Source organism: Aquimarina sp. AWH4_224 (assembly GCF_056160245.1).
Genome location: NZ_JBSWWU010000005.1, coordinates 173,015 through 230,685, shown reverse-complemented (window position 1 = coordinate 230,685; position 57,671 = coordinate 173,015). Strand labels below are relative to the sequence as shown.

The window sequence follows — 57,671 nt, the reverse complement described above, 5'->3', positions numbered from 1 at the left end:
TCAAAATAATAGTAAAAAACGATCCGCTTTGATATATTACTTTAATCTTAACGATATTCCTGAAAATGTGTTAAAATATCCTCTTTATTGTCGGTAAATACTGAATTTATTAACCGAAAACGTTTTAGTTTTTTAGCAAATTAGGTTATTATGGTCATTAACGATAGTTTTGGCTGTAATGACAAAAAAGGTTAAAAATATCGCAGTATTAACTTCGGGAGGAGACGCTCCTGGAATGAATGCAGCCATTCGCGCAGTGGTCCGTTCTTGTAGCTTTTACCAGATCAATTGTTTTGGTATCTATAAAGGATATGAGGGGTTAATTCATAATGAAATTGAAGAGCTGAATGCACGTTCGGTACGAAACATTATTAATAAAGGAGGAACTTTCCTGAAATCAGCACGGTCTGCAGCATTCAGAACTGTTGAGGGCAGACAAAAAGCGTATGACAATCTGGTAAAAAATAATATAGATGCTCTTGTAGTAATTGGTGGAGATGGAAGTTTTACCGGAGCGCTTAAATTGTCTGAAGAGTTCAACTTTCCTGTAGTAGGTATTCCTGGAACTATCGATAATGATATAAACGGTACTGATTATACGATTGGATATGATACAGCACTGAATACCGTAGTAGAAGCCATTGATAAAATTCGGGATACGGCAAGTTCTCATAATCGCTTATTTCTTATTGAAGTGATGGGAAGAGATGCCGGAGATATCGCCCTTAATGCAGGTATAGGCGCAGGGGCAGAAGAAATTCTTATTCCTGAGGAAGATATGGGAGTAGATCGATTAATAGAGTCTCTCAAAAAAAGTAAAAAGACTGGAAAAACTTCTAGTATCATCGTTGTAGCCGAAGGAGACAAATCTGGGAAAAATATTTTCGAACTCGGGGAGTATGTAGAAGAAAACCTTGAAGAGTACGAAGTAAGAGTTTCGGTTTTGGGGCATATCCAAAGAGGAGGAGCACCAAGTTGTTACGATAGGGTATTGGCCAGCAAGTTGGGAGTAGGAGCAGTAGAGGCTTTGCTAGAAGGCAAAAGTGAAGTCATGATAGGAATTGTACACAAGCAAGTAACCATTGTTCCTTTGACTACGGCATTGGATAAAAGGCTTCACAAGCATGATGGACTAATTAAAGTAGCAGATATCACTTCGGTGTAACTATATAACCACATTTAAATCAAAATTAAAACAACTAAATTATTAGATATGAGTACGTTAAAAATTGGAATTAACGGTTTCGGAAGAATTGGAAGAATTGCTTTTAGAATAGCTTCAAAGCGAGATAACGTAGAGATTGTAGCCATAAATGATTTACTAGACGTAGACCATTTGGCTTACTTATTAGAATATGATTCTGTTCACGGTAAATTTGATGGAACAATTGAGGTAAAAAACGGAAACCTTGTTGTAAATGGAAAAGAAATCCGTGTAACCGCAGAACGCAATCCAGAAGATTTGAAATGGGATGCAGTTGGAGTTGATGTAGTTATGGATTGCACAGGAATATTTACTACACTGGGAACAGCAGATGCTCATCTTAAAGCAGGGGCGAAGAAAGTTGTGATTTCTGCACCTTCAAAGGATGCTCCTATGTTTGTAATGGGAGTAAATCATAACGACGTAAAAGATTCTGATACTATCGTATCTAACGCTTCTTGTACCACCAATTGTTTAGCGCCGTTAGCCAAAGTTATTGACGATAATTTCGGAATTGAAGAAGGATTGATGACCACAGTTCACGCTTCTACCGCAACACAGTCTACAGTAGATACTCCTTCAAGAAAGAATTATAGATTAGGTCGTAGTGCTTTAAATAACATCATTCCTTCTACCACAGGAGCTGCAGTTGCCGTAACCAAAGTAATTCCAGCGCTTCAAGGAAAGTTAACCGGAATGGCATTTAGAGTGCCAACTGCAGATGTTTCTGTAGTGGATCTTACAGTAAAAACTAAAAAGGCAGTGTCTTACGACGAATTGAAAGCTGTAGTAAAAAAGGCTTCAGAAAATGAATTAAAAGGTATCTTAGGATATACAGACGAAGATGTTGTTTCTCAAGATTTTGTTGGAGAATCACAAACATCTGTTTTTGACGCTAATGCAGGAATTGCACTTAATGATAATTTCTTCAAATTGGTGTCTTGGTATGACAACGAATATGGGTATTCTACAAAATTAGTGGACTTGTCTACTCACGTAGGTAACTTATAGGACATAATATTTTCATGCCCCAAACCAATTTTGGGGCATTATTTTCTTGCTAACAACAAATAAATTTTCAAAATGATTTTATTAGCCGACGGAGGTTCTACTAAATGCGATTGGATTCTGCTAGATGGATCCGGAGAAATTGTTTTTAAAACCCGAACAGAAGGGTTGAATCCAGCTGTATTCGAAAAATCTCTACTCGAAAAAAGAATTCGAAGTAATAAAGAACTTTCTTCTAATAAAGAAAAAGTTGATACGGTGCATTTTTATGGAGCCGGTTGCGGTACTCCAAAACCAGCGGCTATGCTCAAAAAAGTGTTTGAAGAATTTTTTGTTAATGCAGAAGTTGTAGTTAAAGAAGATATGGTGGCTGCGGTCTATGCAGCTACTACAGAACCAGGTATTGTTTGTATTTTAGGTACGGGTTCTAATAGTTGTTACTACGATGGGGATGATATCCATATGTCTGTGGATTCTTTAGGGTATATCCTGATGGATGAGGCCAGTGGTAATTATTTTGGAAAAAAGTTGATCAGAGATTACTACTACAAAAGAATGCCTCCAGAAGTTGCAGCAGAGTTTGAGAAACGTTTTGATTTGTCTTCTGATGCGATCAAAGAGAACTTATATAAAAGAGAAAACCCAAATACTTATTTGGCGTCTTTTGCCGAGTTTATCTTCACCAGCGAACGCAATGGATACTTTTACAAGGTGCTTACCGAAGGTATTCAGGAATTTGTAGAAAATAGAGTACTGTGTTTCCCTGAAGCTCAAAACGTACCGATTCATTTTATTGGTTCTATCGCACATTTTAGTGAGGATATTATTCGTGCTGCGGTATGGCCTTACCATCTTACCGTAGGTAATATCGTAAGAAGACCGATTGATGGGATTATTGATTATTATCGCAACGAAGTGATCAAAACGAAAACCGATAAAGTATAGAAAGATTGTTACTTTTTTACTAGACTGGAATAGGGTAGTTGAGGGTAACTCTGGTGCCTTGACCAGGGATAGAATTTAAGAAAATGCGGCCATTGATATAATTCATGCGCTCTTTCATAAAAAATAACCCCATACCACCTTCTGCGTTGTTTACTGGTTTTGCAGGCACTTTACTGATGTCAAACCCTTTTCCGTTATCATCAATGGTAATACTCAATAGTGCTTCTGAATGATTGAGGTTAATCATCACAAATTCAGAATTAGCATACTTGATAGCATTGTTTACTGCTTCTTGAGTAACCCTATATAAATTGGTTTCTACTAAGGTGTCAAATCGTTGGTCAAAGTTAGAGGGATTTTCAAAAATAATGTTCTTACCCGTAAGCTTAGAAAGCTCTTTTGCCATTTTTTGTAGGGCAGTAGGGATTCCATAATCCTTTAACTCAGGTGGAGTAAGATTAAAAGTAGCCATTCTGATTCCCTGAATCAGATCATTTGATAATTGTTTTAGCCCTTCAATTTTTTGTTCAGATTTTTCAATGTTAGATAGATTGATGGACTCAATATTCAGTTTAAGAGCTGTTAGCATTTGCCCGATGCTGTCATGGATTTCTTTTGCAATTCTTTTTCGTTCTTCTTCTTGTGCCTCTACGATTTGGCTGGCATTCGATTTTTGAAGCTCCTCTTTTTCTTTATAGCGGGATGCATTAAGTCGTTCAATTTCAATTTGAGCTTCTTTTCTTTTTGAAATATCAGAGCATAATACCAGCCGTTCTGAATTTCCAGATTCCTTAAAGACAGTAAGTATGGAAACATCTAACCATATTTTTTGTTGGTTGTAGGTTTCGAATTCAAATTCTTCATTGAAGACACCTCCTTTATTTTGAGCAATAAGCCGTAACAACCTGTTTTTTTGTACTTCGTTAAGTCCAATAAGATCCGCTAGGTTTTTCTGTGAACTATCTTGTTCGACACGTAAAAGTTTAGCAAAGCGATCCCCTATATTTTTTACCATCCCTGATTCATCTGTACGAGCATATAGCAAGGTTTGATCAATGGCTTTGGTAAGGGAAATTAACTCTTGTACATTTTTCTCTTGATTTTTTCGCAATTCCTCTGCTCTGGATGCCATCTCTTCAGATTTTTTTTGAGATTGCAAAAGTTTTGAGATGGTGTTTTTTATGCTAAATGTAGTGGGTCTAAATAGCAGGAAAAATTCAGAGATAAGGATAAGAATTATAAACCCGAATAAGATATATTCAATTCGCTTAAGACTGGATACTTTTTGTTGAGCTTCTTTTTCGTATTTAAAAACAATAGCATCCATTTGCTCTAGAAATAGAGGCTCGTTAGTAACAATAGCATTGAGGTGATTCGTGAATTGATCAGGTTGTATCGAATCTTTTCTAGCAAGATCAATGGCTTGTATGCTATTGATATAAATGGTCTCAAACGAAGGTTGCAAACGAGCAAACATTCTTTCAATTTCTGTACTGTCGGTATTTTTTTTGGTCACAGATGCATTATACTGTGTCAGTATTTCATGAGATTGTCGCCAGAGTTCAAGAGTAGATTCTAGATTCTTGATATGTTCTCTTCTGGTGTTGGACGCTTCTACATTAGAGAGTATCAACGCCTCTTTGGTCAACTTCTGACTCAACATTCGTTGTCTTCCAGAGATATTGATGATTCTTGAATCATCGATTTGCGAGTTGAGGTACTGTTGAATAAAAAACTGCCCTCCAATTGTAAACAAAGCAATCGCCCCTAGAGCAATAATATAGATTTTACTTAGGCGATTAAAAGTTTGATGATCTAAAGAATCTCGTTTCAACGGTAAATTAGGCTATAGCTTGTTTAACCAAAGCTAAGGCTTTTTCTGAATATGATAGTTTTAATGCGGCTTCATGTCCTTTGTCAGACATCTTTCGCCACGTTTTTTGTAAAATATCGATTACCTTTTCATCAGAGTGCTTTACCATAAAATCCTCATAATAGTAGGATAAGAATACCAGGCAAATCACATCTTCCAAGGTTTGAGTACCTTCATCTTTCTTGAGTTTTTTCTTTTGAAGTAAAAAAGAAACTCTTTCTATGACTTCTTCATCATAACCTACTTTGGTTAAAATTTGAGAAGCCTTTTCTGCATGAAATTTCTTAAGTTCCTCTCTCCATTTCAAATATCCAACACGATCCATAGGGTAGCTGTTTCTGGGAATTTCCCATCTGCAGATGTGTTGTGCTCTAGCTGCTAGTTGTAGCGCTTCAGAAGCATCAGGGTCAAAGCTGTCCAAGGTTGTAGACATACGTTGCCCATAGATTAGTTCTTTGGCAACCCATTGTCCATTTACCTCTTCCTGGTTAGGGTCTTTGGCATTGGCTTCATCAAACAGAGAAAGTGCTTCGGTTAATTTATTGGTCGGCATAAAAGTGATGTGTTATACTACAAACAAATTTATGTTTTTTCTGAATTAAACAAGCATTGTTCCCGAATATCTTTATTCTGAAAAGCCAATATAAACAAAGCCATCTTCTATTTTTACCGGGTATGTAGCAATAGGTTCCAAATCACCATTTAGATTTTCACCGCTTTCCAAAGAAAATGTTTTTTTATGCATTGGGCAGGCTACTTTGGGAACGCCGCCTTGATCGCCGATCATTCCTCTGCTCAATACCATTTCCATTTTGTGAGGGCAAACATTTTGGCAAGCGTACCATTCTTGCTTTCTTTCAAAATTGAATACGGCTATTTGTTTGTTGTTGTATTTGATACATGCACCTCCGTTTTTAGGAAAATCGCTTACTTTGGCTGCTTTGAACCAAACCGCTACTTCTTTGACAGTAGTGGTTTTATAGATTTCTAAAATTTCTTCCATGATACTTTTCTTTTATTTCCAGGGCTCAGGCATTTTTTGATCTCTTAAAGGAACAAAAACCAGATTGTCATCAGTTTCTTCACTATTTACAAAGTGATTGAAGCGTTTCATAATTTCTTCATCTTGTATGGCTTGTGTCCATTCACATTGAAAAGAACCTACCAATCCACTCATTTCTTTTTCCAGATCTTCTGCCAAACTTAGAGAGTCTTCAATAACTACTTGTTTTAGATATTCAATACCTCCTTCTAATTTATCCAACCATTTTGCGGTTCGTTGCAATGGTGCTGCCGTTCTGATATAGAACATTAAAAACCGATCAAGATATTTGATCACAGTTTCGTTATCGATCTGCTCTGCCAGTAATTCGGCATGCTTTGGATTAGCACCACCGTTACCGCATACGTATAGATTCCATCCTCCTTCTACCGCGATCACTCCAAAATCTTTACAACGGGCCTCTGCACATTCTCGAATACAACCCGAAACTCCGCCTTTTAATTTGTGTGGAGATCTAAGGCCTTTGTAACGCTCCTCTAGCTCGATAGCAAAGCTTACGCTTTCATCCATCCCATATCGACACCAGGTAGATCCTACACAACTTTTTACCGTTCTTAATGATTTCCCGTAGGCGTGACCGCTTTCGAAACCATGATCGATAAGATCTTTCCATATTTTGGGCAATTGATCCAAACGCGCACCAAAAAAGTCAACGCGTTGTCCTCCTGTAATTTTGGTATATAGATCATATTTCTTTCCTACTTCTCCCAGTACGATTAGTTTTTCGGGAGTAATTTCTCCTCCCGGAATCCTTGGGACTACAGAATACGTACCGTTCCTTTGGATATTTGCTAAAAATCGATCGTTAGAATCTTGAATGGGTGCTTCTTCGTTGGCTGTATCTGCATAAATACTAGCCATAATAGAGGCAATCACTGGTTTACATGTTTCACATCCATCACCTTTTCCAATATGATCGAGCGCTTCGTCGTATTTTCTGTATCCTTTCAGTTTAATGATGTCATACAGTTCTTGTCGGTTATATTCAAAATGTTCACAGATCGTATCTTTTACTTCTTTACCCAGAGATTTTAAAGTAGCGTCTACTAGGTCTTTTACCATAGGCTTACATCCACCGCATCCGGTTCCTGCTTTTGTGCAAGAAATAACATCTTCTAGATCATTACAGCTTCCATCTTGTATAGCTCCGCAGATAGCTCCTTTGCTTACACTTTCGCACGAGCAAATTTGCGCATCATCTGGTAAATCCATAACATCTCCTAGCAAAGAATCTCCATCTCCGCCACGACTACCTAGAATCAAATCCTCCGGATTTTCAGGAAGAGCCATTGCCGTATTGTATATCTGAAATAAAGCATTATAATCTGAAGAATCTCCGACCAGAATACCTCCCAACAATTGAGTGCCATCTTGAGATACATTTATTCTTTTATAGACCCCTTTGCGTTTATTTTCGTAAACAATAGTGTCAATATCTTCATTTTCGGATAAGGCATCACCAAAACTTGCTACTTCGGTTCCGATCAATTTTAACTGAGTAGACATATCGATATGATCGGCCATGTATTTCTTTGTACCCGAAGTGATATGGGATACTGCAACATCTGCCATGTCGTATCCGGGTGCTACTAAGCCATATATCATGTTATTGTATAAAGCTACTTCGCCAATGGCAAAAATACTATCATCAGAGGTTTTCATGGTGTTATCAACAATCACACCGCCTCTGATACCTGTCTCAAGTTTACATTCTTTGGCTAACTCATCTCTAGGACGAATTCCTGCAGAAATGACTAACATGTCTACATTGAGTTCGGTGCCATCGATATATTTGAGACCTTCAATGGCCTTTTCTCCTTTGATATATTCAGTTTGTTTGCTTAGATGCACCTCTAACCCAAGTTCTTCAATTTTGGCTTGTAACATATCGCTTCCTCCCTGATCAAGCTGTCTGGGCATCAATCTAGGAGCAAACTCTACAACATGTGCATCCAGTCCAAGTTCTTTTACAGCATTTGCTGCTTCTAGTCCTAATAGACCACCGCCAAGAACCGCGGCTTGTGTTTTTCCTTCTGATTTAAGTTTTTTGGTATAAGCAGCAATAGCTTCAAGGTCTTCGATAGTACGATATACAAATACTCCTTCTTTTTCTACTCCTGGGATAGGAGGTACAAAAGCTGAAGAACCTGTGGCTAAAACCAAATAATCATAAGCGTATTTTTCTCCTCTATGATTGGCAACCGTTTTTTCTTCCCGGTTGATTTCTGTGATCATTTCAGAAATATGGAGATCAATACGATGTTCTTTATACCAGGTAGCAGAAGACATGCTGAGATCTTCTTCAGTTTTTCCAGCATAATACTCGCTTAAATGTACACGATCGTAAGCTCTTCTGGGTTCTTCTCCAAAAACGGTTAATTGAAAATCACTGTAGTTTTCAGAGGCTACAAATTTTTCGCAAAACTTATAACCCACCATTCCATTACCTATAACTACTACCTTCTTCATAAATTACGTATTTAAAGAACAAAATTAAGTATTAATACGTATTTTATTAGTGAGAATTACGTAATTATCCGTAGGGAAATTTGAAAATTCCAAAAAAATAAACACCAATCCCTGCCAAAAACATTTTTTGACAGGGACTGGAAACTGTAACAAACTTGAAAATTTATAAGTTCTCGGGAGCGGGTTTAGGACTCCATTTTAATAAGTTTGGTTTTACCACTAGCATCGCCCATGCCCAGTTTTGTGTACTTGCTGGGTCAGCTACACCTTTTAGGATTTCCATAGAATCCGAAGCAAACATATGAGAGTATCCTATCTTTAAAGTAGCAAAAGGAAGTACTTTTTGAGTGTATACCAGATCTACTTCAGTTCCCAGATAGTCATCAATTCCTTCACCTAAGCTTTCTGCAGCTGCAAAATAGTGGGCTTTGATCAAAAGACTTGATTTTTCTCCGGTTTTGATCACTGTTTTTCCGTAGAGGTCATTCAATCCTACGTTATTGGCATGGTTCCCTACAAAGAAGTAATCCATATACCCATTAAACTTATGGTTGGTACCAAAAATTGGGAAGAAAGATTCTATTTTTCCATCGGTTCCTCCATTTTCATCTCCGCTTAAAGTCTCAAACCCAAGCCCAAATAATGTTTTACCTGGCTTATAGGTAAGTTCTAATAATGCATTGTAAGCAGATAGCTCGATATCCTCGGTAAAATCTCCAGTTTGTCCATAGATATTGGCTGCAATAGAAAATCCTTTTGCAGGTTTGGCTACCAAATGCGTACCAAAAGTTTGTCTACGTACAGTACCATCTACAGGTGTTTGTCCGTCGTTAGGATCCAGATTTTGGTAAGAGTTATTGGCAATTAATAAACTTCCAGAGAATTTCTCCCAGTCTTTATGCAACCAGGCATAGATCATTCCTTTATAATCGAATACTGCTCTTGCATTTCCTCCATTATTAGGATCAAATAGGGTGGTTTGTGTTCGAACACCATTTTGATTAAACGCAAGACCTATATCTAGTTTTAATCCTTTGTCATTGGCATACTTTAATAAGGCTGCGTCATGGAATCGACCTTGCATTGCCCAATCTAACCCTCCAAAGATTCGTTGATCATCATAAGACAAGGCTTGCCTTCCTAGTTTGGTAGACCATCCTTTTCCGAATTTGAAATCAATCCATGCTTGTGCCAATGAGAAGCTATCATTACCATCGGTAGGTGCAATTTGTGGGGTATCTCCCCAGATACTAACATCTTGCACACTAATAAAGGCAGAGAATTTTTCTTGTTTGTATCCTAGTTTTAATCTAGAACGTTGTTGTACAAATGTTCCGGCATCCACACCATCAGGAATTAGCGTACCAAAACCATTTAAATATTCCAATCGAGGTCTGATATCTGCGTCGATACTGAATTCTTGTGCTTTCCCCTTTGTTGCCAAAATGAATAATAATAAGGCAAAGTATAATTTGTTTTTCATTTGAATAGTTTTTGTTGGCATACTATAAAAGATATGCGATTGTTGTTCTGTTAGTTCTATTAGTGGATTATATTATCATTAAAAATACGATGTAAAACTAAGTATTAATACTTAATTTTTAAGTTTTTATTAGATAAAAATACGTACTTTTAATTTTCATTTTTCTAATTTTTTGTATCAACTTTTGAAATATTCATATATTTGATTTTGCGTTTATTGAGGTAAACGCGTAAAAAAAATAAGTCAAAGTTTATGGTTAAAATAGTTTTAGTAGACGACCATTTTATGGTAAGAGATGGGATTCGTGCCATCCTTGAAGAAGAGGATTTATACGAAGTGGTTGGCGAAGCCGCCAATGGTTCCGAAGCTCTTACTCTAATTAACTCCTTACAGCCGGATATTGCCATCTGTGATATCCGAATGCCTGAAATGTCGGGTATTGATATGGTGCAACAAATGGTGTCGAAGGAATTACCTACCAAAACTATTATGTTATCTATGCACGACTCAGATGAATACATTTTGCAATCTATTAATGCTGGAGCAGATGGATATTTGTTGAAAGGAGCGAGTAAAGAAGAGTTCCTTAAGGCTCTTACCGTGGTTAGCAGTGGTGAAAAGTACTTTAGCGGTGATGTCTCTTCTATTCTGGTTAAAAAGATCAAATCCGAAGGTATAGTAGATATGATTCCACCTGAACAAGGAGAAACATCGTCTAATATAACAGAGAAGGCCGACAACAATCCTTTTGAACTTACTAAAAGAGAGCGCCAGATTTTGCAGTTGGCGGTATCTGGTAAAACAAATAAAGATATTGCAGAAGAGCTTAATATTAGTAAACGTACTATAGAGGTGCATCGATTTAATTTAATGAAAAAAATGGGTGTCAAAAATGTACTTGAGTTAAGTAATAAGGCCAGATCTTATGGTCTGATTTCTTAGAAACTTATATTTTATTTTCCCGCTATTACTTCATAAGTTCCTGTAATTTTATTGAAACTTTTGGTTAGGTCGTTGGTAGTGTTGTATACCTCTTCAAGAGGAAATCCACCATCTAAAAAAGATCGTTTATTTAATTGGAACTTTTCCCATACAGACATTACTAATCCCAATTCCTCTTCAATTTCAGAATTGTTGTAACTACTAATTAACAAATCTCCTATTACACTATCGAATTCATCAAATACAGAAGTCAATGTTCTTCTGAATTCTGCCTTTTTATCGGCAAACATGGTAAGTCCCGTATAATACAAGCATAATCGTTGAGAAAGCATACGCTGTTTACCGGATACATTAATAGTATTTGTCAGTTCTTGGCTTTTGTTTTTGAAAAATTGATTACTATAATTTGAACTGGCTTCTATGCTAAGTACCAGGTCATGACAAGCTTTCAATAATCTAGTGTTAAGGTTCATAATCTGTAAAGAAGTGGCAGTACTTGGTGTAGACTCAATAAGAGGTTTGAATTCTGTCCAAATTTTTTGAACATTCTTAATAGATAGTTTTACAGCTGATCCAGTAGCATTTTGATTGAGAATGGAAAGTTGTTTTTCAAATATAAATTTACTGGAGTTCAATTCCTTTTTAATACTCTCGTTAACAATTCCTTTGGAGATAAGTAAGTATGCTTTAGACATCTTCTGGGAGAGCATTCGTTGTTTACCGGAAACGTTAATGGCTTTATTGTAAGTAATCGATCCAAAATTTTGGGATTGAGAAAAAAGAAACAATGGAGATACTAAAGTCATTAACAGAACAATACATAAAGTTTTCGTTTTCATAAGCAGTAATTTAATTTAAGGGTTATAGCTATTTTAAGTAGTAATACTTATTTTGTTTGAGGTAAGTAAATACTGAGGTCTTTGTCAGAATTTGGAGGCAAATTAGGAATTTATCTTCAGATGTCTTGATGTGATAACCGCATTATTTTTGCGTAAATAGCTTATTTGTAATATTTTATAAATTAATTCTGTTTCTCTATTTAAAGATGCATAATTTTTCAAAGTTAAAATTATTGAATTTGTAATTAATGATATTGATAATTTGTATATACGTAATAATTTGTTAAATACTTATTTTTTAAAATTAAATTTACTTTTAAGTAAGTAATAATACTTAGTTTTGGTATGTTCTATTAGCGAATTTTACAAAACACAGAGTTATGAAAAAATTACATGTCAATATTATGATGCTTGCTGTAGCCATGTTTATGGTAGCATGCGGAGGTAAAAAAGAAAAAAGTATTGCTGCTAGTGATACTAGCGAAAAGGAAACTTCTTCCGAATTACTTATAGAGAAACCTCAGTTAACATTTGGGTTTATCAAACTGACGGATATGGCACCATTGGCCATCGCCAAAGAAAAAGGATTCTTTGAAGATGAGGGGCTTTTTGTGTCTGTAGAGGCTCAATCTAACTGGAAAAATGTTTTGGATCGTGTAATAGACGGACAATTAGATGGATCGCATATGCTTGCGGGTCAACCTATTGCTGCTGGAGCTGGATTTGGAAGACAGGCAGAGTTAGTAACTCCGTTTTCTATGGATTTAAATGGAAACGGGATTACGGTATCTAATGATGTTTGGTCAAAAATGAAGCCTAATGTACCCGCGGATGAAGATGGGAAACCAATTCACCCTATTTCTGCAAAGGCGTTAAAACCTGTAATCGATGGGTATAAAAATGATGGAAAACCATTTAAAATGGGAATGGTATTTCCAGTATCTACACACAACTACGAGATCCGTTATTGGTTAGCCGCTGCAGGGATTCACCCAGGGATGTATTCAAAAGATAATATACAAGGACAGATAGATGCAGATGTATTACTTTCTGTTACTCCTCCACCGCAAATGCCAGCAACTCTTGAAGCTGGAACTATCTATGGGTATTGTGTTGGAGAGCCATGGAACCAACAAGCGGTTTTCAAAGGTATTGGAGTGCCAGTAACTACAAACTATGATATCTGGAAGAATAACCCAGAAAAGGTATTTGTAATGACTAAGAAGTTTATTGAAAAATATCCTAATACAGCAGTAGCAGTAACCAAAGCACTAATTAGAGCGGGTAAGTGGTTAGACACCCCTGGGAATCGTAAAGAAGCGGTTAAAATTTTATCAATGCCTGAGTATGTAGGAGCAGACGAAGTGGTGCTTGCAAATTCTATGACAGGAACTTTTGAGTTCGAAAAAGGGGATAAAAGACAAATGCCTGATTTCAATGTATTTTATAGATATGATGCTACCTATCCTTTTTACTCTGATGGAATCTGGTTCTTAACACAAATGAGACGTTGGGGGCAGATACCAGAAAGTAAGCCTGCAGAGTGGTATCACGAAAAAATAAAAGAAATCTACAGACCAGATATTTGGACCAAAGCGGCAAATCTATTGGTAGAAGAAGGGCATTTGGAAGCTTCAGAATTACCAAAAACAGATGGGTATAAGCCTGCTACAACTGATTTTATAGATGGTAAAACCTATGATGCCAAAGATCCGGTAGGATACATCAACAGCTTTTCAATAGGAAATAAAGAAAACAACGAAGGAGTAACAAGTGTCCAATAATAAAAGGAGCTTCGGCTCTTTTTATTTTCCTTCAGAAGAAAACATTAAAAATAAGACGGATGAAAGATAAATCGATTCATATACTGAATTTTGTAGGACTAGGTTTTTTTGAACCTGCAATACGTTTGGCTGCTGGAGAAGAGGTCAAGAAAAATATAATTGCACTGCTTAAAAAGGTATTATTACCTATTGTGTCTGTTGGGTTATTCCTTATTCTTTGGCATTCTGGAGCAACGTATTTGTATAATGTTGAGAAAAATGCCCGAATCGAAAAAGCTTTGGCGGATAGAGGAGAAGCAGCTGCTCTGGAAATGGAAACTTGTATAGATTCTGGTGATATCAGTTGTCAACCAAATACATTACCGTCTCCTGCCCAAGTTTGGACTGCTTATAAGTCTTTATTGGTAGATCATAGAGTGATTTCAGAGAAAAAAGATGCTTTTTCTGAAAAAGTTGCGGCCACCAATGCCAAGAGAAAAACTCAAGGATTGGCGCCGATCAAATATACGGGTAGACCTTCTTTTGTGGATCAGATTTTTACAAGCTTAAAAACGGTATTTGCTGGTTTCTTGTTAGCGTTTTTGATTGCAGTACCTATTGGCATTATGCTAGGGTTAAGCGCTACATTACGATCTTCAGTAAACTGGCTGATACAGATTTTTAAGCCGGTATCTCCTGTAGTATGGTTGTTACTGGTCTTTATGATCGTTAAAACACTAACAAAGAATTCGGATTCTGATAGTTCTTTTATCATTTCATTTATAAGTGTTGGCTTGTGTTCTATGTGGGCAACTCTGGTCAATACAAGTATGGGAGTGTCATCTGTAGATAAAGATTATATTAATGTAGCCAAAGTGTTACAGTTAAGTGTTGGGCAAAAAGTTTTTAAAATCATACTACCATCGTCTTTTCCGTTGATTTTTACTGGACTACGTATCACGCTTTCTGTAGCTTGGATGGTGCTTATTGCAATCGAGTTATTGGCACAGAGTCCTGGATTAGGATCTTTCGTTTGGGAAGAGTTTCAGAATGGAGCCAATGATTCTAATTCAAAGATTATCGTAGCCATGTTTGTTATCGGGATCATTGGATTCTTGTTGGATCGCTTAATGTTGACGATTCAGAAGTTTGTGACATTTACAGAAGAAACCGCATAATCTTATTGTTATGGCGTATATAGAATTAAGAAATGTATCCAAATCATTTGGTACAGGTAAAGATAGAACAGAAGTTCTGTCAAATATTAATCTTGAAATAGAAGAAGGGGAATTTGTAGCCATTGTTGGGTTTACCGGAAGTGGAAAGACAACTTTAATCAATTTGATTTCGGGATTAATGATGCCAGACGAAGGACAAGTACTGTTCAAAGGAGAACCAGTTACAGGTCCAAGCCACGAACGTGGGGTAATCTTTCAAAATTACTCGTTACTTCCTTGGTTAAATGTGAGGAATAATGTTGGGATGGCGGTAAAAGAAGCGTTTAAAAAGATGACCAAAAAAGATCGCTCCAAAAGGGTAGAAGATTATGTAGAGATGGTAAATCTTTCTCCTGCGATTAATAAACTTCCAAAAGAGCTTTCTGGAGGAATGCGACAACGAGTTTCCGTAACCAGAGCTTTATCAATGAGTCCGGATGTGATTCTTATGGATGAGCCCTTAAGTGCTTTAGATGCATTAACTAGAGGGAATTTGCAACAGGAAATTCTAAAAATTTGGAATCAGGATAAAAAAACTGCATTACTCATCACCAACGATGTGGACGAAGGTATTTTGATGGCGGATCGTATCATTCCGCTAAAACCTGGTCCAAAAGCAACCTTAGGTCCGGAATACAAAATCAATCTGGAACGCCCTAGGGATAAGACCGCTTTAAATCACAATGAAGAATATAAAAAACTTCGAAATGGTATCATGGAGTATCTGATCCAAATAGGAGAGCAAAGAGCTTCCAAAAAAGAGAATAATTACACTTTACCAGATATCAGTCCAAAAATTAGATTTAAGCCTTTTAGTAAAATTAGTTTTAGCTAAACAAAAGAATGTAGCATGGAAACACTAGAGAAAAATATCATAAGACGAACAGATAATGGACTGTTTGAAGATAAATATATGTTGGATATATCAAAGCTTACAAAGATTTATCCAACTCCAAAAGGAGACTATGTGGTATTAGATGATCTGGATCTTAAAATAAAACATGAGGAGTTCATTTCCATCATAGGTCATTCTGGTTGTGGAAAATCTACGTTGCTCACCATGATCGCTGGCTTAAATCCAATTTCTAGAGGCACTATAGTGGTTAATAATCAAACTGTTCGTGGTCCTGGTCCTGATCGGGGGGTGATCTTTCAGTCTCCAAGCCTTTTGCCATGGATGACCGCCTACGAAAATGTAATGCTAGGCGTAAAACAAGTTTTTGCTCATGGGACCAAAAAAGACAGGGATGATATTGTTAAATATTACCTGGCAAAGGTGGGGTTAGAAGATGCTATGCATAAAAAGGCAAAAGAGTTATCTCAAGGAATGCAACAACGTGTTGGTATTGCTCGAGCATTTGCTATCAAACCCAAAGTGTTATTGCTTGATGAACCTTTTGGAATGTTAGATTCTTTAACTAGAGGAGAGCTACAAGATGTGCTTATAGAAGTGTGGAATCAAGAAAAGATTACTGCTATTATGATTACTCATGATGTTGATGAATCTATATTTTTGGCAGATCGGGTAATTATGATGACAAGCGGACCAAGAGCCAAGGTGGGTGATATTCTTGAAATTGATTTTGAAAGACCTCGCTTGCGAAAAGATGTTCTGGATCATCCAGATTACTATAAGTATAGAGAGCATTTGATTAACTTTTTGGAACACTAGTATTGATCAACTAACAAATTCGTTACTTATTTTTTTACTAATTTTTTCCCCCTTTCTTATACTATTTAAGTATTATTGGTATATTTAGAATAGAATTGGGGAAATATTTGTATTTGGAGCTGTACACATTTATATTTTTTGGATATGAATGGTTTTGTATGTCTAAGTATAAAACCCGCCCCGATAGCATTAAATAGACAATAATAACGATACTATTTTTTACCCTGATAGCATAAAAATATTTTAAGACTTAGTGTTGAAACCTTAAAGAACAAAGTAGCTTTAAGTGTTTCTTGTGTTGCCGGTTACAATTTTGTTGTAACCGGTTTTTTGTGTCTTTTGATGAGATAAGGAAGTAGGGATATGGTAATGAATACTATGAGTACCACAAAAATCCAATTGGGTATAGGAAAGGCGTCTCCTTTGGCGTACGAGTGGAGCCCAGATAGGTAATAATTTACCCCAAAAAATGTCATTAGGATAGATGCTATTGAAAATAGCGAACAAACATTATAGATGTGGATATAGTTTTTTGGAAATATAATTCTGATATGTAACACAAAAGAATAAATAACAATGCTTATTAAAGCCCAGGTTTCCTTAGGATCCCATCCCCAATACCTGCCCCAAGATTCGTTTGCCCAGATACCACCCAAAAAAGTTCCGATGGTTAACATAAAAAGACCAATGGTAGAGGTGATTTGATTGATATCTGTTAGTCTTTGGATTGAAGCATTTATGGCATCCTTTCGTATTGAGTGAATAGAACCCAATGAAAGTAGTGTCAGGGTGATAAATGAAAGTAATGAACCTAATCCTAAAAAACCGTAGCTCCCAGTAATCACGGCAACATGAATAAGTAGCCAATACGATTTTAGAACGGGTACCAAGTTGGTGATTTCGGGATTCATCAAACTTCCATGTGCGATACCTAGTAAACAAGTTGCTATAATACAGGATACCGCTGCAGTAAATAGATCTGCTTTAGAAAAAAACAAACCTGCAAGAAGTGTAATCCAGGATATAAAAATTGAAGCTTCGTAACCATTGGTCCAAGGAGCATGACCAGAAATATACCACCTCAAAACTAGTCCGAAGCCTTGATAGCAAAATAGGATAAATAATAATAGTAATAAAGTGTTATTGATCCATCGCAAGTGTTTGGTTTTTTCTTGAATGAAAATGTCAATGAAGGCAAATACCAAAAGTATTACACCTAAAAGGGAGTATCCAATTAAACAGAAAAGAAAAATTGGGTGATCGTTGTACCGGATTTCCCAATTTACTTTTGAAGTGGGTATTAAATGACTTTTTGCTTTTTGTTGCTGAAAACCTTTTACTAGCTGAATTGTTTCATTAGCGTCGAACCAATTTTGTTGTTCGATACTTTCTTGAAGTTGATTAAAGTACTTTTTTGAAAAGTTTTGAACGAGAATAGCATCTTCTTGTTCAAAAAATACATCTTTATTAGCGGGAGAGTACCATCTATTATCAGGGTCATCGTCTTTAGGAAAAACCTTTAGGAAATGACCACCAAAAATACCAAGAGAAATATTGATGCGCTCGTCGATTTTGATAATTTCTTTGTCAAATGTAGTTCTCTTTCCGGGAGCTTTGCTGTACGCATGATCAACAAATGGCTTTATTTTGTAATTTCCAGAAAAGTCAAAAAATTGAGAAGGAGAAGTATATCCGTTTTGATTTATTTTTAGTTCTTTTTCTAAGGTATGTATGACTTTTTTGTTGATTTTAATGTATTCGAGAAGCTGCCAGGAGTCTGGTTTAAACTGCATTCCCAAAAACACTTGAACTGGAGATAGTTTTTGTTTTTCATTGTTATCGTTGCTATAACTAAAACTGCTTTTCCCATGTGTTTTTCTCAAAAGTTCTAATGCCAACGTGTGGACAGGCTTAATTCTGCCCTGAAAATCCTGAACTTGAAGCGTCGCAAATAATGCTGCGTGATCTGGATTTACATATTGCCTTTCGATCAGTTGCTGAGGGGTTAAACCATGTAATTGCTGTGCTACACTAAGAGAGCTAAACATCAAAATCGGAATGAAAATATATGTAAAAACCAATGCTCTCAATTTTTCTGTTTTAGGGTAGTGAGTATAGTACCGAAGTGAGTGCTTTTCCATAATAGAGAACATAGCATTCCGGCACCTAGCATTGCATATCCGATATAGGTAATCAAGGTTCCCCAGTAATCGTGATTTACCGACAGAATAGTTCCTAATTCGTCTGGAGTATACGCAGATTGAAAAAATCGATACCCTTTATAATTGAGTACATTATTCATAAAAATGGTATACTCAAAAGAAGAGGTGTTGTCTTTAACCTCCAGGTTGCTATAAAAAGCAGAGGGGCTATCTGATCCAGGATATCGCTCCAGGGTAAAATCTGAAAGATAAAGCGAAAACGGAAGCTTAATTATTTTTGATCCATATCTAAGGCGTAAGTGAATCCCATTAATATAGGTGCTTAATGGTGAATTTACGTAACCTGGACCTCCAATAAGTGTGATTTCTTTTGTTTTGTTTTCTGAAGAAAGTTCCAAAACAACTGCAGACTCTTTATTTTTTTTATCGCTATTCCGTTCAGTAGAAATTAGTTTTTTCTCTGTATTCTCAACGATTTCATTGAATACAAAAGAAGTTCCGTTGCTATTATTTAGTACTTTAAATTGTAAAGGAATCAAACTATCGATAGGATACGTGCCTGATTTGTTTGCGATCATGTCAAAATAATCAGTTGTTTTTGGGTATTTAATATGCCATTGGTTGCTTTCTTTTTGGATTACAATATCATCTGCCAATACATTTTCGGAGTCGAAAGAAATAGCGATACCATGGATCGTTTCCCGAGTTCCCTGAGTCACGTAGAAATCCTTTCTTTCTTGGTCTTTCGAGATGACGAGATGTAGATGTGTCTTTCCGGATTGTACATTTTCTAGCACGTACTTTGCTCTGGGAATGAACTTCTTTAATTGTATCTTGATTTGTGAATTGCCAATGTCTATATTTTCATTCAATTTATTGGTGCCAAGCTCGCTCATCAGTAAGGGATTGCTGATAAAATTTTTGGTAATGATGCCATTATTCGCCTGGACCTGTAGATAATTGTCTATAGAAATCATCTCGTCATTGGTTTCGCCTTCTCTGATGTTTATCAAGGCTTCATATCCCCTATACCTGGTTACACCTGCTCCAAGTATGATAATGATAAACGCAAAGTGGAATAAAAAAATTGGTGTTTTTTTCCAACTTAAGAGGTTGTATTTATAAATGTTTCCAACGAAGTTGGCTCCTAGCAACAAAATCAAAATTTCAAACCATTTTGCATTATAGATTAAAGCCTTGGCTGTTTCTGTGTTGTAGTCATTTTCTATAAACGTGGCTACTGCCATAGCTATGGCTAAAACAAGTAATAAAACGCCAGTTACTTTGTTTGAAAACAATAGGTTAAGGAATCGGGTTGCAATCTTCATTGTATCTATTTCTTCATTCCTGTTGCGACCCATTTTTTGATCAATTCGATATCGCAGCTATCGATTTTTACTCCCTTTCGGTAGGGCATCGCAATGTATCCCTCTTGGTGAGCGATAGAACCCACCAACTGTCCGCTTGTTCCCATTGCCTTTAAGCTTTCGTAAGAGAAAATTTTAACTCTGGACGCTTTCTCTTTGTAAACATCTTCTGCATGGCACAAATAACACTGGGTTTCTATTAGAGGTGCGATTTGCGAGGTGTAAGTTATTTGATCAGGGATTGGGCAAGAAGGAGTGTTATTGCAACCAATCGAGAGTGAGAGTGAGCCTATGAGCAGATAGCGAAGTGATTTTTCTTTTTTCATACAAAAATGTTGTTACTTGATATCTATATATTTCTTCTTTAATGCTAACCACTGTTCTTCAGATAAAGGCTGGTGAGTCTTTTTATCAGAAAAGGGGTCAATACCTCCTTGCAAATAATCTCGGATTTTTTCGAGGGGAATAGTGTCCTTCATTTTGATAGCAACCTGATATACGTGGTTACCATGAAAGTCATGACATTGAAGACAGGTACTCCATTGTTTTTGGGCAACTAATACATCATGAGGGACGTCTATCGGGTCATTTTTTACCTCCAGATCATAGTGGCAGTTCATACAAAAAATTGCATTTTGTAAAACCACTCTAGTGTCGTTATGTTCTCTATGACAAGTCTCGCATTGAGTAGCATTAATGTTTGAAATGGCTTCTTTAAATCTAGGTTCCAAAAAACGGTGAGTGGGGTGCCTGTCGTTGGGGCGGTCATGACATTCCAAACATTTTTTGTTATCCACATTTTCTGTTCCGAAATCTGCTTGAGAGTTTCGCATGCCAAAGGTGTAGGCAATGTTGGATTGTAGTTGTTGCCATAAATTTCCTTTAGCATCAGTATGACAAGCTTCACAAGATAAGCCTTCATGCCCAGTATTAAGAGGGCCTAGGCTTAAAAAGGTTTCAGATTGTTTTAAAGGAAGTACAATATAGATCGCTATTCCAATACTAATCCCGATTAATGATCCGATATATTGTCTTTTTCGTAATGGGTTTTTTGAAAACATAAAAATTAATCATTCATAAAACTTATTCCAACATTTTGCGATCTGGGAAAGCTAATGCAGGTGAGCACTTGACCTTCTGCTACTTCTTCTTCGGATAAAAGATGTCCATCAATCATTTTTATATCTCCGGTCACACATTTTGCTTTGCAACTGCTGCACATTCCAGACCGACAGGAGTAAGGGAGTAGGATGTTATTAGACAATGCCGCTTGAAGTATGGTTTTGTCTCCAGGTACATCAAGAGTGTGTTTTTTGTTGTCAAAGTACAAGGTGACATTGCTCACTAGGTCTTTGACATTACTTGAGGTTACAAAATCAAATCTAAATGCTTCTAGTTTAATTTTGTCACGAGAAATACCATTATTACCCAGTATTTTTTTTGCTTGATCCATAAATCCTTGTGGTCCGCACATCATATACTTTCCTTCAGGAAAACTCAAATTATGCTTTGCTAGGAGCTCTTTGGTGAGTTCTTCGTTAAGTAGGTCTTGATGATAATTATGGATTTCTATTTCATTTTTTTCAAGAACATGTTCTACAGCAAAATTGTTTGGGTATAGTTGACTTAAATCTTCCAGATGTTTTTTGAAAATAATCGATCGTTCATCTCTATTGGCATAGATCAATAAGATTGAAGATAAAGGTTCTTTTTCTAGGACGGTTTTAATGATAGAAAAAATAGGAGTGATTCCACTTCCTGCAGCAAATAGAATGTATTTGTGCGAAGCACTTTTGTCTGGCTCTACATAAAAGCTACCAGCGGGTTTTTCAATTTCGATTTTTTGCCCAGCTTTCAAGGAATTACATATGTAATTGGAAACCAATCCTTCTCTAACCTTTTTTACCGTTATTTTTAAAAATTTATCGGTTACCGGACTACTGCTGAAAGAGTATGCTCTTTTTTCAATTTTGTTTTTTATCGGAATTTTTACCGTTAGAAACTGACCTGCTTTGTATTTGATTTTATTAAAAAAACTGTGATTTTTAAGTACCACGCTTACTGCGTCTTCGGTTTCCGGAATAATCTCTTTGACAGTTAACATCATAATATTCAAATTTTATTCATAATAAAACACCACACCAATGTGAAACATCGTAATGAATGTAATCACAATAGACAAAGCTACATGGATGATCATCCAAGATTGGAAAATCCAGTTTTTTTGGCTTTTGATCACATCTAAATTTATGGTTCCTAAAATCATATTGGTAAAAAAGATATACGATAGAAGAGCGAGATATCCATATCCAAATTCTAAAGCATGTAGATAGAAAAAGATGGGGGAAATTACGCCAATCCATTTGTGTAATTGGGTGTATTTTAAAGAATGAATTCTTAGTTTTTTCGAAACTCTCACTACAGTCAATACCCATTGGAAAGCAATTAGAATTGTGATCAATAGTCCCGACCATCTTTTATAAGTTTCGCTTAGTTGTACTGTGTAAAGCCACTCCCATTTTAGATCTAATGCATATTGTAAAATGTACAGAATGAAAAGTAGGATACCTGTATAAAGAAGACTTTGCGTCCTATTTGTCATTCGTTTGCTTAATTTAAGTTAGCTGCTATTTTGATGTCTTTTTCTGATAACAAAAGCTCAAGAGTTTTGTAAGAGGTTAACTTTCTAACACTGTCTATAAAAACTTCTGCTGTGGGTAGGTAAAAACCTTCTGATGGCCATTTCGTACCAATTTCCGGTTTTGTGCTATCTACCTTGAATTTTGAAATTTCAGCCAGATAAGCGTTGTAGATTGCTTTTGTTCCATTTCTATATGCTTTGACAACGGCAATAGTTTCTTTTAATGAAAGTGAATCTGAAGGATATTGCCAGGTAGTGGCACCCATTACATCACCTAGTTTCCAGTCGGTTTTGGTGGTGTTTTTATGATCATTATGACAATTTACACAGGGAGCAGCAACCGCTAAATCTGCGAACATCGAAGTGTATAGCTTTTGATCTTCTTCGTAAAAATGTTGTGGTTGTTGATCCTTTTTAATTTTCTGAAATAGTGAAGCCTGTTTACCTTGGAACTTATTTGAGGCGTTAATAGGAAAGTCTGAACCTAAATATAATCCAAGTGGGACAGGGCTTTTTCTGATGTCGGAAGAAATTCCTCGTAAAAATAACGCTGGTAAAGGCCCAGCCTCTACATCTTCGTCCTGCCAATCCTCGTCAAATTTCAAACCTTGTTTTTTACCTGCTCCAACTATACCTTTAGTGTATAAGGTTCGGGTGACATCGTTTTCTTCGGCAATCATAGTAAGTACTTCCTCTACCTTGAATATTTTGTTGGATGTTAAGGAGGCTGAAGGCTCTTCGGGAACACCCCCGCAGGATGTCAATACTATTGATAAAAATAGAGTTAAGTTTGATAGAAGACTTGTTTTTTTTAGAAGATTCATTGTGTGATTGTTTTTATAGTTAGCTATTTTTCAAATGATGGGCAAGCTGTTTTAGGAAACAGTGTCATAGGCTGCACTTTTCATTACGGTAGCCATTGTTGTGTAAACATCAACCCAAGCTTGTTTTACTTCCGGAGTGAAGTTTTCTTTTAGGCCAATCTCTAATGTGTCTAATAATGCTGTGCCCACGGTATCGTAATGAGAAGGTTCAACCTTGTATTCTACATGTCTTTTTCCCAAGCCTTCAAGAATCGGAACTAGTTTGTCCAATGCGTTTAAACCTGCAACTGCAGAAGCGAGCATGGTCATCAATTTATTTCCTTGTCCCTTCATGGCTTCTTTATTGTCAGAAGGGAATAAATCTTTCAGTGCTGGATCAAGTTCGAAAAGACGGTTGTAGAAAATTTCTGCAGCGGTGTCTGCAATAGGGGCAACTTTACTAAATGAGCTTTGTACTAATTCAATGGTTTCTTTCTTCATGACTATTATGTGTTTTAATTTTATAAGTATAAATACTTAATTATTGATTAAAAGTATAGAAAGAAAACTACTGAAGCAAATATGATATTTTTAATAAAATGCGATTTATGGTGTATATATTAGTTTAAAATATGCTTAAATTGTATTTTTTGTTTATTTTTTAACTTTTTTGTTGATTATTATCTAATGCTGGTATTTTGATTTTGAGGTCTTCATAAAAATAAGTATTTGTGCGTATTTTTTAATTTTTATGGAAGTATAAAAAATTAGAGGTGTTTTTTGAGAATTTTTCATGGAGTTATGAAATTATAAATGTGTGAAGTCTTCAAGTTTTGTTTGATCAGTAGTTAGAAAACTGTTTGGTTTTTAATTAATAAAGGAGCTTATTTTTTTAGGTATTTATTTTATTTTATCAAACTTTTACCAATTTGATAATTCTATTTTAATTCAGGGTGGTTGTTTGCTGAAAGTTAATTTTTTTAAGTAATAATACTTAGTTTTGTGGTGATCTATTAGTTTAAGAGACTTATATGGCGTATAAAACTTACAAAACAACTTGTTCTTATTGTGGGGTGGGTTGCGGTATCATTGCAAAAAAAGATCCTAAGGGAGTAATAACCGTTGAGGGGGATAAAGATCATCCTGTTAATCGTGGTATGTTGTGTACCAAAGGGATGAATTTGCATCATGTGGTTCAGGATAAAAGTGATCGAATTTTATATCCTGAGATGAGGTGGAGTAAAGGACATGAACGTCAAAAAGTGTCTTGGGATCAGGCAATGGATAGAGCTACTGCCGTGTTCAAAACAATGATCGATAAATACGGTCCGGATAGTGTTGGTTTTTATGTGTCTGGACAGTGTCTTACCGAAGAGTATTACTTGGTGAACAAATTGGCAAAGGGTTTTATAGGTACTAACAATGTAGATACGAATTCGAGATTATGTATGAGTTCTGCCGTGGTTGGTTACAAACAGGCACTAGGAGAAGATAGTGTGCCAATTTCATATCAGGATATTGAGCTTGCGGATTGTTTTATGATTGCTGGAGCAAATCCGGCATGGTGTCATCCTATTCTGTTCAGGAGAATCGAAGCACACAAAGAAAAAAATCCGGATACCAAAATTATCGTTGTTGACCCTAGGAGAACCCAATCTTGTGATATTGCTGATCTTCATTTGCAGATTCTTCCTGGGACCGATGTGGTGTTGTATAATGCTATTGCAAAACGATTGATTGATAAAAGGAAGATTGATAAAAGTTTTATTGCTAACCATACGGATAATTTTGAAGCGCTCAAGGCATCGCTTCAGGACACTAGTCTAAGTGAAGCTGCCAAAATCTGTGGAATTTCAGTAGTGGATATCAAAAAAGCGGTCGCTTTTATTAGTAACGCAAAAGGATTCATTACGCTTTGGGCGATGGGACTGAATCAAAGTTCTATAGGGGTGAATAAGAACAACGCACTCCTTAACCTGTCCTTGTTAACCGGACATATCGGAAAACCGGGCTCAGGTCCTTTTTCCCTTACTGGTCAGCCCAATGCAATGGGAGGGAGAGAAGTAGGAGGTATGGCTAATCTATTAGCGGCTCACAAGGATTTGGCTAATGAAACGCATAGAACCGAGGTGGCAAATTTTTGGGGAGGAAAAGAAATATCTCCTAAACTTGGATTGACTGCTACCGAAATGTTTGATGCTTTGGAAAGTGGTAAATTAAAAGCAGTTTGGATAATTTGTACCAATCCATTGGTGAGTTTACCTAATGCGAATAAAGTAGAAAAGGCTTTAAAAAATGCAAAGTTTGTGATTGTACAAGATATCTCTTATCGATCAGAAACCACAGAATATGCGGACCTTCTCTTACCAGCCGCAGGTTGGGCAGAAAAGGAAGGTACAATGACTAATAGTGAGCGAAGGATTACATATTTAAATAAAGTAATTGATCCACCGGGAGAAGCACTAGCTGATGCTGAAATTCTTTGGAACTTTGCACGAAAGATGGGGTATCATGGATTTGATTACAACTCTGTTGAAGAGGTGTATAAAGAACATTGTGCACTAACCAAAGGAACCAATATTGATATTTCTGGATTGAGTTATAGTCGTTTGAAGGGAGAAGGAAGTTTTCAGTGGCCGGTACCTACAAATAACCATCCGGGAACATCACGTTTGTTTTTGGATAAAAAATTCTATACCGATACTGGAAATGCTAAGTTTGTGGTGCCTCGATTTACAAAGCCTACATCAGAATTGCTTACCGAAAAGCATCCATTAATTTTAACTACAGGTCGTGTAAGGGATCAGTGGCATACCAGAACCAAAACAGGTAAGGTGAATAGATTACTTACGCATATTCCTGACCCTTATCTGGAAATGAATCAGGTAGATGCCTTTTTGCGCGAACTTAAAGATGGAGATGTTGCTGTTGTAGAAAGCAAAAGAGGGAAGGTGCAGGTAAAAATAAAAGTCAGTGATAGTATCAATAGAGGGGTTGTTTTTCTTCCAATGCATTGGGGGAAAGTACTCGGGAATGACTTTGGTAGAGCCAATAACCTTACCACAAGCATTGTAGATCCGATGTCTAAGGAGCCTGATTTCAAATTTTCGGCTGTGCAGGTTTCTAAATATATCAAACCAAGACAAAAAATATGTGTGATAGGAGCTGGTACCGCTGCATACCGCTTTATACAAACCTATAGAGAGCATAATAAGGAAGATGAAATCATAGTGTTTTCAAAAGAACCTTATCCTTTTTATAATCGAGTGTTGTTGCCAGAGTATGTGAGTGAAGAATTGAAATGGGAACAACTTCAGAAAATGAGGGAAGGGAGTATGGAGTCTTTGAATGTGACCTTGCTTACCGGTAATCCTATCGAAGAAATTAATCGAGAGGAGAAATATATTGTAGATGGTAATGGAGAAAAACATACTTATGATGTGGTGTTGATGGCTACAGGAAGTAGAGCGTTTGTTCCCAAAGAAGTACCGATTCATCTTCCAGGTAGGTTTACAATGCGAAATAGAGGAGATGCTGATCAATTGAAGAATTATTTAGATGAGACAGGTTTACCTGAAAATCAACAGCATGTTACCATAGTAGGAGGGGGGCTTTTGGGATTGGAATTAGCTGCTGCTCTTCGGAAAAAAGACATCAAGATTACCATTGTGCAACGAGGAAACCGTCTGATGGAACGTCAATTAGACATTGTGGCTAGTAGGTTATTGGCAGAAGATGTGATAGAAAAAGGGATTCAAATTCATTTTGATAATGAAGTTGATACGGTGTTTAATCTCGAAAAAGGAGATTTGCAGGTCAACTTAAAATCTGGAAAGTCATTTAATTGTAATGCGGTAGTGTATTCTATTGGAACTATCCCTAATATTGATTTGGCCAAAAAGATTGGTGTGGATTGCAGACGTGGTATCCTGGTAAATCAGTATTTGCAATCTAGCGATCCAAGTATTTTTGCGATTGGCGAAATCGCAGAGTTTGAAGGTAATTTGTATGGTATAACAGCCGCGGCCGAACAACAAGCAGATATTGTAGCCAAATATTTGTTGGGAGATTATGCTGCTATTTACAAAGGTTCTGTGTTCATGAATATTCTAAAGTTTGAGGACCTTGATTTATGTAGTATTGGTAATATCGATATGCCAAAAAATGATCCTCAGTACGAAGAGGTTGTTTTTATGGATGTTAGAAAGCGGTTTTACAAAAAGTGTATTGTAAAAGATGATCGGCTGCTTGGTGCCATTTTGATGGGAGATAAAAACGAGTTTGCAGATTTTAAGCGTCTGATTGAAGAAAAAATAGAACTCTCTGAAAAGAGAGAAGAATTACTTCGTTCTACGCATTCTGGAGAGCCGGTAATCGGTAAATTAATTTGTTCTTGTAGTCAGGTGGGAGAAGGTAATCTTGAGCAAGCTATAGCTTCTGGATGCTCTAATTTTGCAGATCTTTGTAATAAAACAGGAGCTGGGTTAGGATGTGGAAGCTGTAAGCCTGAAGTAAAACAGGTGTTGAATGGTATGTTGCAAAATGCATAATTATGGGAGAAAAGGTGTTATTAAATAGAATTGATGTAAAAGGAGGTGTATTATCACCAGTAGAGTTGCAACATATTATAGAATATGCTGAAGAGCTGGATCTGGATATGTTTCATTTCGGCTCAAGACAAGATATTATTTTCCCATTAAAAGATAAGCAAGGAAATTTAATCAGTGCTCATGCTTCCTTTGATGCTTCCTTTTTTGCGTCAGAGAAGCAACAGAATATTAGTTCTTCATACGTATCAATGGATGTTCTGAATGCCACAGTTTGGTTGAGAGGAACTACTTATCTGTATATCCTTGAGGAATTCAGGTATACTCCAGGATTAAAGATCAATATTGTTGATCCAAAACAACAAATGGTTCCTTTATTTACAGGGGATTTGAATTTTATAGCCTCAGAACATGAGGATTATTGGTATTTGTTTTTGAAGCTTCCAGGATGGGAAGAAGTATACTATCCGGCACTTATTTACACCTGGGATATCGCTAAGATTGCAAAAGAAATAGAACGTGTTTATGAAGAAGTGGGTGAAGTAGACGCTCTTTTTCAACAGCTTAATAGTACCGTAAATACCAATAATAGAATCATAGAGAAACCTTTACAAGTACAGTTTAGTCCTTTTCCGTATTATGAAGGAATGAATAAAATGGGGATCAATCAATATTGGTTAGGCTTATATTGGAGGAATAACCAATACGATCTTAAATTTCTAAAGGCGCTTTGTGAGTTCTGTGTGGAACATAAGATTGGTAAAATATGTCTTACTCCCTGGAAATCCTTTATAATAAAAGGAATACCTCGAGAAAGTAAGCTGACCTTAGAAAAATTACTGGGACAATTTGGGATCAATGTTCGTCACTCTGCTTTGGAGTTAAATTGGCATTTACCGGTGGATAACACAAAGGCCTTTGATCTTAAGAAATTTTTGGTCATGAATTTTGATCAAAATGACATTAGTACTTATGGATTAACTTTTGGCATTACCGCAGATAGAAATCAAAGTCATTATTTTGCTTCTATTATGATAGAAGAAAATAAAACACCACAAAATTTGACAGACTTTGTAGTGAGGCCTACCTATAATGTATTGCATGCCAAAAATTTTGATCCAAATACCAGAAAATATATCGCATACGCTCAGGATATTGATCAAATGGATTTGCCTGGGTTATTGTTGGAGCTTACAAAAACTTATTTCCGAAACCTGGGAGTTCCTTCTTCAGAACAGTCTTCAAGTTCTGATGCTAATAAAGAGGTGCTAGAAATAGAGGTGTATCAGTGTGGTAATTGCCATACGATTTATGATCCTTCTGTGGGAGATGTGGTTCAGGAAATTGAAGCAGGAGTGGCATTTGATGACTTGCCTGATGAGTATTGTTGTTCGGTTTGTGAATCCCCGAAAACATATTTTAAAAGCATGATCTTGGCGATAAATGCCTAAAGGTGGGTGTTGTTGTTTGTTTTCGGAAAAAAGAATAGTTTTTGCTTTTCTAATTGTTCCTACCTCTTATTTTTAATAGCTATTTGTTTGAAAAAAATGAAATTTCTGCATTTGCAAATTAGTAAATGCATAATTTAGAGTATTTATTTTTTTTCAAAATTTAATAATTTGATAGATACCCTATATTTGTTAGGGTATTTTTTATAAATAACCTTTAAATATATAAATTTGCTATATAAATAACAGGGGTATGGCTAATTAAAGTGTGTTTTTTTAATGCTAACCCCTAAAATTTAAAGGGTATGTTTTTTTTAGATAATGTATGGTTTCAATAAAAAAACATAGTAATCAAATACAAATTAGTAACCAAATTTTATGCTTATGAATTTAGAAGAAGTTATTATGGCATCAATCGCAGAGTTTTTAGATGTAGAAGTTCATAGAGATACTGAAACATTGGATTTATCTTCCAAAATAGAAATTGTGCAGAAACGAATGGTCGATAAAATAAAAAATAACCCCAATTTACCCTTTGTAGGAACTACTACCTCAAATTATGAATATGAGATGTTTTTCAGCAGTAATCCAAATGATATGATTAAAATCGATGGTTGGATACCTATCGAAACAGACAAAATTGGTAAAGCCGATAAGATATCAGAATATATCGAAATAGGGTTATTACGAAAAATAGAAGCAAGTTATAGCTAACAAACATTAGTTATACCGGTTTCTGAAAGGCATGCAGTTTTACATTATATCAACCACAATAAATATTAAATTGCATAATTAGTTTTTAAGTTTTAGGTCATAGTATATACTATGACCTTTTTTATTACCAATGAAAATCTCTGTCTTTTACAGTGATGTTTTCGGGTACAAAAGTATCTACAAATGTGCTGGTCGTAGAAAATTGCTTGTGTCTAAATTGAATTTTTAAAGTATCCTTCTCTAATTGTAAAATCTTAAAGTATTTGTAGTTTTTATCAATCTTTAGGAGTTCAGGAAACTGCTCACTTGTCTGTTTGATATACGAAATCCCTTCTTTGTTTTGAATGAATTCCCACTGTCCACTCAAAGTTGGACCGCAATTTTCTTGTTTGCCGTTGTTATCTTCAAAGGTTTTGTTGGATTGGTAAGTAATACGATAGGTTAGGAAACAACCCGTCATATTCATTCGTACCCCATCGTTATAGCGCCAGGCAAGTTTCCAGGTCTTTTGAGTTTCTCCAGAAAGTACTTGTACTGCATTATCGGGTAAGATAAAAGGTTTCTGATTTGAGCAAGAAATAAGGATTAGACTCATAGCAAGTAATAGGGATCTGTATATAAAAGGATATTTTTTCATAGAGATACAACTAGATTACAGTAGGTAATGATCAGTTTAGTTATTTTTGGATATACGAATTGTTAATACTTCTGTGTAAAAGTATTCTTCATTTACCAAAAATCAAATCGGTAATACTTTATTTTAGCTGATGAAAAAATGATCTCATATGACAGAATATGTGCTTTTAACCGAAGATCAAAATTATTTTGTAGAATATTTAATCGGAGAATTAGTACTATCTAGCAGTATTAGTGAAGCTATGAAATTTGACGATGAACATCTAGCGTTACGCTTTAAGCAAATGTTACATTCTTCTTGTGAATTGGTAACTAGTGTGAATACCTATATAGGGTAAAACATCCTTTCAATATCCTCTTACCAAACGACAGATATAGTCCAAAATACGATCGTTACCTTCTATAAGATCTTCCACAGTAATACCTACATATTTATCAGGTGGTGTGCCAGAACCTTTAGGGATGGTTTTGTCGATTACATAATTATCGATTTTTTCCATAAAGAGCATAAAACTAATTTTAGAATTAGGAAGTTCATAATATACCGGAAACTCTCCGTTATGTGAATAGTAACCCCCTCCCATTTCTTCCCCTATTACCGTAATGTCTGGGTCATTTTTAGCATTTAACGCAAAAGCAGCTGCACTAGAAAATGTAATTCCGCTTGTGGTTACATATACTTTTCCTTTAAAGCGGTTTTCGCTAGGAACCATGATGGTTTCTAAATCGTCAAAATCTATTTTCCAACCATCATAAATAGGATGATTTTTGAATTTGTAGGTTAAAAATGGTTTTTCATCCAAAAATCTTCTGCTTACATATTTCTTCTCCGGAATAGTGATCGAAGTAACATATTCACTAGTAATTTGTTTGAAAGGCTTATCCGTGATGAAAGAAAATAGATGAATTGCATTGGGTCTAAAACCTCCTTCATTTTGCCGGATATCGATCACTAAATGCTTTATTTTTTTCTTGTTGATCTCTTTGAATATTGAGGTGAGATCAGATTTAAATTTTTGAATTTCTCTTCCGAAAGAGTTGACTACCAATACAGCTAATTGCAAGTCATCTTTGTAATACACAAAAGGTGCTTTACTACCAATGTGTTGATCAAAAAAGTCAAACCCATTTTTCTTACTATGATAGTTGGCAAAATACGATTGACGCCTAGTATTCCTTAGTTTCACTTTTACAAAAGATTCGGCATCTACCATTTTTGTTTGATGAGTCCCGTTGGGTTCTATATATTCGATTTTAAATTTTCGAGTAATTCCATATTCATAGATATAGTATAATCCGAATTTTAATTCGATATCTCTGTATTTTTTAGTAAGATTAAATCCATCTGTAGCGGGGTACTTTTTAAAATCTTCTAGAATTCTGCTAATATTTTGATTGTTGATGGTAATGATTTTAGATCCAACAGGAATATCAAAATCATCGGTATCTGTATAGAATTCGGTATTTATAATTTTAAGAATTAAGGGGAAGTAGTATTGGTCACTCTTCAATGTATTAGGAGGAAAAAGAAAGAGGTGTCCGTCTTTAATTCTATCGGTTATTCCCAACATGTTCTTGAACAAGTCAATATCTGTAATCGAGTCCTTCAAATGCTCTTTAGTATCCTCAAAAACAAATTGTAAAGAATCTTCAGAAACGTAATCATAAAGACTAGGATGCCCTTTTTTCAAAATTCTTTCAAAGATTTTTAGATCTTCTTTTACATGAGCAGAGTCCAGTAGTTTCTGAGCAAATAAGGTATGCGCAGAGATCCAAAAAAATAAAATAAACCATGTTTTTGGCATCTTTAAATTCTGAAATCGAAAATGTATTCTCGTACTAATGACTAATTATAAATAAATATTGTTGCATTACCTTTGTTTTCCCTAGAGTAAAAGTAGCAAAATTACAACGTTCATTAGTAAATGAATATTATAAATTATCACATAAAAAAAAGAATGCACATTGTGCATTCTTTTACTTTATTCTATAAAAAGATGTTTTAGTTTAGTTTTCTAAGTTGTTTTTGAATTTTTTTGATTGCAGATTCTATTGATTTTTCGGGTTCGATCACATTGTATTCTCCCCAAAATCTTGGATCGGAAAACCCAGAAGCTTCATCATTAATCACTACAGATGATTTTAATCGATCTTTTACCCTTATGGTTTCGTTATTGTTGTTCTTTTTCCAATCTGTAACGGCCATTTCAACATTTAGTTTATAAACCGAGTTAAACAGTTTCTTTTTCCAGTTGATTTTGATAGCAAGATCAATTCTCCCATAACCATAGTACCACTTTCCATCTTTTTCTCGATAGTCTATGTTATACGAAGCCTCTGTAGGTTGCACTCTAGCATTTCTTGGCTTCTTTCTTACAAACATTCTACGCACTTCTTCTTTATTATCCATATTAAGACTGAAAACAGCTTTGGTCATTGCTAGAGTCTCGGCATCGATATATAATTTTCCACGATAAAGAGGTTCAACAATGTGAGGTCGTTGCTTGAATTTTAGGACATAAATATATTTGTCATTGATCTTGGTGGATTTGTCGAAACTAAACTCATAGGTTTCAATCATATTCTCAGTAAAAAGAATTTCTGGATTCTTCATAACATCAATATACAATGTGCTGGTTGGTCCTCCTTGTAGTTTCACGGTAAGCGTATCCAGTTTCTTATAGTCTGCACTTTTCCTAGCTTTATAGAGTTTTATCGCGTCTGTTCTGGCAGATTTATAAGGGTTTTTGTATACATCTACAACAGCTTCAGAAAGAGAAACATAGGTTCTTCTTTTTTTAATAGTTTCCCGATAAAAGGCAGTCATTATGGTGTTGTCACTTAGGTAATTGGTGCCTTTCTTTTTCATCACGGCCCGTATCAAAGCCTCTGGATCTCTGGGATCGATATTGACCTCAGATAACTCGGTAATGGTTGGATCCAATTCGATGGTTAGTAATTGACCATTAAAGGCTGATAATTGAACACTTTGGTCATTATATCCCAAGTGAGAAACGGTAATTTTACCATCAGCTTTGTCTTTAGGTACTTTTAAAAGAAAATCTCCTTCGTCATTGGTAATTGTCGAAATGTTGGTGCCTTGCAAAGATATCGTAGCAGAAGAAATGGGTTTGTTGGTGTTTTTGTCAACAACCAATCCTTCGTACTCATTGTAATTTGCTTGATCAACTTGATAGGCTTGTATATTTGTTGAATATCCAATAATCAAAAATATAAACAAGGAAAAGGTCAGGTAATTTTTACGTATAAGCATACTTTTTTTGTTCATAGCTCCAGTTTTTAGGTTCTACATACTCGATCATGATTGAGATGACTCTCCAAGATACGCATTTTTGAGGACCTAAAGTTTTATAAAATAGTTAAAAAATACCTTAAAAGGAATGCTATTACTGGGATTAATGGATGTTATGGTGATTTCCAAACCAGTTTTTTAGCTTGATATTCAGAATTTCTGTCGTAAAAGGCTTGGTGATATAATCATCCAACCCTTTTGCTATAAAGCGCTCGGCATCCCCAGGAAGAGCATTGGAGGTAAGTGCAATGATCGGAGGAACTTTTTTGTGATTTTTTCGAAGCTGTTCGCAAGTTTGTACCCCATCCAAATCGGGTAGATTGATGTCCATTAGGATTAAGTCATATTTACCCTCTTCAAACATTTCTACTGCCTTTTTTCCGCTTTTAGCAACATCTGCGGTGCATCCTAAATACTTCAATATCTGGTTGGAGACCAAAATACTGGTTTCAGAGTCTTCTACCAATAACACATGGAGATCGTATTTTTGATCTTCGTTATCTATGGAGGTCTTGTTAGGCTTTTCAGGATCGATGTCAGAAATCTTAGTCTTGAAGGTGAACCAAAAATTACTTCCTTTTCCGAGTTCACTTTTTACACCCAATTTACCATCCATAAGGCTCACCAATTTTTTGCTAATAGTAAGCCCAAGACCGCTGCCTTCACCAGCCAAAATAGCTTCATCATGAAACTGGCTAAATCGGTTGAATAAAGCCTCTTGATCTTTTTTGCTAATCCCAATACCAGAGTCAATGACCTCTATCTTGACATGGATTTCTTTTCCCTTTTTTGCGTGCAAAGAGGAAACTATTTGGATAGTGCCTTCGTCGGTAAATTTAATAGCATTACCTATTAGATTAGATATGATCTGGGTTAATCGGTTACCATCGGCAATAATATGCTGAGGTAATTTCTCAGAATAGTCTTGTATGATTTGAATTCCTTTTGCTCTAGAGGTAGCAAGAAAAAGATCAGAGTTTTGTTGAATAAGTTGTTGCAAGTCAATATCCTTTGGGAGTAACTTGAGTTTGCCTTCTTCTATTTTGGATAAATCTAAAATTTGGTTCAGAATTTCAAGTAGATTTAAAGAAGATTGGTGTATGGTATTTACGTATTCCTTTTGCAAATTATCCAATTCAGTGTTTTTGAATAGAAGGTCGATCATTCCAACAACGCCTACCATAGGAGTCCTGATTTCATGACTCATATTGGCTAGAAAATCCTGTTTGAATTTTGAAGCTTTTAAAATTTGATTATTTTTTTCTTTTAGTTTATCAAGATTCCTTCCTCCAAACATGGCAAACAAACCAAGGAAAAATGGGGCTGTATCAATGATATAATGAATAGGATAATTTTTTTGAACAAAGACTGCAGATTCCAAAGAAAACTCTAAACCTAATTTTGCAATATCAAGACAAGTGGCTAGTACCGGGAATAGACATCCAAAGAATATCCCGTATAACGTATATTTAGTGGTTTCAGTTTTCAACCAAGAGGTTTGCATAGTACAACTTTTTGGTTTAGTTCTTTACTTTAATGACTCTAAAAGTAATACAGGTATCAGGGGGTATCAATAGAGGATTACGGGCTAAATATAAGTTTTTTTTTGAAACCTGATCGTTTGTCTCAATTTGAGGACCTTTTGAGCGAGAGGAAAGAACAAGAAAAATCCGTGGTAACGCATTACCACGGACTTGTATTACCTTACTTTTAATGATTGTGTTATCCTTTGAAAACGTATTTTTTAAGCTTATATCCTTCCACTTTGATTAAATAAGTTTTAGGATCTACTAAGTAGTGGATGTAATCATCCACCTGACCTTTATCAAGAAGTCTTCCATCCAAAGTATACAGAGAATATTTCAAACCTTGCGGTACTTCTATGATATGTCTGAACGTTTTTTGATCTGTAGTTTGTTGGCAGGTGTTATCAGCCAAAAATCTGTTGATAAAAGTTATTCTTCCTTCTTCGTTTCCTTCAAGGGTAACTGTAGCAGAACTGTCTACATCAATAACTCCATTACCGGTTAGGTCTCCCAGAATTATTAAACAAGCATTTCTTATTTTAATCCGTGCTCCATCTTCAATATGCAGACTCTCCGTGATGAAAATTACGCCTTCGTCAGTGTTTTCATCCAAACCATCGATTACAGTATTTTCTGTAACAGACATCAACTTATAAGAGATGTCAATTTTTGTATTCGCGAATACAACGCTTGTTAAGAACAAGGCAATTAGGGGTAAAAGTGTTTTCATAAAGTTTTGTTTTAGGGTTAAACCATTGTTTTAGTAAGTAAAAACTTACAAGTAATGATTTTTTTTCGTTGTAAAACACAAAATCAACGACAATATACAACATTTTGGATTAAAATCATACTTTTGGTCGGATTAAAATTGAGTTTTTTAAAGATGGTTTAAATGTAGTTACGGGAAAACCGCATTGTTACTAGGATTGTCAGTAGTGACTTTTTTTTGATTTTTTTAACTTTTTTTTAGTAGTTGGGGCTTATTAGATTGATTTTTAGTAGTCAAAGTGCTTCAAAGAGCATTATTTCAAAAAAATAAAAAATGTGCATTTTTTTTGGACTTTTTGTTCTAAAATACTGGTAATGAATACTACAACTTCATGAATCAAATCTTATTTTTTCGTTAAAACTTCAGTCAATAGCATTGAGGGAATAGCATTTTGTATAAATTACGCGCCATAAAAACGTAACGAATTCGCAATTCTTACGTCATATTTTAGATAACTAATCTTAATTTACTAAAAGAATGAGTGTAAAAATGAAAAATGTTTATTTTTTGGTAGCATTTGCAATTGCCTTTGTGAGTTGTAAAAATGAAACAAAGCAAGAAGAAGAAGTTGCCAAAGTAGAAAAAATCCCAGGTATTGTTCTTGAGAATATGGACACTACTGTAAACCCCAAAGATGATTTCTACAATTATGTAAACGGAAATTGGATGAAGAACACTGAAATCCCTGAAGATAGAACCCGTTGGGGAGGTTTTGGTGTACTTCGTAAAAAGACAGATGATGATGTTTTGGGTATCATTAAAGAAGCTAAGGAAAGCGGAAAATATGCAGCTGGAACAGATCAGAACAAAGCGATCTTGATTTTTGAAGCAATAATGGATACTGTTGCCAGAGATAAAGCTGGTATAGAACCTTTAAAACCAGTATTGGCTAAAATAGATGCTGTTAAAAGCATAGAGGATCTTGTTAATGTACTTACAAGCGAACCCGCAGCCTCTTCTCCTTATGTTGGTTTTACTTCATTTCCTGATTTAAATAACAGTGAAATCAATGCTCCTTATGTGTCTACAGGAGGACTAGGATTACCAGATCGTGATTATTATTTGGATCAGGATGATAAGTCCAAAGAAATAAGAGGACAATATGTAGATCATATCACTCGTATGTTGCAATATCTAGGAGATTCTGAAGAAGATGCACGTAGAGCTGCAGAAAAGGTATTAGCTATTGAGACTAAATTGGCTGAGCCTAGGTTGGATAAAGTTCAAAGTCGTGATGCTAGAAACTTTAATAACCCAAGAAGCATAGCGCAGCTTACAGAAATGACACCTGCAATAGATTGGAATAAATTCATAAAAGATCTTGGGGTTACCAAACAACTAGACACTGTAATGGTATTACAGCCTAAGTACATGACAGCGCTACAAGAGGTGATTACAGGAACTGATATTGAGGACCTTAAAACAGTAGTAAGATGGTCAACCCTTAATAGCGCGGCAGGAGCTCTATCTACAGAAATTGAAAAAGCAAATTGGGATTTCTATAGCAAAACCCTTAGAGGAGCTTTGAAACAAAGACCACTTAATGAACGTGCTTTGGCTAGAGTAAATGGTTCTGTTGGAGAAGCAATAGGACAGCTTTATGTAGATGCTAAATTTCCGCCAGAAGCAAAGGCTAAAGCGGAAAAAATGATAGCAAATGTTATCAAAGCTTACCAGAAAAGAATTGAGAAATTAGACTGGATGAGTGATAGTACCAAATTAAAAGCTATCGAGAAACTGGATAAATTTACAGTTAAGATAGGATATCCAGATGAATGGGAAGACTACTCAAAATTAGATATCAAAGAAGGAAATTCGAACTTTGATAATATGATTGCTGTCAACAACTGGAATTTCAAAAAGAGTATGGCAGAGATAGGTGAGCCAGTTGATAAAACTGAGTGGGGAATGTCTCCACAAACGGTGAACGCATATTTCAACCCATTATTTAACGAAATTGTGTTCCCTGCTGCTATTCTTCAACCTCCATTCTATAATTATACTGCCGATGAAGCTGTAAACTACGGTGGTATTGGAGCAGTAATTGGTCATGAAATTTCTCACGCTTTTGATGATTCTGGAGCTCGTTTTGATGCAGAAGGAAATCTTAAGAACTGGTGGACAGATGAAGATTTAAAAGCTTTTACCGAAAGAGGAAATGCACTTGCAGAACAATACGATAGCATTGAGGTACTTGATAGCGTATTTATCAATGGGAAATTCACTTTAGGAGAAAATATAGGTGACCTTGGTGGTGTTCTTGGTGCATTTGATGGTCTTCAGTTGCATTTTGCAGAAAATGGAAAACCTGAGCCGATAGATGGATTTACTGCAGAACAACGTTTCTTTATGTCTTGGGCAACAGTCTGGAGAACTAAGATTCGAGATGATGCGTTAAGAACTCAAATCAAAACAGATCCTCACTCTCCTGGAGGTGTTAGAGCGATTCAGCCTTTACTGAACGTACAAGCATTTTACGATGCCTTCGATATAAAACAAGGAGATCAAATGTATCTTGAGCCAGAGAAAAGAGTTAGTATTTGGTAAGATAGAGCAATAGAAATAAAAGTAAAACCCCGTCATCATGACGGGGTTTTTTTAGTTCTCTTTAATTTCATTCATCAACAAGAAGGCTTTGTTTACATAGTCTTTTTCCAGAAAAAGTGTAAAGTAATTAGAAGTTGATATAACTTCGAATACTGGAATACCTTCATAAGCTAATAGTTTAAATATATAGAAATAGAGTCCTATCACCTTCGAGTTGTCCTCGGGAAGAGCAATAGACATGGAAGATAAGTTGTCAGCAACAGAAATACAGGTTTCTTTTTTAAAATGTTTTTCTACAGTCTCTTTCAAAGATGAAGAGACCAGAATATTGCTCTCCTGAAAATTACTCGAATAGGTAAAATAGGCTTTGGTTTCGTCTTTCACACTATTAAGTAGATTAGATTGACTCGTTAAAATGGTATTTGAGTTCAAAAATGTATATTCGGTAATTCCAGATCTGACTACAATATCTCCAAGATTCCTTAAATTATCGATATGTTTGATACGCCTGGGGTGGTAACGGCGTAAAGCCATTACTATAGATCCTGGTTTTACAGGTTTTCTCATTATTTTTTCTACCTGTGGTAAAAGATCAACCGCAAGAGAACTAAAGTTGATGATATCTCTCGAAAGCGCATCTTCTAAGAAAGGTTGATGTCTAAGTATATTATGGACGCAATCTGTAATAGTCTTCATTGTTATATATTTAACATAATGTACAAATTTATGCTTTTTCTTTTAAATTATTTACACTGTGTGCGGAATTAACTAACTATGCACTGTTAAACAATTTACAAAAAGAATAGACGATGAAAATTTTAAAGTTTGGAGGAACTTCTGTAGGATCTGTTGAAAATTTACATAAGATCAAAAACATCCTTACTTCAGATGAAGATGAAAAAATTGTGGTGTGCTCTGCAATGTCAGGGGTGACAGACCATTTAGTGCGTCTAGTAGAGAGTGTAAGGTTAAAGGATACCGAAGCTATTACTAGAAGCTTACATCGTCTAGAGAGCAAACACAGTGATGTGATTGATGAATTGATCAAAAATCAGGAGGTTAAAGATGAATTAAAAGAAGGTTTATCTTCTATGATCACGGAGCTTTTCGAAATTGCTAATCAGGATTATTCTGAAATTGTAAATTCTCAGATCATCACTTACGGGGAGACGATACTTACTTTTATATTTTCGGGTTTTTTAAACCAAATTGGCGTTTCGAATGTGCTGTTGGATGCTAAGCAATTTATGCATGTAGGTGCCGTAGAAAATCCCGATATCGCTTTGGTAGGTAAGAAGATCAACAAAGTGCTATCAGATAATCTTCAATCCAGCATTTATATCACACAGGGATTTGTTTGTATTAATGAAGAAGGTAATTTGAGTCATCTGAAAAGAGGAGGGAGTGATTATACGGCTACGATTATTGGGGCTGCTATAAATGCATCAGAGGTTCAGATCTGGACCGATATTGATGGGTTGCATAACAATGACCCTAGATATGTTGATGAAACACATCCAATATCACACCTTACTTATAATGAAGCAGCAGAGCTTGCTTATTTTGGAGCCAAAATTTTGCATCCTCAAACGGTTTCTCCCGTAGTAAATAAGGATATTCCGGTTTTGCTGAAAAATACTTTTGATCCTGAAGCTCCAGGAACTATTATTTCTAACAAAACATATAGAAAAGGACTGAAAGCCATATCTGCAAAAGATGGGATCACCGCCATCAAAATTAAATCCAACAGAATGTTGATGGCTCATGGGTACTTGAGAAGAATCTTTGAGGTTTTTGATAATTATAAAACCTCTATTGATATGATTACTACTTCAGAAATTGCAATTTCTTTGACTATTGATGATACCACTAATCTTGATAAGATCGTGAAAGAAATTGAGAGTTATGCTGAAATAACGGTAGAGCAGAATCACAGTATTATATGTATCGTTGGAGAATCTGTGATCAATGATAAGAATTCGTATAAACTATTCGAAATATTAAACTATATACCTGTTCGTATGGTTTCTTATGGAGGTAGTAATAACAATATTTCAATTTTGGTAGATACCAAAGACAAAATACCAACATTAAGATTTTTGAACGAAAAACTATTTCAGGTTCAGCATGAAATAGTTGTATAATTGTTTGTTATGTAATTTGTACAAAAGCAAGGTAAAGGTTTTGATATCCATACGTAATATAAAATTCAAAGCTTGATCCTTGCTTTTTTACTCTTTTTCCATTCTTCCTACCTGTGTAGCAACTTAATGGTAGTAATATTTCGTTTTTATATCGATTGATTACATAGGTTAATATTTATAAATCTGTACTACCTTTTGTTGTATCTTATCTCTTACAGCACTTCCTTTGTTATCGAATGTGGTACTCTAGTGTTTGCCAAAAAGTATTTAGTATCCCGAAAAGACAAAGCGCTTTTTTTTGATTTTCTTAAGAAAATTGTAGGCAACCTTTTTAATTTATAGGGTCTTAAGGGTAATAAAAGCGTTAAAGCCAATTCTAGATTACAAATTTTACTTGTTAAGGTTATGTTATTTTAATGTAGGGGAGGTTTTAATAAAACTTTATTGAACTATATTTAAAATTCGAATAGTCAGGGAACAACCATAGTCATAACATTTCTTTTCTCTTGTATTGATACGTATAGTAGATGTGCAATGATAAGTTTGTTGGACTACACCAAATCAATTTTATGTGCGTGAATAATACTTACTCTTTTCTTGTCGGGCTACTTTTTTTTTCATTGTTAACTCCTGGGCTTACCACTTTACAAGCACAGACAGATTCAGAAAAAAAGTCTTATTACAAATGGTTTGATAATTCTGTTGGAAATCAAAACACAGATCTGTACAACGGTACTATTTTTATTAATAGATATCGTACCATCGGAGAGAAACATCGATTTTTTGAAGTTGAAGACTTTTTAGAAGGAAATGTTACTTATGATGGAAATAATTACTATGACTTACCCATGCAATATGACGTGTATCAAGACCAACTTATCGTAAAGTTAAAACAAGGATATGCTGATATTGCCTTACAATTGATAAAAGATAAAGTAGACGCTTTTGAAATTGGTAAAACTCCGTTTGTTCGAGTTGCAAACGATAGTATGAAACAGATTGGATCAGACGGTTTTTACGAAGTGTTATTACAAGACCCTAAAATCACCTTACTAAAAAAACATAGTAAAGGTCGACAAAAGCGGGTAAGAAATGGACAATCTTATTACGATTTTGTAAGTAAAGTGAATTATGTGATTTACTACAAAGAGAAGTACTATCCTGCAAAAAGCAAAAGTGATGTTTTGGATGTTTTTCCTGAACTCAAGCAAGATGTAAATGATTATTATTCTTCTTCAAGAAAACTTCTTAAAACAAATCCAGATGCTTTTCGATCGGCATTATTCAAAAAAATGATAAGCCTAATTTCTAACACAAATAATTCTTAATTTATGAGAAAGTTACTATATACTTTAATTCTTCTTTCATTTCAAGTAACCTTCTCACAAAATCAAAATACAATTTCGGTAAACTTTACCGATGCTAGTATAGGAGAGGTGATCCAACAGATTGAAGCCAATAGCGATTATCATTTTTACTTTGTAGATGAATGGCTTGGAGATAAAAGAGTATCCGGAAACTATAATAACGTATCTGTACAGGAAGTGTTGGATGCTATTTTCAAGGATACTGTACTCAATTATTATCTTCTGGATAACAATGAGATCGTACTGATTAGAAACAATGTCATTTACGATGAATTGCCAGAAAACTTCTTTGGTAGAGAAAAAGTAGTAGAAAATACGGTTACCACAAGAAAAAAGAATATCAATCCATCGTTTTATGTGGAGCAAAAATCTTCAACCAGAACAGAGACATTTAGAATTGGTAAAGAAGATATCAATAGTACAAGAGAACGATATTCTTTAAGTGGATATGTTACCAATTTTAGAACTGGTAGACCTATCGGCAATTTGGCGATAGTAGTTTCAGGAACAAGTATTGGAACACAGACCGACAAGAATGGTTTCTATCAAATAGATTTACCCCCAGGGCAAAGTATTTTGGAGACCAGTTCTGTGGGTATACAAGACTCAAGAAAACGAGTTATTATTTATAACGATGGGGAATTGGATTTTGAGCTAGACGAAAGTTTAGAGCAATTGGATGAGGTGATTCTTGAAGGAAAAGTGAGTAAAAATGTTACGGAAACTATAACTGGAGCAGAAAAAATAGATGTTGAAGAGTCTAAGAACATTCCATTGGTGTTGGGAGAGCGAGATGTATTTAAGGTAGCAACGGCTTTACCTGGAATTTCTACTGCTGGTGAAGGTTCTGCTGGATTTAACGTAAGAGGAGGTAAGTCTGATCAAAACCTGATATTGGTAGATGATGCAGTAATCTATAGCCCACAACACTTTTTTGGAATCTTCTCGGCACTTAACCCTTTTTCTATAGAAGATGTAACAGTGTATAAAGGAAGTATTCCTGCTGAGTATGGTGGTCGATTATCTTCGGTTTTTGATATTAAATTAAAAGATGGGGATACCAAAAAATTTGGAGGAGAAGCATCTATAGGGCCTGTTACCGGTAATGTTGTTCTTGACATCCCTGTGATCAAAGACAAATCAGCGCTACAAATTGGAGGTAGAGGAGCATATGCCAATTACATATTGAGATCTTTGGACGACGAATCTTTAAAAGATAGTGAAGCTTCGTTCTATGATGCGAATGTAAAATATACACATCGATTTAATGATAATAATAAGCTTAGTGCTACGGGGTATATCAGTAGAGACGATTTTAGTATTACCTCAGATTCATTGTATATCTATAACAATAGACTATTATCGTTGAAATGGGATCATACCTTTAATGATAATAATAAAGGTAGTTTGGTTCTTTATAATAGTGAGTATAAGTTCAATATTGAGTTTGATGGCGGAGCAAATAACAACTTCGATTTGGGATTCTCTGTACAGGAAACAGAAGCCAAACTCAAAATGAATCATGCTTTCAATGATAAATATAGTCTGGATTATGGAGTGTCTAGCAAGTTGTATTCCATCGAACCAGGAAGAATAGACCCTTTTGATGAACAGTCTATTGTGACCCCATTAGCTATTCCCGAAGAACGGGCATTAGAATCTGCAGCATTTATTTCTGGTAAGTTGGATTTTACTGAAAAGTTTTCTGTAGATGCGGGATTCCGATTCTCTGTCTTTAACGCACTGGGAGAGGGGGTGCAACGTATATATGAAGATGGTAGACCTAGGAGTGAAGCCACTTTATTAGAAACACAGGAGTTTGATAAAAATGAAGTTATTGAAACTTACACCGGACCCGAAGCAAGATTGTCTTTGAGATATCTATTAAGACCTGATCTGTCGATAAAAGCAAGTTTTAATAATACGTTTCAATACATACATCGTTTATCCAATAATACAACCGTATCTCCCATTGATACCTGGAAACTTTCAGACCTAAATATAGAACCACAACAGGCAAATCAATATTCTTTAGGACTCTACAAGAATTTTGAAGATGATTTATACGAGTTAAGTATCGAAGGGTTCTATAAAGAGTCAGAAAACATTCTGGATTTTAAAACAGGAGCACAGATTTTATTGAATGAAACTATAGAAGCTGAAGTATTACAAGGAGAGGGCGAGGCCTATGGAGTAGAGTTTCTCTTGAAAAAAACCAAAGGAAAATTAAATGGATGGTTAGGGTATACGTACTCTCGTTCGTTTATCAAGTTGGATAGCCCATTCCCAGAAGAACGGGTAAATAACGGAGAATTTTTTCCTTCCAACTTTGATAAGCCTCATGATTTTAGTATGGTGGCCAACTATAAGTTTACCAAACGATTTAGTCTTTCTGCCAATTTTGTATATCAAACAGGAAGGCCGGTTACATTTCCGGTAGGAAATTTCTTTTTTAATGGATCGGAAACCGTAGTGTTTAGTGATCGTAATAGATTTAGAATTCCAGATTTTTATCGTTTGGATTTAGGATTTAATATTGAAGGAAATCATAAGAAGAAAAAGTTAGCGCATAGTTTCTGGACCATATCGATTTATAATGTGTTAGGACGTAACAACCCATTTTCAGTATTTTTTGTAACGGAAGATGGAGAGGTGAAATCTTTGCAAAGTTCTATATTTTCGATACCAGTACCATCGATAACATACAACTTCAAATTCTGATGTTTTTTTGATATGATGGTTAACAAAATATATCGATTGCTATTGCTGTCCGGGCTTGCCTTGGTATGCAATAACTGTGTCGAAGAATTTGATTTTGGAACTCAAAATTTTGAGGATATCTTGGTGGTAGACGCAAGGATAACCAACGAGGTGAAACTTCAGGAGGTTACTCTTTCTAGGACTTTTCGACTGGAGAATGAGGGGCCAGCGCCAGAGATTGGCGCTTCGGTTAGTGTTACCGATGATCGACAAAACGTATTTCAATTCTCCGAAACAACAGAGGGGCAATATGTTTCAAATGTAGCTTTTGCTGCAGAGTCGGGAGTGAATTATCAACTTCAAATTACCACATTAAATGGAAAATCATATACGTCTAGAGCGGTTACTTTACCACAACCTACGCCGATTGATGAATTGTATGTAGAACGTATCATTAATGATGATGGAGAAGAAGGTATAGGTTTTTTTGTGGATAGTTTTGATCCTACGGGGAATGCATTCTTTTATCGATACGAATATGAAGAAACCTATCAAACCATTCCACCACATTGGTTTGATCTGGATATAAAGGTGATTTCTAGAAATCCTCCTCAAATAGAGTTGGTAGCTAGAGAAAGAGAAGAAAGAGTTTGTTACAAAGCTGAACGTTCTAATCAGTTTATACTTAATACTACAAGTGATTTGACGGAGAATAGAGTGGAGCGTTTTATGGTACATTTTTTAACACCGTCAGACGTGAAATTAAGAGATCGGTATAGTATCCTGGTACGACAGTTTGTGCAAACACCAGAGGCGCATGAGTTTTTTGATACATTAAGTAATTTTTCGGATTTAGAAAGCTTGTTTTCTCAATTACAACCGGGTTTTGTAACGGGTAATATTCTGTCAGTAGAAGATCCTAATGAGAACGTTTTAGGTTTTTTTGAAGCCACTCCAATTTCAGAAAAAAGAATATTTGTCAATAGATTGGATTTGTTTCCAGAATCATTACGCCCAGAGTTTCCTGGAACCTGTTCTTTTTTTGAAGAATCAGACAGAGATGTAGCAGGAGTTATTGATGCTGTGGAAAGAAGGGGGTTAAAGTTAATTGCTGTTAGAGGTTCCTTTAGCACCAATGTTTATGATTTTACTAATAAGCTTTGTGGCGATTGTAATGTTTTAGGAAGTAATATTAGACCAGATTTTTGGGTGGATTAATGTTTTATGTTTTAAAGTGATATCGAAACAATTTACATATCGATTATTAATTCTTACTGTAGTTATGCAAGTGAGCCATAGTTGCGTAGAAGAATTTGAATTCGGTACCCAGAATTTTGAAGATATTTTGGTGGTGGATTCCAGAATCACAGACGAGCTAAAACCTCAAGAAGTTGGTCTTTCTCGTACCTTCCGTTTAGAAAATGAAGGGCCTCAACCCGAGACAGGTGCCACAGTTAGTATTGTTGATGATCAGCAAAATGTCTATTCCTTTTCAGAAACAGAAGCAGGAAACTATGTGTCTGATGTTGCGTTTAGAGCAATGTCTGGGATAAACTATCAGCTTCAAATCACCACAGAAGGAGGAGCATCCTACACCTCCAAACAAGTTCGTCTTCCACAGACTACTCAAATTGATGATTTGTATGCAGAGCCTATTGTTAATGATGATGGTGAAGAAGGCATTGGGATTTTTGTAGATAGTTTTGACCCGTCTGGAAATGCTGATTTTTATCGGTATGAGTATGAAGAAACCTTTCAAATTATTGCTCCTTTTTGGAGTAATCAGGATATTAACGTGATTTCTAGAACTCCTCCTGTATATGAAGTTGTGCAAAGAGAAAGAGAAGAGCGAGTATGCTATAAATCGGAGTTTTCTAATAGAATTATTTTAACCGAAACTACAGGGCTGAATGAAAATAATGTAGAACGCTTTATGGTAAATTTTGTTCCTACTTCAGATTTTAAAATCAGGGATAGGTATAGTATTTTAGTAAAGCAATTTGTGCAGTCCCAGGAGGCTTACGAATTCTTTGAATTGTTAAAAGATTTTTCGGATTTAGAGAGTTTATTATCTCAAATTCAGCCTGGTTTTGTAACAGGAAATTTAACTTCAGTAAACAGACCTGATGATAAAGTATTAGGCTTTTTTGAAGTAACCTCCGTTTCAGAAAAAAGAATTTTTATCAATAGAAGAGATTTGTTTCCTAGAGCAGACCGCCCTGCTTTTCCTTTAAATTGCACGCTTACAAGAATAGATAATGATAATCCTCAACGTATTGTGGATGCTGTAGAGCTTAGAGGTTTGAAATTAGTTGAGGTAGGAACGAATGGTGTTGTGCTAGTTTTTAAAAGTTGTAGTGATTGCACGGTTTTAGGGAGTAATATAAGACCTAATTTTTGGGAGGATTAAAAGCGTCATATTTGAAGTGATATCAAGAAAATACACATATCGATTATTGATTCTTACTGCGATAGTTCAGGTAAGCGATGGCTGTGTAGAAGAGTTTGAGTTTGGTACGCAAAATTTTGAAGATATTTTGGTGGTGGAATCCACAATCACAAACGAACTAAAATCACAAAAAGTATCTATTTCCAGAACTTTTCGCTTGGAGAATGAGGGCCCGGTACCAGAACAAAATGCTAGAGTATCTATTTTGGATGATCAAGGAACAACATATACATTTGTAGAAGAAAATCCTGGAGTGTATTTGTCTTCGAGTACTTTTACGGCAGAATCAGGGAGGTCCTACCAATTGCAAATTACTACGCAAGACGATAAATCGTATGCATCTCAATTCGTTACTTTACCGCAAGTAACCCAAATAGACGATATCAAGGCAGAGCGTGTTATTAATGACCAGGGAGTGGCTGGAGTTGGAATCCTGGTAGATAGTTTTGATCCAACAGGTAATGCAAATTTCTATCGCTATGAGTTCGAAGAAACGTATCAAATTATACCTCCTTTCTTTTCTTGTATACAATTAGCAATTATCTCAAATGACCCTCCAGTGATAGATATAGCTCCTCGTACACGAGAAGAACGGGTTTGTTACAGAACTGATATCTCTAATTCTATTATCCTGAATACGACAGGAGCGCTAGCCGAGAGTAATGTAAAAGACTTTGTGGTTCGTTTCATACCTCCCGATGATGCGGTGCTTCGTAATCGATATAGTATTTTAGTGAAACAGTTTGTGCAATCTGCAGAAGCGTATGAGTTTTATGAAACCTTGAGTAATTTTTCAGATTCTGAAAGTCTGTTTACTCAAATTCAGCCGGGATTTATAGAAGGTAATGTGCAATCTGTGGATAATCCAGATGAGAGTGTTTTAGGTTTTTTTGAAGCTGCTTCGGTATCCACGGCGAGAGTTTTTGTGGATCTTAAGGATGTATTACCAGGGGTGTTTCGTCCCGATTTTCAAGTAAGATGTGCTTTATTAAATCAACGAGGGGTAACAGATAACGAAATAAGAGAAATAATTAGATTGGTCGAAGGAGGATTTAGGTTGTTTACTTTTGATGCTACAACAAACGTATATTCCTTAGCGACGCCTATATGCACAGATTGTAATGTATTAGGTACAAATGTTCGTCCCGATTTTTGGGAAGATTAATTTTATGTAGACAATAATGATATTAAAAAGAAAAATAACTTGGTTTTTGATCATCATAAGTTTTGGTCTTATGATTAGTAGTTGTGTAGAAGAGTTCGAATTTGGGACCCAAAATTTTGAAGATATCTTGGTGATCGAATCAACAATTACCAACGAGGATAAAGCTCAAGAAGTGTTCTTGTCCAGAACTTTTCGTTTGGAAAGTAATGAGCCTGTTCCAGAACAAAATGCAACGGTTACAGTAACTGATGATCAGCAGACTTCCTATACTTTTGTTGAGGAAAGTCCAGGAAGATATGTTTCTTCTTCCACATTTGCTGCCATAGCTGGTCGAAATTATCAATTGCAAATTACAACGGCCGATGGGAGATCATATGCTTCCCGTTCTGCAACTTTACCACAAACTTCGCAAATTGATAATTTGTTTGCAGAACGTGTAGTTACAGATCAGGGGGTAGATGGTATTGGTATTCTTGTGGATAGTTTTGATCCTACTGGGAATGCTAATTTTTATCGTTACGAATTTGAAGAGACGTATCAGATCATACCTCCATTTTGGTCAGAGATAGAGTTAGATATTATTTCTTCAAATCCTCCGGAAGCCGAACTGGTGGCTAGATCAAGAGAAGAACGTGTTTGTTATCGCACACAGTTTTCTAATAATATTATTTTAACTACGACAAGTACATTGGCCGAAAATAGAGTGAGCGGTTTTAGAGTGCATTTTATAGAGCCCGATAATACCGTGCTAAGAAATAGATACAGCATCTTGGTAAGACAGTTTGTCCAGTCTGCGGAGGCGAATCAATTTTTTAATACGCTTAAAGAGTTTTCGGATTCCGAAAGTTTGTTTTCTCAGGTGCAGCCTGGTTTTGTTAGTGGTAATATACTTTCAGTAAACGATCCTGATGAAAATGTTTTAGGTTTTTTTGATGTAGCATCAGTGTCATCGGCAAGGATATTTGTTGAGTTGAAAGATTTTTTTCCGGATGCATTTCGCCCGGATTTTCCAATAGAGTGTATTTCAAATACTGAAACTGATTTAGGAGAGGTTATTCGTAGAGTAGAAGGCGGGTTTAGAGTTTTTGCTTTTGATCCTAATTCAGGTGAATACTTTTTGACTACACAGATTTGTACAGATTGTAATGTTTTAGGAACCAACGTCCGTCCAGATTTTTGGGTGGATTAAAATTTATACTAAATGACTAGACTTATTGTTTTATTAATTTTCATGGCGTCTTTGTTTGTTCAACAAACAATATATGGTCAATCTTCAGATAATGCGTATCAATCTATCCCAGAGGAACGTGTTTTTGTACATCATAATACTGCTTTTCTTTTTACTGGAGAGTATCTGTATTACAAGGTGTATTGCTTGGATTCCAAATCTAAAAAGCTTAGCGATCTTAGTAAGATGGGGTACGTCGAATTAGTAAATGAAAAGAAGAATGTCATTTTTAGGCATAAAATCAAACTAGAAAAAGGACAGGGACAAGGAGACTTCTTTATTCCGGTTTCTTTACCATCTGGCAACTACAAGTTGATTGGGTATACGCAATGGATGAAAAACTTTGGAGTAAGTGTATTCTATCAGGGAGATATAGCGATTGTTAATCCTTATCAAGGCGATCAAAAAGCGGTTTTGGTGGATACTATTTCTGGGCCGGTAACATCTAATAAAGAATCTCTTTTACCCAAAAACACAACCGGTTTGGAGTTGGTTACCAACAAAGACGCATTCAATAAAAGGGAGCAGGTGAGTTTGCTAATAAAAAGAAAGAACGGAATGCTGTCTAACGGAAGTTATTCTCTTTCTGTTAGAAAATTAGACACCATTGCTATTCCGAAAAAGAATACAGCATTGGATACTTATCAGGAGTTGTCTAATAATGTTTCCTTAAAAGATGGTTCAGGAGCAATTGTTCTTCCAGAGTTAAGGGGAGAACTAATATGCGGAGGTATTACAGCAAAAGAAACGAATTACAGTGTAGAAAATCAGAAAATAGGGTTTTCTGTTCCTGGTCAAGACTATGATATCAAGGTAACTACAACAGATGAAAATGGAAATTTTTGTTTCAATTTGGATAAACAATATGCAGAGGATAACGGATACATCCAGGTATTGGGGAATGAAAATCAGTATGATATTACACTGCAACCCGCTACTTCTTTGGACTACAAAGATTTGAAGTTTGACCGTTTTCAAATCACTAAGGAAATGAAAGATATGATTGTAAAACGTAGTGTTTATAATCAAATCCGAAATAGGTATTTTAGTGTGAAGCCGGATACCTTATATCCCGCCAAAGAAATCGCTCCATTTTATGGTAGTGATGTAGATGTTTATGATCTTGACGCCTATACCCGTTTTCCAACGATTAGAGAAACATTTGTTGAAGTTGTAGAAAATGTATGGATAAAGAAAATCAACGATGAAAAGTATGTGTTTCAAGTTCGATATAAGCATCCTCCGTATAATGAACCAGAACACTTGCCGTTGGTAATTATGGATGGGATGTTAATCCAGGATCATACAGATTTAGTAGAATTGGATGCTAGAAGAGTGAAAAGAATTTCTGTTTCAAGGGATAAGCACTATCTAGGATCATTACTTTTTCAGGGAATCGTAGATATTGAAACAGAAAAGGGAGATTATTACCAATCCATGTCCAAAAGTTATATACAAAAGGTGCCTCTTTTTAAACCATTACAAAAGAAAAAGTACTTTCAACAAGCCTATAAAGATGGCGTGCAGGATAGTCGCACTCGTATTCCAGATTTTAGGAATCAACTCTTATGGCATCCAGAAATAGCACTCCAGGAAGAAGAAACTAAGATCGATTTCTTTACTTCCAATAATACTGGAACTTTCGAAGTTGTCTTAGAGGGTTATTCTGATCAGGGGATACCAGTTTCAGTGAGAGAACGGTTTACCGTTCAATAGTGGTAGCGAATTTCATAGTTCCGTTTTTTGAAACTGTCGTGTACTAGTTTTGCTGAAAAGCAAACTATGTACATATGCTGATTAAGGTTTTTGGAAGCGCCGTTTTTGGGGTAGAAGCTACTACGGTTATCGTTGAGGTAAATATTAATAAAGGTATTGGCTATCATTTGGTGGGGTTACCGGATAATGCAATTCGGGAAAGCAGTTATCGTATTGCGGCAGCACTTCAGAATACGGGATTTAAACTTCCGGGTAAAAAGATCACCATCAATATGGCTCCGGCAGACCTTAGAAAAGAAGGATCCGCTTACGATTTAACTTTGGCGATAGGGATTTTGACAGCAAGTGATCAGATCAAAGGTGATCGGGTTGCTGATTATATGATTATGGGTGAGCTTTCTTTGGATGGAAATTTACAACCCATTAAAGGTGCTTTGCCTATCGCTATAAAGGCGAGAGAAGAAGGTTTTAAAGGCTTTATTTTACCTAAACAAAACGCAAAGGAAGCAGCTGTAGTGGATAATCTAATGGTCTATGGTGTGGAAAACATAAAGGATGTTATTCGCTTTTTTAATGATGAAGGAGAGTTGGAGCCAATTCAACTCGATACAAGAGATGAGTTTTACGCAGCTCTGGATAATCCTGAATATGATTTTGCAGATGTAAAAGGTCAGGAAAGTATCAAACGATGTATGGAGATCGCTGCAGCGGGAGGGCATAATATTATTTTGGTAGGACCTCCTGGAAGTGGTAAAACTATGTTGAGTAAACGATTACCGAGTATTTTACCTCCAATGTCCTTGCAGGAAGCGCTAGAAACTACCAAAATCCATAGTGTAGCGGGTCGTATAAAGGACAATATTGGCTTAATGGCACAACGTCCATTTAGGAGTCCTCATCACACTATTTCTGACGTTGCACTGGTAGGAGGTGGGGCTTATCCGCAACCAGGTGAAATTTCGTTATCTCATAATGGTGTTCTTTTTCTCGACGAACTCCCTGAGTTTAAAAGAAGCGTATTGGAGGTAATGCGCCAACCTTTAGAAGATCGTGAAGTAACTATATCCAGAGCAAAATTTACGGTTACTTATCCGTCCAGTTTTATGTTGGTCGCTAGTATGAATCCAAGTCCTGGGGGGTATTTTAATGATCCTGATTCTCCGGTCACCTCTTCTCCAGCAGAAATGCAACGTTATCTTAGTAAGATTTCTGGTCCATTGTTGGATCGGATAGATATACATATAGAAGTAACTCCTGTTCCTTTTGATAAATTGAGCGAAGAGAGAAAGGGAGAGCACAGTATAGAGATTAGAAAAAGAGTTATCGTAGCTAGAGAAATCCAAAGTCAGCGATTTTCGGAGATGAAAGGGATTCATTACAATGCGCAAATGGGAGTACAACAAATTAGAGCGTTTTGCAAGTTAAATGCTTCTTCCAAAAATTTGCTGAAAACGGCTATGGAAAGACTCAATCTGTCAGCTAGAGCTTATGACAGAATCTTAAAGGTGTCTAGAACCATTGCGGATTTAGAAACAGCCAAAGATATCCAGGAGCATCATATTTCTGAAGCTATCCAATATAGGAGTCTGGACCGCGATGGTTGGTTAGGATAGATTTTATGAACTATTTAAGGTTGTTATTAACAATCTGATTCGTAACCTTTTCAAAAATGATATTTTTAGAGATAAATGTTCTCCTATGTTACGAATTTCAAAGTGGTATCCAATGCTTTTTGTCATTTTAATACTTGCGTCTACGAGTTGCAAAAATGAAAACACACCAAACAATGAATCATCCGATAAACCAGAAGCTATTCCAAAAGAAGATGTAAATCCAATTCAAGCACCATTAGAGCTTACCTTGGATCAAGCAAATACCCTAGCCAATTTACCGTTGGATTGCATACAGGTAGAGTATCCAAATAAACTAAATCAAACCTTGGGAGGTAAAGAAAACCTTGGTGAGCCTAAAGCATTACACCCTGCTTTCTATGGTTGTTTTGATTGGCATTCTTCGGTTCATGGACATTGGTCTTTGGTGAAATTATTGAAAAAATTCCCTGACTTAGAAAAAAGAGAAGAGGCCATTGCAAAATTGCAACAGAATATTTCGGAAGAAAATATCGCCGCAGAAATAGCTTATTTCAAGGATAAGCATAACAAATCCTATGAGCGCACATATGGTTGGGCCTGGTTACTCAAGTTGGCGGAAGAATTACACAATTGGGACGATCCTGTTGCCAGAGAGCTAGAGGCGAATTTACAGCCGTTGTCTGATCTTATCGTTCAAAAATATATAGATTTCTTGCCAAAATTAAGATACCCGATACGAGTGGGAGAACATACAAACACTGCATTTGGGTTGTCTTTTGCCTGGGATTATGCCAATACGATTAATCACCAAGCACTTAAAAATAGTATAGAAAAGAAAGCTCGTGAGTTTTATCTGGATGATCAGGAATGTCCGATTACCTGGGAGCCTAGTGGATATGATTTTTTGTCTCCGTGTTTTGAGGAGATTGATATCATGAGAAGAGTGCTTGGAGTCGAAGAATTTGAACAATGGATTTCAAACTTTATGCCTCAGTTAAAGGAAAAAAACTTCAATATTGAAGTGGGGGAGGTTTCGGATCGAACAGATGGAAAACTAGTCCATTTGGACGGGCTTAACTTCAGCCGGGCATGGGTGTTGTATGGTTTAGCAAAACAGTATAAAGAATATGAGCATTTGTTCTATGTGGCAAACACACATGTCAACTATTCGTTGCCTAATTTAGTTGGAGATTCGTATGAAGGAGGGCATTGGTTAGGGTCATTTGCTATTTATGCACTTGATATTAATTCGAACTAGATGAAGAAGTTATTTTCTTTTATTGGACCAGGGACTCTAGTTACGGCTGCTTTTATTGGACCGGGAACGGTTACCGTCTGTACACTGGCAGGAGTACAATTTGGATTTACTTTATTATGGGCACTTGCACTTTCTGTAATTGCTTGTGTAATACTTCAGGAAATGGCAGCTCGACTAGGAGTGGTAACACAGCAAGGATTGAGCGAAGTGGTAAAAAATCAGTTTGAAGGTACTCCCATCATTAAATGGTTTTTTATCTCTATTATTATTGCGGCTATTTTTGTTGGAAACGCAGCTTACGAAGCAGGGAACATCAGTGGAGGAGTACTGGGGTTGTCTACCATAATAGAAGAGCCTACGATACAACTGGGAGGCTATGCTTTTAATTACCTCAGTCTGGTGATAGGGTTGCTGGCTTTTGTGTTGCTGTTTTTAGGGAATTATAAGGTGCTTGAACGTAGCCTAATTGTGTTGGTGTTGTTCATGAGTTTAGCTTTTATTATTACTGCGATAGCTACTCGGCCTAGTCTATCTGGTATTGTTAAAGGGTTTGTTCCTGATTTTTCTTCAGAAAAATTATTAATGATTATTGGTTTGATCGGTACTACAGTAGTACCCTATAATCTGTTTTTGCATGCCTCTTTGGTAAAGGAAAAGTGGAAAAATGCGGATCAGCTTCCAATAGCTAGAAAAGACACCATAACAGCAATCGTTTTGGGTGGTATTATGTCTATGGCTATAGTGATCTCTGGAGCAGCCATACAAAACACAGAAGTGCAAAGTGCAGCAGATCTCGCCAGAGGCTTAGAGCCAGTTTTTGGATCGGCTGCAAAATATATTTTATCTCTTGGGCTGTTTGCTGCTGGAATTACTTCGGCCATCACGGCACCATTGGCAGCTGCTTATGTAGTAAAAGGGTGTTTAGGGTGGAAAGATGGAGTGAAAAGTACACGGTTTAGATTGGTGTGGATGTTTATCCTGTTTCTGGGAGTGTTGTTTTCATCTTTAGGGATCAAATCCATCGAAGTTATTCGTTTTGCACAAGTGACCAATGGGTTGCTTTTACCTGTGATAGCTATCTTCTTATTATGGGTGATGAACAAAAAGAATATACTGGGTAAATATGTAAATACCACAACCCAAAATCTGATAGGAATAGTCATTGTCATAGTAACCCTCTTTTTGGGAATACGCAGTATCTGGAAAGTATTTGAAAATTTGTAAGAAAAATTTTATGAATTTGTAAGAATGAAGCAAATTGTTTTTAATGCAGACGTTGGAGAAGGAGTAGGTAATGATCATCAAATCATGCCTTATATTTCATGGTGTAATATTGCTTGTGGTGCACATGCTGGTGATGAGGATGAAATTATAAAAACAATCCAATTAGCATTACGACATAATGTAAAGATAGGAGCGCATCCTTCATATCCGGATCGTGAAAATTTAGGAAGGAAGAGTATGCAGATGGATTTTGAAGATTTAGTGGGATCGATTACTGAACAAATCCAGTTGGTGAAAAATCATGTGGAAGAGTTAGGAGGTGTGCTTCATCATGTCAAGCCACACGGTGCACTTTATAATGATGCCTTTGCAAAAAAGAAGGTAGGAGAAGCGATTCTTGAATCTGTAAAAAATGTCGATAAAAGTTTAAGGGTTATTACGCTAAAAGATTCTGTTTTGTCATATCTTTGTAAAGATGATGTTGAGGTTTGTTTTGAAGCATTCGCAGATAGAAATTATAATAATGATATGACTCTGGTTTCTCGTGCGGAAAAAGGTGCGGTTTTGGAAAATAAACTAGATGTTTTTGAACACGTAAAACGAATGGTGGTCGATGGTAAAATAAAAACAAAATCAGGGGAGGAGCAGGCTGTTTTTTTTGATACAATTTGTGTGCATGGAGATCATCAAAATGCTGTGGAAATTATTCAGTATTTACACTCCGGTTTTGTAGCACTAGGATATGATTTGAAGTGAAGTTTATGGAGTATGATTTGAGATACAGGCAATACTCAGAGAGAGCAATTTTGATCGAATGGCCGCAAAAAATTGATCGAAAGATGCTGCAAAACATACTTTTTTGTAAAAAATCCATAGAAGAACATAGAAATAAAGTAATTGTTGAGGTAATCTCATCATATAACTCGTTATTAATTTTTTACCTATCTACTATAGAAAATGTCTATGATGAGGTTTTGAAGCTAAAATCACTTTGTAGCATCAATTTTGAATCATCAGAACAAAAACAACGCTTGTGGAAAATTCCGGTTTGTTACGATCCTACCCTTGCTCCTGATTTGTTGTCTTTTTCAAAGCAAAAGAAACTGAGTGTTGATGATGTAATTGACCTCCATACTACCCCATTATATCAAGTGTATTTTTTAGGGTTTTTGCCTGGCTTTTTTTACTTGGGTGGTTTGGATAAAAAATTGTGTTTGCCAAGAAAAGTAACTCCTTCTAGAAACGTGAAAAAAGGGTCTGTAGCCATTGGTGGAGAACAAACAGGAATCTATCCAAAAGATAGTCCAGGAGGGTGGCATGTGATAGGAGCTTGTCCTATCGATTTTTTTGATGTAAATAAGGTGGAGCCATCAAAGATTTTGCCTGGTGATTTGATTCAATTTATATCGATATCAGTTTCAAAATATAACGATATAAGTACAGAGAAGACTTCTCCGGATTTTGAACTAAAACCTACTTTTTTATGAAAGGGTATGTTGCGGTTTTGAAACCAGGATTGTATACAACAATTCAAGATCGTGGTAGATTTGGTTTTGCTAAATATGGAGTTCCACAGAGCGGGGCGATGGATCGTTTTTCTTTTGAGTTTGCAAATTTGTTGTTAGGTAATGATAAAAATGATGCTTGTATAGAATGGGTGATTCAACCTCCAACTTTACAATTTAATTCTGATACAAGAATTTGTTTAACCGGTGCAGAAGTGGATGCGTTCTTAAATAATCAAAAAGTTGAAATGTATCAACAAATTGTTGTTCGTAAGAATGATGTTTTAATACTAAAAAACTGTAGGAATAGACAATATGGTTATGTAGGAATAAGGAATGGTTTTTTAACTGATATGATGATGGAAAGCCGAT

At 35.8% G+C, this 57,671-nt stretch carries 47 protein-coding genes (1 of these 47 cut by a window edge); 27 read left to right on the top strand and 20 right to left on the bottom strand.

Going from position 1 to position 57,671, the window contains the following annotated elements; genetic code table 11:
* The first annotated feature begins 178 nt into the window (after positions 1 to 178).
* The 3 genes from pfkA to ACXAGJ_RS11965 all read left to right on the top strand — a co-directional run bounded on the left by pfkA (position 179) and on the right by ACXAGJ_RS11965 (position 3,157).
* Positions 179 to 1,165 carry a 6-phosphofructokinase gene (gene pfkA, locus ACXAGJ_RS11975; protein WP_073316330.1) on the top strand — a complete coding sequence of 329 codons (987 nt, stop codon included), beginning with the start codon at positions 179 to 181 and terminating at the stop codon, positions 1,163 to 1,165.
* 48 nt (positions 1,166 to 1,213) lie between these two features.
* Entirely contained in the window at positions 1,214 to 2,215 is a 1,002-nt protein-coding gene (gap, locus tag ACXAGJ_RS11970; protein WP_073316331.1) for a type I glyceraldehyde-3-phosphate dehydrogenase, read from the top strand.
* 72 nt (positions 2,216 to 2,287) lie between these two features.
* The gene (locus ACXAGJ_RS11965) at positions 2,288 to 3,157 is read left to right on the top strand and encodes a BadF/BadG/BcrA/BcrD ATPase family protein (RefSeq protein ID WP_474840135.1); all 870 of its coding nucleotides are present in this window, start codon (positions 2,288 to 2,290) and stop codon (positions 3,155 to 3,157) included.
* A 19-nt stretch (positions 3,158 to 3,176) separates the two neighbouring features.
* Here the strand turns inward: ACXAGJ_RS11965 and ACXAGJ_RS11960 are convergent, their stop codons facing one another.
* The 5 genes from ACXAGJ_RS11960 to ACXAGJ_RS11940 form a co-directional block, all read right to left on the bottom strand.
* On the bottom strand, positions 3,177 to 4,991 hold the full coding sequence (locus tag ACXAGJ_RS11960; protein WP_474840133.1) for an ATP-binding protein: 1,815 nt from the start codon (positions 4,989 to 4,991) through the stop codon (positions 3,177 to 3,179).
* 7 nt (positions 4,992 to 4,998) lie between these two features.
* Positions 4,999 to 5,583 carry a DUF4202 domain-containing protein gene (locus ACXAGJ_RS11955; RefSeq protein ID WP_474840131.1) on the bottom strand — a complete coding sequence of 195 codons (585 nt, stop codon included), beginning with the start codon at positions 5,581 to 5,583 and terminating at the stop codon, positions 4,999 to 5,001.
* A gap of 72 nt (positions 5,584 to 5,655) precedes the next feature.
* Positions 5,656 to 6,033 (bottom strand): nitrite reductase small subunit NirD, encoded by a 378-nt coding sequence (gene nirD / locus ACXAGJ_RS11950; protein WP_474840129.1) that lies wholly within the window; start codon positions 6,031 to 6,033, stop codon positions 5,656 to 5,658.
* Between the two features lie 12 nt (positions 6,034 to 6,045).
* Entirely contained in the window at positions 6,046 to 8,562 is a 2,517-nt protein-coding gene (gene nirB / locus ACXAGJ_RS11945; RefSeq protein WP_474840127.1) for a nitrite reductase large subunit NirB, read from the bottom strand.
* A 163-nt stretch (positions 8,563 to 8,725) separates the two neighbouring features.
* A complete protein-coding gene (locus ACXAGJ_RS11940) occupies positions 8,726 to 10,045 on the bottom strand; it encodes an alginate export family protein (RefSeq protein ID WP_474840125.1) in 1,320 nt (439 codons plus the stop codon).
* A 252-nt stretch (positions 10,046 to 10,297) separates the two neighbouring features.
* Between ACXAGJ_RS11940 and ACXAGJ_RS11935 the strand changes: the two genes are divergently transcribed.
* Positions 10,298 to 10,987 carry a response regulator gene (locus tag ACXAGJ_RS11935; protein WP_474840123.1) on the top strand — a complete coding sequence of 230 codons (690 nt, stop codon included), beginning with the start codon at positions 10,298 to 10,300 and terminating at the stop codon, positions 10,985 to 10,987.
* A gap of 11 nt (positions 10,988 to 10,998) precedes the next feature.
* On the opposite strand, the gene ACXAGJ_RS11930 is transcribed toward ACXAGJ_RS11935, so the two are convergent.
* On the bottom strand, positions 10,999 to 11,826 hold the full coding sequence (locus ACXAGJ_RS11930; protein WP_474840121.1) for a type IV pili methyl-accepting chemotaxis transducer N-terminal domain-containing protein: 828 nt from the start codon (positions 11,824 to 11,826) through the stop codon (positions 10,999 to 11,001).
* Between the two features lie 380 nt (positions 11,827 to 12,206).
* Between ACXAGJ_RS11930 and ACXAGJ_RS11925 the strand changes: the two genes are divergently transcribed.
* The 4 genes from ACXAGJ_RS11925 to ACXAGJ_RS11910 are packed head-to-tail and all read left to right on the top strand — an operon-like array spanning position 12,207 to position 16,478.
* The gene (locus tag ACXAGJ_RS11925; RefSeq protein WP_474840119.1) at positions 12,207 to 13,610 is read left to right on the top strand and encodes a CmpA/NrtA family ABC transporter substrate-binding protein; all 1,404 of its coding nucleotides are present in this window, start codon (positions 12,207 to 12,209) and stop codon (positions 13,608 to 13,610) included.
* Between the two features lie 59 nt (positions 13,611 to 13,669).
* Positions 13,670 to 14,767 (top strand): ABC transporter permease, encoded by a 1,098-nt coding sequence (locus ACXAGJ_RS11920; protein ID WP_474840117.1) that lies wholly within the window; start codon positions 13,670 to 13,672, stop codon positions 14,765 to 14,767.
* A gap of 10 nt (positions 14,768 to 14,777) precedes the next feature.
* Positions 14,778 to 15,641 carry an ABC transporter ATP-binding protein gene (locus ACXAGJ_RS11915; protein ID WP_474840115.1) on the top strand — a complete coding sequence of 288 codons (864 nt, stop codon included), beginning with the start codon at positions 14,778 to 14,780 and terminating at the stop codon, positions 15,639 to 15,641.
* Positions 15,642 to 15,656: 15 nt separating this feature from the next.
* Complete coding sequence (locus tag ACXAGJ_RS11910; RefSeq protein ID WP_474840113.1) at positions 15,657 to 16,478, top strand: ABC transporter ATP-binding protein; 822 nt, start codon at positions 15,657 to 15,659, stop codon at positions 16,476 to 16,478.
* Positions 16,479 to 16,783: 305 nt separating this feature from the next.
* Here the strand turns inward: ACXAGJ_RS11910 and ACXAGJ_RS11905 are convergent, their stop codons facing one another.
* From ACXAGJ_RS11905 to ACXAGJ_RS11870, 8 genes are all read right to left on the bottom strand, one after another.
* Entirely contained in the window at positions 16,784 to 18,619 is a 1,836-nt protein-coding gene (locus tag ACXAGJ_RS11905; protein ID WP_474840111.1) for a cytochrome c biogenesis protein, read from the bottom strand.
* Complete coding sequence (locus ACXAGJ_RS11900; protein ID WP_474840109.1) at positions 18,565 to 19,968, bottom strand: cytochrome c biogenesis ResB family protein; 1,404 nt, start codon at positions 19,966 to 19,968, stop codon at positions 18,565 to 18,567. Before ACXAGJ_RS11900 ends, ACXAGJ_RS11905 begins: the two co-directional genes overlap by 55 nt.
* Positions 19,969 to 19,973: 5 nt before the next feature.
* Positions 19,974 to 20,189: a hypothetical protein gene (locus tag ACXAGJ_RS11895; RefSeq protein ID WP_474840107.1), complete on the bottom strand. Its 216-nt coding sequence runs from the start codon at positions 20,187 to 20,189 to the stop codon at positions 19,974 to 19,976.
* A 156-nt stretch (positions 20,190 to 20,345) separates the two neighbouring features.
* A complete protein-coding gene (locus ACXAGJ_RS11890) occupies positions 20,346 to 21,068 on the bottom strand; it encodes a cytochrome c3 family protein (protein ID WP_474840105.1) in 723 nt (240 codons plus the stop codon).
* A 5-nt stretch (positions 21,069 to 21,073) separates the two neighbouring features.
* Positions 21,074 to 22,114, bottom strand: a complete 1,041-nt coding sequence (locus tag ACXAGJ_RS11885; RefSeq protein ID WP_474840103.1) for a 2Fe-2S iron-sulfur cluster-binding protein — start codon at positions 22,112 to 22,114, stop codon at positions 21,074 to 21,076.
* A gap of 12 nt (positions 22,115 to 22,126) precedes the next feature.
* Complete coding sequence (locus ACXAGJ_RS11880; protein WP_474840101.1) at positions 22,127 to 22,609, bottom strand: hypothetical protein; 483 nt, start codon at positions 22,607 to 22,609, stop codon at positions 22,127 to 22,129.
* A gap of 8 nt (positions 22,610 to 22,617) precedes the next feature.
* The gene (locus ACXAGJ_RS11875) at positions 22,618 to 23,472 is read right to left on the bottom strand and encodes a c-type heme family protein (RefSeq protein ID WP_474840099.1); all 855 of its coding nucleotides are present in this window, start codon (positions 23,470 to 23,472) and stop codon (positions 22,618 to 22,620) included.
* Positions 23,473 to 23,523: 51 nt separating this feature from the next.
* Complete coding sequence (locus tag ACXAGJ_RS11870; protein ID WP_474840097.1) at positions 23,524 to 23,952, bottom strand: globin family protein; 429 nt, start codon at positions 23,950 to 23,952, stop codon at positions 23,524 to 23,526.
* Between the two features lie 530 nt (positions 23,953 to 24,482).
* On the opposite strand from ACXAGJ_RS11870, the gene ACXAGJ_RS11865 reads away from it, so the two are divergent.
* From ACXAGJ_RS11865 to ACXAGJ_RS11855, 3 genes are all read left to right on the top strand, one after another.
* Positions 24,483 to 28,001: a molybdopterin-dependent oxidoreductase gene (locus tag ACXAGJ_RS11865; RefSeq protein ID WP_474840095.1), complete on the top strand. Its 3,519-nt coding sequence runs from the start codon at positions 24,483 to 24,485 to the stop codon at positions 27,999 to 28,001.
* A 2-nt stretch (positions 28,002 to 28,003) separates the two neighbouring features.
* Complete coding sequence (locus tag ACXAGJ_RS11860; protein WP_474840093.1) at positions 28,004 to 29,449, top strand: rubredoxin; 1,446 nt, start codon at positions 28,004 to 28,006, stop codon at positions 29,447 to 29,449.
* A 381-nt stretch (positions 29,450 to 29,830) separates the two neighbouring features.
* Positions 29,831 to 30,160: a hypothetical protein gene (locus tag ACXAGJ_RS11855; protein WP_073316346.1), complete on the top strand. Its 330-nt coding sequence runs from the start codon at positions 29,831 to 29,833 to the stop codon at positions 30,158 to 30,160.
* Positions 30,161 to 30,284: 124 nt separating this feature from the next.
* On the opposite strand, the gene ACXAGJ_RS11850 is transcribed toward ACXAGJ_RS11855, so the two are convergent.
* The gene (locus ACXAGJ_RS11850) at positions 30,285 to 30,797 is read right to left on the bottom strand and encodes a lipocalin family protein (RefSeq protein ID WP_474840091.1); all 513 of its coding nucleotides are present in this window, start codon (positions 30,795 to 30,797) and stop codon (positions 30,285 to 30,287) included.
* A gap of 148 nt (positions 30,798 to 30,945) precedes the next feature.
* On the opposite strand from ACXAGJ_RS11850, the gene ACXAGJ_RS11845 reads away from it, so the two are divergent.
* Positions 30,946 to 31,134 carry a hypothetical protein gene (locus ACXAGJ_RS11845; protein ID WP_473281000.1) on the top strand — a complete coding sequence of 63 codons (189 nt, stop codon included), beginning with the start codon at positions 30,946 to 30,948 and terminating at the stop codon, positions 31,132 to 31,134.
* A 9-nt stretch (positions 31,135 to 31,143) separates the two neighbouring features.
* On the opposite strand, the gene ACXAGJ_RS11840 is transcribed toward ACXAGJ_RS11845, so the two are convergent.
* The 4 genes from ACXAGJ_RS11840 to ACXAGJ_RS11825 form a co-directional block, all read right to left on the bottom strand.
* The gene (locus ACXAGJ_RS11840; RefSeq protein WP_474840089.1) at positions 31,144 to 32,601 is read right to left on the bottom strand and encodes a S41 family peptidase; all 1,458 of its coding nucleotides are present in this window, start codon (positions 32,599 to 32,601) and stop codon (positions 31,144 to 31,146) included.
* A gap of 197 nt (positions 32,602 to 32,798) precedes the next feature.
* Positions 32,799 to 34,085 (bottom strand): carboxypeptidase-like regulatory domain-containing protein, encoded by a 1,287-nt coding sequence (locus ACXAGJ_RS11835; protein WP_474840087.1) that lies wholly within the window; start codon positions 34,083 to 34,085, stop codon positions 32,799 to 32,801.
* Between the two features lie 127 nt (positions 34,086 to 34,212).
* Positions 34,213 to 35,613 carry an ATP-binding protein gene (locus ACXAGJ_RS11830; RefSeq protein ID WP_474840085.1) on the bottom strand — a complete coding sequence of 467 codons (1,401 nt, stop codon included), beginning with the start codon at positions 35,611 to 35,613 and terminating at the stop codon, positions 34,213 to 34,215.
* A 218-nt stretch (positions 35,614 to 35,831) separates the two neighbouring features.
* The gene (locus tag ACXAGJ_RS11825) at positions 35,832 to 36,365 is read right to left on the bottom strand and encodes a hypothetical protein (RefSeq protein ID WP_073316352.1); all 534 of its coding nucleotides are present in this window, start codon (positions 36,363 to 36,365) and stop codon (positions 35,832 to 35,834) included.
* Positions 36,366 to 36,893: 528 nt separating this feature from the next.
* On the opposite strand from ACXAGJ_RS11825, the gene ACXAGJ_RS11820 reads away from it, so the two are divergent.
* Positions 36,894 to 38,951, top strand: coding sequence for a M13 family metallopeptidase (locus tag ACXAGJ_RS11820; RefSeq protein ID WP_474840083.1), 2,058 nt, complete (start codon positions 36,894 to 36,896; stop codon positions 38,949 to 38,951).
* Between the two features lie 51 nt (positions 38,952 to 39,002).
* On the opposite strand, the gene ACXAGJ_RS11815 is transcribed toward ACXAGJ_RS11820, so the two are convergent.
* A complete protein-coding gene (locus tag ACXAGJ_RS11815; protein ID WP_073316353.1) occupies positions 39,003 to 39,647 on the bottom strand; it encodes a hypothetical protein in 645 nt (214 codons plus the stop codon).
* 113 nt (positions 39,648 to 39,760) lie between these two features.
* Here ACXAGJ_RS11815 and ACXAGJ_RS11810 point away from each other — a divergent pair, with 113 nt between their 5' ends.
* From ACXAGJ_RS11810 to ACXAGJ_RS11745, 14 genes are all read left to right on the top strand, one after another.
* Positions 39,761 to 41,095, top strand: coding sequence for an aspartate kinase (locus ACXAGJ_RS11810; RefSeq protein WP_474840081.1), 1,335 nt, complete (start codon positions 39,761 to 39,763; stop codon positions 41,093 to 41,095).
* Positions 41,096 to 41,664: 569 nt separating this feature from the next.
* Positions 41,665 to 42,423, top strand: a complete 759-nt coding sequence (locus tag ACXAGJ_RS11805; RefSeq protein ID WP_474840079.1) for a hypothetical protein — start codon at positions 41,665 to 41,667, stop codon at positions 42,421 to 42,423.
* 3 nt (positions 42,424 to 42,426) lie between these two features.
* A complete protein-coding gene (locus ACXAGJ_RS11800; protein WP_474840077.1) occupies positions 42,427 to 45,183 on the top strand; it encodes a carboxypeptidase-like regulatory domain-containing protein in 2,757 nt (918 codons plus the stop codon).
* 12 nt (positions 45,184 to 45,195) lie between these two features.
* Positions 45,196 to 46,380: a DUF4249 domain-containing protein gene (locus tag ACXAGJ_RS11795; protein WP_474840075.1), complete on the top strand. Its 1,185-nt coding sequence runs from the start codon at positions 45,196 to 45,198 to the stop codon at positions 46,378 to 46,380.
* Positions 46,381 to 46,444: 64 nt separating this feature from the next.
* Entirely contained in the window at positions 46,445 to 47,572 is a 1,128-nt protein-coding gene (locus ACXAGJ_RS11790) for a DUF4249 domain-containing protein (RefSeq protein ID WP_474840073.1), read from the top strand.
* Positions 47,573 to 47,588: 16 nt separating this feature from the next.
* Complete coding sequence (locus tag ACXAGJ_RS11785) at positions 47,589 to 48,776, top strand: DUF4249 domain-containing protein (RefSeq protein WP_474840071.1); 1,188 nt, start codon at positions 47,589 to 47,591, stop codon at positions 48,774 to 48,776.
* A 46-nt stretch (positions 48,777 to 48,822) separates the two neighbouring features.
* Positions 48,823 to 49,965 carry a DUF4249 domain-containing protein gene (locus ACXAGJ_RS11780; RefSeq protein WP_474840069.1) on the top strand — a complete coding sequence of 381 codons (1,143 nt, stop codon included), beginning with the start codon at positions 48,823 to 48,825 and terminating at the stop codon, positions 49,963 to 49,965.
* Positions 49,966 to 49,977: 12 nt separating this feature from the next.
* Positions 49,978 to 51,720, top strand: coding sequence for a hypothetical protein (locus tag ACXAGJ_RS11775; RefSeq protein WP_474840067.1), 1,743 nt, complete (start codon positions 49,978 to 49,980; stop codon positions 51,718 to 51,720).
* Positions 51,721 to 51,794: 74 nt separating this feature from the next.
* Positions 51,795 to 53,333, top strand: a complete 1,539-nt coding sequence (locus tag ACXAGJ_RS11770) for a YifB family Mg chelatase-like AAA ATPase (RefSeq protein ID WP_474840065.1) — start codon at positions 51,795 to 51,797, stop codon at positions 53,331 to 53,333.
* A gap of 85 nt (positions 53,334 to 53,418) precedes the next feature.
* Positions 53,419 to 54,570: a DUF2891 domain-containing protein gene (locus ACXAGJ_RS11765; protein WP_474840063.1), complete on the top strand. Its 1,152-nt coding sequence runs from the start codon at positions 53,419 to 53,421 to the stop codon at positions 54,568 to 54,570.
* Complete coding sequence (locus tag ACXAGJ_RS11760) at positions 54,571 to 55,794, top strand: Nramp family divalent metal transporter (RefSeq protein ID WP_474840061.1); 1,224 nt, start codon at positions 54,571 to 54,573, stop codon at positions 55,792 to 55,794.
* Positions 55,795 to 55,818: 24 nt separating this feature from the next.
* Positions 55,819 to 56,550: a 5-oxoprolinase subunit PxpA gene (pxpA, locus tag ACXAGJ_RS11755; protein ID WP_474840059.1), complete on the top strand. Its 732-nt coding sequence runs from the start codon at positions 55,819 to 55,821 to the stop codon at positions 56,548 to 56,550.
* A 5-nt stretch (positions 56,551 to 56,555) separates the two neighbouring features.
* Positions 56,556 to 57,281: a 5-oxoprolinase subunit PxpB gene (pxpB, locus tag ACXAGJ_RS11750; RefSeq protein ID WP_474840057.1), complete on the top strand. Its 726-nt coding sequence runs from the start codon at positions 56,556 to 56,558 to the stop codon at positions 57,279 to 57,281.
* On the top strand, positions 57,278 to 57,671 hold the 5' portion of the coding sequence (locus ACXAGJ_RS11745) for a 5-oxoprolinase subunit C family protein (RefSeq protein WP_474840055.1). It continues 464 nt past the right edge of the window; only the first 394 of its 858 coding nucleotides appear in the window; the start codon lies at positions 57,278 to 57,280; the stop codon falls past the right edge of the window. The genes pxpB and ACXAGJ_RS11745 overlap by 4 nt, the downstream gene beginning before the upstream one ends.

Coding starts and splice junctions, on each gene's coding strand:
- ACXAGJ_RS11905 (WP_474840111.1), bottom strand. CDS start 18,619: ATGGAAAAGCACTCACTTCGGTACTATACTCACTACCCTAAAACAGAA.
- ACXAGJ_RS11915 (WP_474840115.1), top strand. CDS start 14,778: ATGGCGTATATAGAATTAAGAAATGTATCCAAATCATTTGGTACAGGT.
- ACXAGJ_RS11795 (WP_474840075.1), top strand. CDS start 45,196: ATGATGGTTAACAAAATATATCGATTGCTATTGCTGTCCGGGCTTGCC.
- ACXAGJ_RS11865 (WP_474840095.1), top strand. CDS start 24,483: ATGGCGTATAAAACTTACAAAACAACTTGTTCTTATTGTGGGGTGGGT.
- ACXAGJ_RS11770 (WP_474840065.1), top strand. CDS start 51,795: ATGCTGATTAAGGTTTTTGGAAGCGCCGTTTTTGGGGTAGAAGCTACT.
- ACXAGJ_RS11760 (WP_474840061.1), top strand. CDS start 54,571: ATGAAGAAGTTATTTTCTTTTATTGGACCAGGGACTCTAGTTACGGCT.
- nirD (WP_474840129.1), bottom strand. CDS start 6,033: ATGGAAGAAATTTTAGAAATCTATAAAACCACTACTGTCAAAGAAGTA.
- nirB (WP_474840127.1), bottom strand. CDS start 8,562: ATGAAGAAGGTAGTAGTTATAGGTAATGGAATGGTGGGTTATAAGTTT.
- ACXAGJ_RS11965 (WP_474840135.1), top strand. CDS start 2,288: ATGATTTTATTAGCCGACGGAGGTTCTACTAAATGCGATTGGATTCTG.
- ACXAGJ_RS11815 (WP_073316353.1), bottom strand. CDS start 39,647: ATGAAGACTATTACAGATTGCGTCCATAATATACTTAGACATCAACCT.
- ACXAGJ_RS11830 (WP_474840085.1), bottom strand. CDS start 35,613: ATGCAAACCTCTTGGTTGAAAACTGAAACCACTAAATATACGTTATAC.
- ACXAGJ_RS11925 (WP_474840119.1), top strand. CDS start 12,207: ATGAAAAAATTACATGTCAATATTATGATGCTTGCTGTAGCCATGTTT.
- pfkA (WP_073316330.1), top strand. CDS start 179: ATGACAAAAAAGGTTAAAAATATCGCAGTATTAACTTCGGGAGGAGAC.
- ACXAGJ_RS11940 (WP_474840125.1), bottom strand. CDS start 10,045: ATGAAAAACAAATTATACTTTGCCTTATTATTATTCATTTTGGCAACA.
- pxpA (WP_474840059.1), top strand. CDS start 55,819: ATGAAGCAAATTGTTTTTAATGCAGACGTTGGAGAAGGAGTAGGTAAT.
- pxpB (WP_474840057.1), top strand. CDS start 56,556: ATGGAGTATGATTTGAGATACAGGCAATACTCAGAGAGAGCAATTTTG.
- ACXAGJ_RS11855 (WP_073316346.1), top strand. CDS start 29,831: ATGAATTTAGAAGAAGTTATTATGGCATCAATCGCAGAGTTTTTAGAT.
- ACXAGJ_RS11765 (WP_474840063.1), top strand. CDS start 53,419: ATGTTACGAATTTCAAAGTGGTATCCAATGCTTTTTGTCATTTTAATA.
- ACXAGJ_RS11805 (WP_474840079.1), top strand. CDS start 41,665: ATGTGCGTGAATAATACTTACTCTTTTCTTGTCGGGCTACTTTTTTTT.
- ACXAGJ_RS11880 (WP_474840101.1), bottom strand. CDS start 22,609: ATGACAAATAGGACGCAAAGTCTTCTTTATACAGGTATCCTACTTTTC.
- ACXAGJ_RS11860 (WP_474840093.1), top strand. CDS start 28,004: ATGGGAGAAAAGGTGTTATTAAATAGAATTGATGTAAAAGGAGGTGTA.
- ACXAGJ_RS11825 (WP_073316352.1), bottom strand. CDS start 36,365: ATGAAAACACTTTTACCCCTAATTGCCTTGTTCTTAACAAGCGTTGTA.
- ACXAGJ_RS11870 (WP_474840097.1), bottom strand. CDS start 23,952: ATGAAGAAAGAAACCATTGAATTAGTACAAAGCTCATTTAGTAAAGTT.
- ACXAGJ_RS11775 (WP_474840067.1), top strand. CDS start 49,978: ATGACTAGACTTATTGTTTTATTAATTTTCATGGCGTCTTTGTTTGTT.
- ACXAGJ_RS11930 (WP_474840121.1), bottom strand. CDS start 11,826: ATGAAAACGAAAACTTTATGTATTGTTCTGTTAATGACTTTAGTATCT.
- ACXAGJ_RS11835 (WP_474840087.1), bottom strand. CDS start 34,085: ATGAACAAAAAAAGTATGCTTATACGTAAAAATTACCTGACCTTTTCC.
- ACXAGJ_RS11955 (WP_474840131.1), bottom strand. CDS start 5,583: ATGCCGACCAATAAATTAACCGAAGCACTTTCTCTGTTTGATGAAGCC.
- ACXAGJ_RS11910 (WP_474840113.1), top strand. CDS start 15,657: ATGGAAACACTAGAGAAAAATATCATAAGACGAACAGATAATGGACTG.
- ACXAGJ_RS11840 (WP_474840089.1), bottom strand. CDS start 32,601: ATGCCAAAAACATGGTTTATTTTATTTTTTTGGATCTCTGCGCATACC.
- gap (WP_073316331.1), top strand. CDS start 1,214: ATGAGTACGTTAAAAATTGGAATTAACGGTTTCGGAAGAATTGGAAGA.
- ACXAGJ_RS11845 (WP_473281000.1), top strand. CDS start 30,946: ATGACAGAATATGTGCTTTTAACCGAAGATCAAAATTATTTTGTAGAA.
- ACXAGJ_RS11900 (WP_474840109.1), bottom strand. CDS start 19,968: ATGAAGATTGCAACCCGATTCCTTAACCTATTGTTTTCAAACAAAGTA.
- ACXAGJ_RS11850 (WP_474840091.1), bottom strand. CDS start 30,797: ATGAAAAAATATCCTTTTATATACAGATCCCTATTACTTGCTATGAGT.
- ACXAGJ_RS11920 (WP_474840117.1), top strand. CDS start 13,670: ATGAAAGATAAATCGATTCATATACTGAATTTTGTAGGACTAGGTTTT.
- ACXAGJ_RS11890 (WP_474840105.1), bottom strand. CDS start 21,068: ATGTTTTCAAAAAACCCATTACGAAAAAGACAATATATCGGATCATTA.
- ACXAGJ_RS11885 (WP_474840103.1), bottom strand. CDS start 22,114: ATGATGTTAACTGTCAAAGAGATTATTCCGGAAACCGAAGACGCAGTA.
- ACXAGJ_RS11810 (WP_474840081.1), top strand. CDS start 39,761: ATGAAAATTTTAAAGTTTGGAGGAACTTCTGTAGGATCTGTTGAAAAT.
- ACXAGJ_RS11875 (WP_474840099.1), bottom strand. CDS start 23,472: ATGAATCTTCTAAAAAAAACAAGTCTTCTATCAAACTTAACTCTATTT.
- ACXAGJ_RS11820 (WP_474840083.1), top strand. CDS start 36,894: ATGAAAAATGTTTATTTTTTGGTAGCATTTGCAATTGCCTTTGTGAGT.
- ACXAGJ_RS11800 (WP_474840077.1), top strand. CDS start 42,427: ATGAGAAAGTTACTATATACTTTAATTCTTCTTTCATTTCAAGTAACC.
- ACXAGJ_RS11935 (WP_474840123.1), top strand. CDS start 10,298: ATGGTTAAAATAGTTTTAGTAGACGACCATTTTATGGTAAGAGATGGG.
- ACXAGJ_RS11790 (WP_474840073.1), top strand. CDS start 46,445: ATGCAAGTGAGCCATAGTTGCGTAGAAGAATTTGAATTCGGTACCCAG.